Origin of the sequence: Microvirga sp. 2TAF3, assembly GCF_052114965.1 — a bacterium.
Taxonomy (GTDB): Bacteria; Pseudomonadota; Alphaproteobacteria; order Rhizobiales; family Beijerinckiaceae; genus Microvirga.
On sequence record NZ_JBFRFT010000005.1, the window covers coordinates 1 to 56,981 of the forward strand.

Genomic DNA, 56,981 nt, shown 5'->3' on the forward strand with positions numbered 1-56,981 from the left:
CACGCCCAAGCCGGCGCCGAGATGGCCGCCGGTGACCGAGACCGCATCGATGGTCTCGGCACGCAACTCATCCGCCAGCTGCCGCAACTGGGCTTCGGACAAAAGACGCAGATCGGAAGGGGTCGCTATCGTGTCGAGAAGAGGTGTGGCCATGGCCGAAACTTTTGCTCCTAGCCGATAGGACAAGAAAGATTACACCCAGTTCCCCGGGAGAGATACGAAGTTTTACATCCCGCGAGCGGCAATTCTGACGCAGGAGCGATCCGCCTTGGCGGCCAAGAGCGATGTCAGATATTCATCTCTGTCCAGCCTAGTTTTGGCTCCTATATGGTTACACGCTGATGCCGCTCGAGCGTGGCGGGTGTTCCCTGATCGTCGGTAAGAGATGGGGAAACGATGGTTTCAAGACGCGACCTTCTGATGCTTATCGGTGCGATGGCGATCGCCCGGCCGCTTGCTGCGGCAGGGCAAGGGGAAGATCCTGCCATCGCTCATGTGAAGGCTTTCTACGACAGCATGCGATCCGTGACGACTGGCGCGCGGGGTTCCGATCCGAAGAAGCGCATTGCCGCGCTTTCACAAGCGATGACGCGAGCGTTCGATATTGCAGCCATGACGCGGCTCGCCGTGGGGCCGGGTTGGACCAAGATTCCTGCCGCGAAAAGGGCATCGTTACAGGAAGCGTTCGGACGCTACTTCATCGCGACTTATGCGAGTCGGCTCGATCAGGCTTCCGGTGGGCGCTTCGAGGTCCTGCCCAATGCTGAGCGCAGAGCCGGTGGAACCATCGTTCGCACACAAATCATCGACGCTGAGGGCAAGGCTACGCCGGTCGATTACCTCTTGAATCCAGAAGGGCGCATCGTCGATGTCTATCTGAATGGCACGGTCAGCGAGCTTGCCAGCCATCGCTCCGAGTTCGATGCCGCATTGAAAGCCGGTGGGCCAGACGCGCTCGAGAGCAGCCTGCGCAAGCGCGCGGATGCGTTGAGTGGCGGAACTTAACCGGCAGTCGGCGCATGTTATCTTGGCTGATCATCATCTGCCTGATCGCGGCGGGGCTGGGCTGCCTTCACATGATAGTTGCAGCCGTCCTCGTGGGGCGCTTCGTACGACGAAAGACAGCAGTACGGAATGACAGCCCTTCGGTGACCATCTTGAAGCCGCTCTGCGGAAATGAGCCCAGGCTCATGGAGAACCTCGTCTCGTTTTGCGTGCAGGACTATTCCGGACCGGTACAGGTCATCTTCGGCGTACAGGACCCAGCCGACCCGGCGATCGCGATCGTGGAGCGGCTCGCGGCGCAGCTTCCGGAGCGAACCGTCGAACTTGTGGTGAACCCGCGTCGGCATGGCGCGAACCGCAAAGTCTCGAACCTCGTCAACATGGCCGCTCATATTCGGCATGAGACCGTCCTTCTGGCCGATAGCGACATGCGGGTCGGGCCCGACTACCTCGCAGGCATCATTGCCGAACTGGGGCGTCCCAGCGTGGACGGCGTGACGTGTCTCTATTACGGCCTAGCCTCGCAGAGTGTCTGGTCCCGCCTTTCGGCTCTGGGCATCGATACTCATTTTCTGCCGAACGTGGTCGTGGGCCTTGCTCTAGGCCTCGCACGCCCATGCTTCGGCTCAACGGTCGCTCTCAAAAGAGAGACCTTGGACAGAATCGGAGGTTTCGAAGCCTTCGCCGACACTCTGGCCGACGATTATATGCTTGGAATGGCACTTCGTTCGAAGGGCCGCGAGGTTGCCATACCGCCATTCGTGATTGGCCACGCTTGTAACGAGCGCTCCTGGAGAGAGCTTTGGCGGCACGAACTGCGGTGGACGCGCACCATCAGGAGCGTCGACCCCGTGGGCTATGCGGGATTGGCCATCACTTACGGGCTACCCTGGGCGCTGATAGCGGGTCTTCTCGGAGGGGGGACAGCCTCCCTGACGGCTGCCGTTCTTGCAGTCGGCTGCCGGATCTCGCTCTGCATCCGCATCGAGCGGGCATTCGACCTTATGCCGCACCCTTATTGGCTCGTGCCATTGCGCGATCTACTCTCCTTTGCAGTGTTTGTCGCGAGCTTTGCCGGGCAGAGTGTGACCTGGAAGGGGCACAGATACCGCCTGAAAGCTGACGGCACCCTCTCCTGAACGGAGGTGAACCTTGCCATGATGCGGTCGCTCTTTCTTCAGGCGCCGTCCTTCGACGGCTTCGACGGCGGCGCAGGGGCTCGCTACCAGATGCGGCGCGAGGTGCGCTCGTTCTGGTATCCGACCTGGCTCGCGCAACCGGCAGCAATGGTCGATGGCAGCAAGCTGATCGATGCGCCGCCGCACCGCCTGACATTCGCGGATATTGCCCCGTATGCGCGTACGCACGAGCTTCTCGTCCTTCATACCTCGACGCCATCATTCAACTCGGATGTGAGGACTGCACGCGCGATGAAGGAGTTGAATCCGGACCTGAAGGTCGGGCTTATCGGCGCCAAGGTAGCCGTCGAGCCGGAGGAAAGCCTTAAGGCGTGCGACGCGATCGATTTTGTCGCGCGCAACGAGTTCGACTTCACGATCAAGGAGGTGGCGGAGGGCCGCGACTGGAGCCGTATCGATGGGCTTTCCTACCGCAGCGCCGACCGCGTGATCGTCCACAATCCTGACCGTGCCATCATCGAGAACATGGACGATCTGCCCTTCGTGACGCCAGTCTACAAGCGCGATCTCGTCATCGAGAATTACTTCGGCGGTTACCTGAAGCACCCTTACATCTCATTCTATACAGGCCGAGGCTGTAAATCCCGCTGTACCTTCTGCCTCTGGCCTCAGACCGTCGGAGGACATCGCTACCGCACCCGCAGCATCGGACATGTCATGGAGGAACTCACCTGGGCGAAGGCGGCCTTTCCACAGGTCAAGGAGTTCTTCTTCGACGACGACACGCTGACCGACAATATCCCACGCGTCGAGGCCCTGGCTCGGGAAATCGGCAAGCTCGGCCTCACCTGGTCATGCAACGCCAAGGGAAACGTGCCGCGCGAGACGCTGAAGGTCATGAAGGACAACGGGCTGCGCCTCCTGCTGGTCGGCTACGAGTCCGGCAACCAGCAGATCCTGTACAACATCAAGAAAGGAATGCGGGTCGATGTCGCCCGCCGTTTCACCAAGGATTGCCATGAGCTCGGTATCCTCATCCACGGCACCTTCATTCTTGGCTTGCCCGGGGAGACGAAGGAAACGATCGAGGAGACGATCCGCTTCGCGAACGAGATCAACCCGCACACGATCCAGGTCTCGCTCGCCGCGCCTTACCCTGGCACATTCCTATACCGGCAGGCGCAGGAGAATGGCTGGCTTTACGACCCCGAGGCGGAGCTCCTGACAGATCGCGGGACACAGATTGCTGCACTGAACTACCCGCATCTCACCCATACCGAGATCTTTGAGTCGGTGGAGCAATTCTACAAGCGGTTCTACTTCCGTGCGCCCAAGATCGCCGCGATCGTGGGAGAGATGATCAAAAGCCCCGAAATGATGAAGCGCCGTCTACGCGAAGGCATCGAGTTCTTCCATTTTCTCCGAGACCGGGACGAAACCTCACACTGAAACGCGCCTCAGACGCGAAGGCATGCATACCATCGTCGTGCGACTAAGGCGGACTGTCGGGCGGCCCGCCTGATACCGCGGCCTGATAGGATTCTCGCGGTGGGCCGAGAAAGGCCGGGACCACGATGAAGGCTGCAAGAAGGGTAAAGAACAGGGACAGAGCCAACAGCATTCCCATGCTTGCGGTGCCGGGGTGGCTTGAGAAGCAGAGGCTGCCGAAGGCGGCTCCGGTCGTGAGCGCGCTGAAGAAGATTGCCCGCGTCAGGCTTGAGGACAGCACATCGACAACGCCGGCCTGCCAAGCGATGACGTAGTAGATGTGGAATGCGACCCCGACGGCCAGCATCAGCGGCAACGCGATGATGTTCGCGAAATTAAGAGGTAACCCGAGAAGACTGGCCGCCTCCAGGGTCACGATAGCGGCGATAACGAGGGGGCCGAGGGTAAGGGCGACGTCGAGCAGCCGGCGAAGCGCAACCGCCAGGATCAAGAAGATGGCGGCGAGGGCGAGGAGGCCCGCCTCGATGAAGGCCCGGACCACCATGCGGCCGGATTCTACAATCGCGATAGGAGCCCCGCTGGCATGCGGAGCAACCGCATGCACCGCGTCGGCGAACCGGACGAGGACGGCGTTGTCGTTAGCGTCTCCCTTGGGGAAAACCTCGATCCGGGCACGTCCATCCGGAGCGATCCAGTCAGCCACGAGATCGGGTGGGAGGTTCTCGCGCGTAATCCTTTCCGCACTCATGAGCAGGCGAATCCGGTCGAAGAGCCGTGTCAAATCCATGGTCACGGCCGCTTCGGCCGTAGTTCTCTCGCGGGGAGAAGCCGCGGCAAGCCGATCGAGAACGGCCGCAAGGTGCCGGGCCGCATCTTCGCTTGCGCCAGCCCGAGATTCGGCAGCATCGCGCAGCATCGCCGCAGTCGTGCCCAAGGCGGCGATATTGTCCGCATCCGTGGGAGGAGCCGCGACCTGGATCGGGTGCAGGACCGTGTCGAGGAGGAGCGCCGCATCGCGGATGATGCCAAGCTTCTCGTCCTGATCGTCCGGTATGAAGTTTGCGAGGGTCATGGTGCGCGCCACCTCCGGCAACGCATCCAGCTTGGCGGCAAGAGTCTTGGCATCCTGCAGCGACGGCGCCAGCGCATCGATCGAGTTCGGGCTGGTCTCGGGATCCCGTGCAAGATCCAGAAAGGTCGCGACGGACTCCATGCGCTTGTTGCGCAGGTTCATTGGGTTCGAGTCGAACTGGATGCTGATCAGGAACGGCAATCCTGCCGTCACCACCAGAACGGTCGCTACGATGATCAGGCGGCGATGCAAGAGGATCCAGCGGTCGACCGCCGCCAACGACGCGGTCTCGACAGACTCAGGTTCGCCAGGGGGCCTCAGTGCGACGATGAGCGCAGGGAGCAGTGTCAGACTCGCTATGTAGGCGATGACCATGCCGAGGCCGGCGATGAGCCCCAACTCGGAGACTCCCTGGAACTCCGTCGGCAAGAAGGAGAAGAAGCCGGCGAGAAGCGAAATTGCCGCCAAGGTCAGAGAACTCCCTACGCCACGGGCCGCAATCACGATGGCACCTGGAAGATTGTCTCGGGCATAGCGCTCGGAGCGGTAGCGCATGGCGAACTGAATTCCGAAATCGACGCCGAGCCCCACGAACAGCGCCGCGAATGCCACCGAGATGAGATTGAACTCCCCGACCACCAGGAGACCTGTGCCGGTTGTTATGATCAAGCCCGCGAGAAGGGTTGCCAGAACAGCAAAGATGATCCGTCCGGAGCGTAGAGCGAGATAGAGGATCAACCCAATGGCCGCGAGGGTCAGTGCCGTGTTGAGGGTTACGTTTTCAGCCAGGGTCCCGAACTCTTCGTCTGCGACTGGAACTGGGCCTGTCAGGCGTATGCGTACGCCGTGATCGGGCGTGAGACCAAGGTCACCGATGGTCCGCCGTACGAGATTGGTCACCTCCGCACCGGGCTGCAACGCATTGTAGTCGAGCTTGGGTTGGATCAGAACAAGGCGTCTCAACTCACGTGGTTCAGCTTTCCCCCCAGATAATAGAAGAGTCTGCCAGGAGAGCCGGGCCCGCCGCCCTGCGAGCACGCGCTCGAGCACATCAGACAGGGCCGTCATCGGCCTAGCCAGATCGTCTAGTTTCGTCTGACCGGCACGAACGCCCTGCAAGCCAAGCGAGAGAGTCTGCATGACACCGCGCAGGCTCGGATCGGCAGCCAAGGGGCCAAGAAGTCCCTGCTGTGCGATCAGCGTTTCTGTCGTGCGAATGACTTCCTCCGTGGGCAGAAGCAAAAATCCGTTCTTCGCAAAGAACGGACTGCCATCCGGCCATCGTACGCTGCGAAAGGCTTCGCTATGCTGCGAGAGCGCGGCTGTGAGCTTCTCGGCTGCCTCGCTGGCGATTTCAGGCGTTTCTCCGTCTACGACGGCGACGATGAGATCCGTTCGCTGCGGAAACGCCGCATCAATCGCGATCTCATCCTGGCGCCAGGCCGCGCTCGACGAGATCAGCCGCGCCGTATCGGTATTGATCGCAAAAAGCTTCGCCGCAACGAAAAGGCCGAGCAAGCTGAGGGCAACGGCAATGGCAATCACCAGCCGCGACCTGCGGACGCACAGTGCAACGACACGCTCGACTGAGAGTTTCGGCATCGGGGTTCCGGGTTCGTCCTTTCGAGTGATTGCCGCTCAATGCTCTATCGTATTCAGGTTATTTCAGTAACGCTTGAGCAGGTTCATTGCCGCTTCAGGAGTAATCCCTACAAATACATCTAGTCCTGCAATGATAACCTTCGTAGAAGTCGCAAATGGGCTTTCGGTCGCGGGTCGATGTGAAGTCGTTGAAATGCCAAGAATGTCGCGTAGATAGTGGCAAGTGGGGTCGGATAAGTCTTGAGCGTAAAAGGATAGGATATGAAAGTTATCCTCGCTCAACCCCGTGGCTTTTGTGCCGGTGTTGTTCGGGCAATCGAGATTGTGGAGCGCGCGCTCGTGAAGTATGGCGCTCCCGTCTATGTTCGTCACGAGATCGTCCATAATCGCTACGTTGTCGAAGGACTTGAGCGAAAAGGCGCCCGCTTTGTCGATGACCTCGGCGAGGTTCCGGACGGAGCCGTCGTGATCTTCAGCGCGCATGGCGTACCCCGCGTCGTCGTAGCGGAAGCGCAAGCCAGGCAATTGCCGGCTTTGGATGCGACCTGTCCGCTCGTAACCAAGGTCCACAATCAGAGCCGGCGCTATGTCGCGCAGGGGCGCACGCTGGTGCTGATCGGCCATGCCGGGCACCCCGAGGTGGAAGGCACACTCGGCCAGATCGATGACATTGCCTATCTCGTGCAGAACGAGGCCGATGTCGAGTTGCTGGAACTCCCGGCCGACACGCCCATCGCATATGTGACCCAGACGACCCTCAGCGTCGACGACACCCGCTCGATCATCGCGGCGCTGAGGCAGCGGTTTACCAACGTGGTCGGACCAGAGACGCGGGATATCTGTTATGCGACCCAGAATCGTCAAACGGCCGTCCGGCAGCTCTGCCGTATCGCCGATCTCGTCCTTGTCGTCGGCGCTCGCAATAGTTCCAATTCCAACCGCCTGCGGGAGATCGGGGCAGAGGCTGGTGTGCCAAGCTACCTTGTGGCCGATGGCGCGGATATCGATCCGGCATGGCTGGATCGGGTGGAAGTCATCGGCGTGACGGCTGGGGCTTCGGCGCCTGAGGTGCTCGTGGAGGATGTCATCGAGGCGCTCCGCCGCACTGCCGGACCTGTGGAGGTTTCCGTCCTTCCGGGGATCGAGGAGAACATCAACTTTCGCCTGCCGGCAGAACTCGCAGCTGTTTGAGCCGGGATTGCGCCACGAAGGCCGCCACCGCAGCAAGGAGTTGCCCATGGGCATACCTGTCCGCCAAGTCGTCTCGATCGGCAGCTACATCCTCCGCCAGCATCTCGCCGGCCGAAAGCGTTACCCGCTCGTCCTGATGCTGGAGCCGCTCTTCCGCTGCAATCTCGCCTGTGCGGGCTGCGGCAAGATCGATTATCCTGATGCGATCCTGAACAAGCGGCTCTCTGTCGAGGATTGCCTTGCTGCTGTGGACGAATGCGGCGCGCCTGTGGTTGTTTTGGCGGGGGGAGAGCCGCTCTTGCACAAGGGCCTGCCACAGATCGTGGAAGGCGCCATCGCGCGGCGTAAGTTCGTCATCGTCTGCACCAATGCGCTGCTGCTCGAGAAGAAAATCGACCAGTATCGACCAAGCCCGTATTTCTCTTGGTCCATCCATCTTGATGGCGATGAGGAAATGCATGACCGCTCGGTGTGTCAGGAGGGCGTCTATCAGCGCGCTGTCGCAGCTCTCCGATTGGCACAGGCCAGGGGATTTCGCGTCACCATCAACTGCACCTTATTCAAGGGAGCCGATCCGGAGCAGGTCGCGGCCTTCTTCGATACGGTCACGGCGCTCGGGATCGATGGGATTACCGTCTCGCCGGGCTATGCCTATGAGCGGGCTCCCGACCAGCAGCACTTTCTCAACCGGAAGGCCACCAAGGAACTGTTCCGCGGCATTTTCCGCCGCGGCCAGGGCGGCAGGCGATGGGAGTTCAATCAGTCCGCGCTTTTCCTCGACTTCCTGGCAGGCAACCAGGCCTATCATTGCACACCCTGGGGCAATCCCACCCGGACCGTGTTCGGTTGGCAGCGGCCCTGCTACCTCCTGGGCGAAGGTTACGCGAAGACTTACCGGGAGTTGATGGAAGAAACCGATTGGGACGCCTATGGTACCGGCCATTATGAAAAGTGCGCCGACTGCATGGTCCATTCGGGCTATGAGGCATCAGCCGTCATGGACACGGTCCGACGGCCCTGGAAGGCGGCCTGGGTAGCCTTGCGGGGCGTGAGGACCGAAAGGCCGATGGCGCCCGAGATCGCTCTCGACGGGCAGCGTCCGGCACAGTTCCTATTCTCTCGGAACGTCACCGAAAGACTCGCTGATACTCGTGAGTCCAAGACTGGGCCCCAGAAGCGCCCTGCAGCGACCTAAGCTCGCAAAGGCCGCCGACGCATCCCGCGCCAGGCGCGGAAGGGCAGTCAATTGCAAGGGCTGCCGCATGGCCTCGCGCAGAAAACCCAACAGGTTGATGTTCTCATCCGGACGCAGCACCTCTGCTACAAAGGGGGGAAGCGAGCGGCCGGCCGGATCACAGATGACGCGGATCGCTGCGAACGGGATTGCGTGTGCCGCTGCGAAGGCGGCTGCGATATGGGATTCCATGTCGACCCCAACGGCTCCGGTCGCGCAATACAGGGCGGTCTTGTCGGCAGGGGTGAGCAGGGGGGCTTCGGCACCTGCGATTTTGGCCAGGATTACACGCTGACCACTTGCCGACAGACAATGAGCCCAGTCCCGAACGATCCCTGGATGCGCAGCCCACCGCTCGCTCCTAGCAACAATATCGCTGGCGACAATCACATCGCCCGGAGCAAGGGTCGGCGAAAGCCCTCCGGCAATCCCGAAGCTGACGACTGCCCGATATGCGGGCGCGAGTTGGTCGAGAGCAATCCGCAGCCGCGCGGGCGAGGCGCCTGACCAAATGGTGGTGATCCGAGGTCCGGAGACGAGACGCGCTTCGCGACCAAGTCCGGTCACAACGAGAATGGGCAATGCGGGATCAGAGGTCACATGCCCACCCCGACCATATGGTCAATGCCGAGCTTCAGGTTGCGGTAACGTGCAAGCGCCCAAAGCGGAAAGAATTTCGGATAACCGTGGTAGCGCAGATAAAAGACACGCGGGAAGCCTGTCGCCGTGAAACGCTCCTCGCGCCAGAATCCGTCAGCCCTCTGTGTGCGCCTTAGATATTCAATACCCCGTGCGACGGCCGGGTGTTCGGCCTCGCCCGCGGCCATGAGGGCCAAAAGAGCCCATGAACTTTGAGAGGCCGTGCTTGGTGCGGGTTGATGACCTCGGTAATCGAGGCGGTAACTGTCACCGTCCTCGCCCCACCCACCATCGGGATTCTGGATCCCGATCAGCCATCTCACCGCCCGGCGCATCGTCTCCGAGTGCGTGTCGATCTTTGCCGCGCGAAGGGCACAAAGAACCGACCACGTTCCATAAATGTAGTTCATACCCCAGCGGCCGAACCAGCTCCCGTCTTCTTCCTGCTCCGCAAGGAGATATCCGATGCCACGCGCCAATGTCGGGCTCGTCTCGGGTCTTTCGCCAAGTTGCGCAAACATGGAAACGCAGCGTGCGGTCACATCGGCGGTCGGCGGGTCGAGAAGCGCTCCATGATCGGCGAAGGGGATATAATTGAGATAACCGTAGGTGTTATCCACATCGAAGGCTCCCCAGCCACCGTTGCGGCTCTGCAGGCCTGCGATCCACTCGCGGCCGCGCGCGATCGGTTCGTCGAAGGCCGCCGCATCTGATGGTGAAAGGCGCGCCCGCGCCCGGTGCATCGCCATGACGACCACTGCCGTGTCGTCGACATCGGGATAGTAGGCGTTCTCATATTGAAACGCCCAACCGCCCGGCCGTATCTGCGGGCGGGTCACCGACCAATCTCCCGCGACATCGAGGACTTGCCGCTGCTTCAGCCAGACGAGCCCCTGGAGCGCCTGCCTCTCCGCCTCATCGCTCCCGACTTCGAGAAGGGCATGGCAGGCGAGCGCCGTATCCCAGACGGGTGACATGCAGGGTTGGCAATAAGCCTCATCTTCTCTCGCAAACAGCAATCTCTCAAGGGCATTGCGAGCTGTAGCCGCGTAAGGATGGTCCGCTGGATATCCGAGGGCATCGTACATCATCACGACATTGACCATGGCCGGGAAAATAGCCCCCAGCCCGTTGCAGCCGTTCAGACGCTCTTCGACGAAGGCGAGGGCTGCTTCGATTGCGCGCCGGCGGGAGCCTTCCGGAAAGAAGCGCTCGGTTTGCCGAAGAAGAACATCGATCCCTCCGAAGATTTGAGTCCATGGCCATGTCCGATGCGGCCCCTTCGGCCAGTTGTGCTCCTTATTCGGCGGAAGGACGAAGAGTTCCTCGATGCCGATGCCGCGAGGGTTGCGTGCCCTGGGTTTTAGTGCCTGCAAGACCATGAGAGGAACGAGAACCGTCCGGGCCCAGTATGAGATCTTCGAGAGATGGAAGGGGAACCAGCCTGGGAGAAGCATGATCTCGACAGGCATGACAGGTACGGCCCGCCAGGGAATCTCCCCATAAAGCGCCAGCAGGGCCCGGGTGAAGACGTTGCTTTTCGCAGCTCCGCCATGGCTAAGGATTGCCTCGCGGGCGCGGCGCATGTGCGGATCGTCGGGTGCATCCCCAATCATCTTCAGCGCGAAATATGCTTTCACGCTGGCGCTCATGTCGAACGCCCCATCATGAAACAGAGGCCAGCCTCCTTCGCCTCTTTGAACGCGCCGGAGATAGGTGGCGATCTTTGCCTCAAGCGCCGCATCCGGCGCTTCGCCAAGGTAATGCTTCAAGAGGATATATTCGGCAGGGATTGTTGCATCCGCCTCAAGCTCGAAACACCAATGACCGTCCGCTCGGGCACAGTCGATGAGTGCCCGCTCTGCAGCGGCAAACCACGGCTCAACCGCTTCAACTGGCAACTCGATCCGGCTTGAGCGAACCCTGACCATGCGCAACGCTAAGGCTCTGATGTGGCGGCATGAGGGCCTTTCCAGCTGCACAGACCGCAGCATTCGGGCCTGCTAGAGCATTTCTGGTAAAAGCGAATATCGTTTTCGACAAAAACTTGTCTTTTCAAAAACATGTGACTTATTTCACAAGTCGAAATTCAAGAAATATGCTCCAAGTCTGTACCGACAATTGGGCGTTTCTCTCACATCAGACCGTAACGCAGGAGTGCTCCCAAGAGGCGCAGGCGCCGCGCATGGACCGGCACCCGCGGCGGATACCATCCGCGCGTCACGAGTTGATCGAGAATGGTCGAATAGGCCGCCGCCATCAGGCGGGGCGCGCGTACCAAGGCCCGGGGACAATCGGCCATGATCCGGTCCGCCTCGTGAAACGAGATGGCTGCCTGCTCGGCTACACGAGCGCACGCTTCGCCAAGCTTCGGGTGGTTCAGGATAGATGCCGGTTCGAAATCAACGATGCCTGCCTGGACTAAAGCCTCCCAGGGGAGATAAACGCGCCCGAGGACTGCATCTTCGTCGAGATCCCGTAGAATATTGGTCAGTTGCAACGCTCGGCCGAGATGGAGGGCGAGAGCATCACCATGAAGAATGTCGAGCCCGAAGATCCGCACCGAAATCCGCCCTACGGCACTCGCCACGCGATCACAGTAGAGATCGAGCGTCGCCCAATCGGGCGCTCTGAGATCGCCGCTCGCATCCATCATCATCCCGTCGATGACGGCATGGAAATCGTCGGGTTGGAGCGCAAAGGTGCGAACGGGAGCGACAAGAGAGGAGAGCCGCTTCGGGGTCCGCCCATCGAACAGAGCGTCGATTTCCGCCCGCCAGCGCTCGAGCTCCCGGATGCGATCCGCGCAGGGGGCATGGCTGTCCGCAATGTCGTCGACGGCGCGGCAGAACCCGTACACGGCATACATCGCCTCGCGGCGGTGTCGTGGCAGGATAAGCATAGCCGTATAGAACGAGCTTCCGGTTGGCTGTAGCCCGCTCTCGTTTGCCGGCAAGGTGATCATCGTTCGGCCACACCTCTCGATGCGTTCGCCTGAAAGCGGCCTTATCCATGGCGAACAGCATGTACATGGAGGCAGTCATGGGGAGCGCCAAGGCCCATAGCGTCTTTAACTTGTAGCAGAGTGGGTACAAACGCCAGATTCGTCAGCCGCAAGGCCAAGACGGCTCGCGATCTGGTCCGCATCGTCGCGGGTTGACCATCGCTGCCATGCTCAGCCAACAATCCGCCAGCATGGCAGCCTTCATCGCAGATAGCCGGAAGTCCGAAACCACGCGATGGCATCCGCAAGACCTTCCCGATAGGGCCTCGTTGTATATCCAAGCTCGCGCCGTGCCTTGGCGTCCGTGAAGAACATGCGGTGACGCGCCATGCGAAGGCCGTCGAGAGTGACGAAGGGGGTGCGGCCGGTGAGGCGTGCCATGGCCTCAGCCCCGAGAGCGACAGGGTAGATCAAGGAGCGGGGCAGTTTGAGAAAGGGAGGATGTCGCCCGACCAAGGAGGCAATATCCTCGAGCATTGTCGACAGGCGGACATTTTCGCCGCCGAGAATATAGCGTTGACCGACCTGCCCTTTGCGCATGGCTGCGAGATGGCCTGCCGCGACATCGTCCACATGAACGAGGTTGAGACCTGTATCGACGAAGCCGGGCATCCGGCCCGAGGCGGCCTCGACAATGATCCGACCGGTTGGAGTCGGTTTCACATCGCGCGGTCCGACAGGGGTCGACGGATTGACGATCACCGCAGGCAGCCCCTGATGATCAATCATCTCCTGAACCAAGCGCTCGGCGACCACCTTGCTACGCTTATAGGCGCCCACAGCAGCCGCTTCGGACAAAGACCGGCTTTCGTCGGCGGGCGTGCCGTCGGGGTTGATCGCTAGGGTGGCGACGCTGCTGGTGTAGACGATGCGTTCCACGCCAGCACGCATCGCCTCCTCCATGACAATCCTCGTTCCCTCCACATTGGTACGCATAATGTCGTCAGGGGAGGGTGCCCAGAGGCGATAATCCGCCGCCACATGGATGACATAGCGCACGTCCCGCAGAGCCGCTGCCATTGCGGAGGGGTCGCAAATATCCCCTTGTGCGAAGGTGATCTCGTCTTGCGACAGGTTCGTGCGGGGGCTTGAAGCGCGCACCAGCGCGCGAACCGTATAACCCGCCTCGTGAAAGGCGGCGACCACTGCCGAACCGACGAAGCCGCTCGCCCCTGTAATCAGAACCGGGCCGTTATTGAAAGCGGTGCCAATACCATTACCCATGACATACGGTACAAAGGACTGAGAAGAGCATGAGAACAACGCGCGCCAGTGTAAACCCGGAGGAATGTCGAAGACGGGCTCTGCCTCGAAGCAGCAACCGCGTTCCCTTCTGGGCTTCGAACAAACGGTGCAGACCGTCGGAGGTCACTATCGTGTCGAGAAGCGGTATGGTCATGGCCGAAACTTTTTGCTCCTAGCCAATAGGACAAGAAAGATTACACCCAGTTCCCCGGGAGAGATACGAAGTTTTACTTCCCGCGAGCGGCAACTCTGACGCAGAAGCGAACGCTCTCCCGCGTTTATCGTAACGTATATCGGGCGGATCGTTGTTGAGATGCATATCCCAGATGCGACCACGATGCCGGAACGAGCAGAGGGATATGCAAAAAATCTCCTGCTCCTCATGCGGTGACAGTTCATCGTGCCGTATCGACACCCCATAGATCCGCTCTACAACTTCAGCACTGCATCCCGTTGGATCTCGTCTGCCAAGGTCTGCAAGCGGCGGCGAGGTCAGGTGTCGAGGAGGGTTGCCTTGTTTGCGATCTCGACTGAAATCAGCCTCGGCTTTGGCATTCTCATATCTGTCGCAGCGGTCGCATACCTGTGCATGGCCGTTTGGTGCCTTGCTCGTTTACCGCAAAGCTCTCCCAACATCTCGAACGGAGAAAAAGGGCTGACGGTCCTAAAGCCCCTGTGCGGCTACGAGCCTGAACTTGAGGACTGCCTGAGATCTTTTTTCATGCAGGACTATCCTGGACCGCTGCAGATCGTCCTTGGCGCCCGATCGCTAACGGATCCGGCTGTGGCGATTGCGCGGCAGGTTGCGGCTACGTTTCCGAATGTCGATGCTTCGATCGTCGTCGATGATCAGGTCCATGGCTCGAACCTGAAGATCAGCAACCTTGTCAACATGATGCGCATCGCGAAGCACGACCTCTTCGTCATTTCCGATAGCGATGTGCGTATCGACCGTGATTGCCTTCGAAGGGTCATGTCTTCTTTTGACGATGGCTCTGTTGGAGCCGTGACATGCTTGTACCGCGCCGCGCTGCCCAGGCATGCGAATTGGGTCTCGCGCCTCGGCGCACTCAACATCGATGCCTGGTTCATTCCCGCCGCCGTCGTTGCAGCCACTCTCTTCCCGGTTGCCGAATGCTACGGCCCCCTGACAATTGTCAGGCGTGATGTCATCGAGAGAGCCGGTGGATTCGAGGCTCTGAGGAATGTCTTGGCCGATGACTACGAGCTTGGCCAGATCACTGTCCGTCAGGGGCTAAGGTGCATTGTGGCACCTATCGCTGTTGAGACAACCGTTCCCGAGACATCTCTTCGTGAGTTGCTTAGCCACGAGTTGCGTTGGGCCAGAACCGCGCGTGCGCTCACGCCCAAGAGCTTCATTGCCTCCCTGATCACCAATGCGCTGCCGATCACGGGCGCGCTGTTCGGTTTCTGGCACACGAGAATTGCGGGCCTGTTCCTGGGCCTCGTCCCCTCGCTCCGCATTTTGGCCTATGTGCTTGCGCAACATCGCTTGGGAGGACGCGGACGTCCGCTGGTCATCCCATCTCTGTGGCAGATGATTATGAGGGAACTGCTGAGCTTCATCATATGGGCTGCGGCCTTTGCCGGAAACCGGATCACATGGCGTGGACGACAGTTCAGAATTGCACCTGGGGCCCGCTTGATCCCGGCAGGGGGCAGCCATCCGGAGCGCAAGCCTTGGCAGGCACCGGATGGCGCACAGTGATGGCCAGCGTAAAGAAGATCATTGTGACCGCAGACGACTTCGGGATGTCGTTTGCCGTCAACGAGGCCGTTGAGGAGGCGCATCGCAACGGGATATTGACCAGCGCCAGCCTCATGGTGACAGGGGAGGCTGCCGGCGATGCCATTAGACGGGCCCACCGGATGCCGCAACTCGGAGTGGGATTGCATTTGACGCTGATCAGCGGCCCCTCGGCGCTTGATCAGGCGCATATCCCGGACCTGCTTGCATTTGGTGAGCAGCGCGTTCTGCACGATGCCCCATGGCGGATTGGAACCCGCATTGCGCTTTCTCACCACGTACAGCGGCAGGTGCGTGCCGAGATCAATGCGCAACTCCAACTGTTTCTGAGGTCGGGTCTGACGCTCGATCATATTGATGGACACTGGCACTTTCACCAGCATCCCTCTATTTTCGACATTCTCATTCAGGAAGCGGCATCGGCATCAGTCAGACCCGCTATACGGGTCCCGCGCGAGCCGGTTCTGCCGTCTTGGCGCGCGGCTGGCCGCCGCGGGTTCATCCGACGGGGACTGAGTGCTGCCGCGCATAGCGCGCTTACGATGCGAATGAGGCGGCGCCTGAGCGACTCGGGCTTTGTATCCAACGACTGGTTTTTCGGTCTCAACGATGGCGGCGCGATGGATAGATCCCGCCTCCTTGGTATCGCGGCTCACCTGCCGCCTGGGATCACGGAAATCGGTATGCACCCGGAGCGAGGTGGGCCGTCGGGCAGCCCATTCGCGCCGCCGCCCTCGTGGCGTCTGGCCGATGAATTCGCTGCGCTGATCGATCCTGAAGTGGTCGGGGTTTTTAGCCGAATGATGGACGCGCGTCTCGTGCGTTTCCAGGACTTGGACTGAGGAGTTCGGAGCATGAAAGGATCCCGGCTCCTGGTCTCCCTATCCTGCATCGCCGGCGTGGCCACCTCCCTTTCTCTGATTGCATGGGCAGGGATCGGCCCGATCGAGAAGACTCTCGACCAGATCACGTGGCAAGGTTTCGCCCAGATTTGCCTGCTCCAACTCCCAGCCCTCGGCCTTTGCGCCGCCGGATGGTGGGTGCTGCCTGTACGAACGAGCTATGGCGCTTGTCTTACCGCCCGTTGGGTTCGCGAAGGAGCGGCAAACTTGGCGAGCATCATACCGATCCTCGGGGAGGTCGTTGGTGCGCGAATTTTGGCTCTGTTCGGCGTAAGCACCCCTTAAAGCAGGAGTGAGTACGATCCTCGATGTCGCTTCGGAGGCCCTCTCGCAAGCGCTTTATACCCTTATTGTCCTGGTTGCTCTTTCCCGCATTATGGATCGAAGCGACTTGATGCGCTGGATCGGCGCAGCCGCTATCGGGTCGCTGGCTGTTGCAGCCGTTTTCTGGACGCTCCGCCACCACCACACGTCCCGGCTTATGACTTGGGCCAGAGCTAAACTGGCGAGTCTGCCCGGCATCGCCGGCCAGGAAGGCTTGGCTAACGTCGTGCAATCGCTTCAGAAAGTTTATGCTCAACGGTGGTACTTATGGCCTGCCATCCTCCTCCATCTCGCGGCTTGGTTTGCGGGGAGCTTACAAATCTGGGCGGCAGGCCACTACCTTAATATGCCCATGGATCTGGTAGACGCGCTGGTAATGGACAGCTTGGTCCATGCAGTGCGGGCTGCATTCGTCCTTGTCCCCCTAGGGGCGCCGGTGTCCAAGAGGGGGCCTTTGTCTTGGCGGGGGCAGCCGTTGGCCTCGATGCTCCGAGCGCAATCGCCCTGTCGCTCATCTTCAGAGGCCGGGATTTGGCTCTCGGAGCCCCAGCGATCCTGGCCTGGGGATTGTTGGAGTGGCGGCACGCCGCTTCAGGAACCCGTATCTATGCAGCCAAGGGGCATTCGCCGAGGTTAACGGCTCGGGCGACCGGGACGCTGCGATGCTAGGCGAACCATACCTCGCCCAGTGCATGGCAGGGGCCATGCGACATTCCCGGCGAGAGACAATTGACGGATGCCGCTTACGGAGCGAACACGAACGAGTAGGAGAGGGCTGCCCCGACCGTGAACTGATCGGGCGAGCCAATCCTCCGAGTGATGGAGCTATCAGCTGCATCGCCAACGAGGCGCCGATAGCCAGCATAAGCTGTAGTCGACCACTGCTCCGACCACATATACGAAACCGAGGCCAGAGCTCCGGCTGAAGTAATGCCCCCACTCGCTTTGAAGGGGGTGACTAAACCGTTCAGCGATGCCTCGAAAGGCGTCACGGAGAAATAGGCATTGGCAAAATTGGAGTCGCCGAACGAGACGCGCGGGCCAATCGAGAACGTGTAGCGTCCTGCACGCTGCACGAGATCTGCCGCAATATCGCCAACGAGTCCATCGTGACCGTCGATCCCGTGGCGTATTTCAATGCGTGTCCGCAACCAGTCCGCAGGCCAAAACTCGACGAAAACTCCCGGCTCGACCGTCCAGTGAACCTTCCGCAGGCCAAAAAGCTGTCGATCCGAACTCAGATACCGACCGCCTTCCCACCGGACGACGGGTCCTAGGCGGAAATTGGGAGTTTCGAAGACCGTGAAGTCGATGCCATCGTCGGGAGCGCTCCATCGGGCAGGTTCGCCAATACGGCGATAGTCGATCGAGGGGTAGCCGAAGACAGAATACTTGTCTGAGCCTGGAAAGTTCGGCCCAAGTTCGACGTTGCCAGTAAGGGTGATGATCCAACCGTTGGTCGTCGTCGTCCGAACGGGAGCAGCGTTAAGGTCAGCAGCAGAGACGCTCGACGCCATACCTAGCCCAAGCGAAAGCATCAGAGAGTACGCTTTAAAACGCATTCCTAGGCTCCTTCTGATGATCCGCAATTCCTTGGAGCGTGACCAGCCCATAAAATCCATCATCCATTCATCAGCAGGTCAAGCTTACGGAAAGCGTATTCGAACGGGTGTTGCATTCTGGTCGCCCCAGATCGGATGGCCTGTCCCTAAAGACCTGTGCCCGTCGGAAGCGGCCGTTGGTTTAGTTTCTTATCACTCTGATGGGCCTTCGTGCAGGGATACAGAGCGCGGAATTCAGGGGTAGAGCGCATGATGATTCCGATAGGGCCCCCCTTATTGGAGCCAGACCTGGAGGGCGCATGACCCGGCGCCCCAAGTAAAATGCCTGGGACCAGCCCAGGCAGAGCGGTCACCGTCAGCGATCAGAGCCTTTGCCAGCGATTCTTCGAGGCGGCTTTAGCTTGCCCCCATTCCATGCCCCATTCCGGTCGCAAGCATGGCCGCCCGCTTCTCGGCGTCCGGCAGGGTCATTCGTAAAGCCAGGAGCGTACCGATTCCATCCTGCTCGAAGGTTGTTACAACATGGTTGTCCGGCGTTGGGGCCGGCGGATGCATTCACTCAATGTGAACTATCCGGTGAAAGGGTTCCAATTCGAGATATTCACCAGTCAGGGAGAACCCACCTCCGTGGTTGTCACAGTCATTGACCCGGATGGCAGGACGGTGGTGCTTGGAACTGCATAATGGCGACTTCCAATAGTATTGACGACTAGCGACTGAGCTTGCACAAATTTACACATTAAGAGCAACAGATCTGGTGACAACACTTATTCATATTTCCGGGGTGGCAATTTATTTATCAAGGTTTTTTATCCTATAATTTTAATAATTACCTAATTTAGGTCAATTTCTATGATTTTCATGTCAAGATAATTTTTTATTTACTATGCCATATACATTGCTCCTCCTGCCCGAATTCTTTTGTGCCGCTGGGGCGCGAGCTTCCCGCGGTGATGCGGGCGGGTCTAAAACTAGAAAATGTCCCTCCTTCATAACCTCTCCATTCGCGCCAAGCTCACCGGCGCGTTCTCCCTCCTTGTCCTCCTCCTCGTCGGTCTAGGCGCTCTCGGACTTCGGGGGCTCCAGCAAATCAATACGCAGACCATCGTCATTGCCGGTAACTGGCTACCAAGTATCCGAGACATCGGGCGGCTGAATGAAAAGGTCATAAGCTATCGGTCCTCGCTTCTGCGCCATATCCTCTCGGATGCCGATGCTAAGCGACAGGCGGACAACGATGTTTCTCAACAGCTTAAGGACGTCAGGGACGCACTGGCGCAGTATGAAAAGACGGTTGTCCACGAGGAAGATCAGAGACAATTCAACGCGTTCTCGAAACTGTGGGATTCCTATCTGCGCGAAACAGAGATCGTTCTCGATTTTTCTCGAAAGGGCGAACTTGAGAAGGCACGCGACTATAACGCCCAAAAGGCGCTTCCGATTGGGCGTCAGGTGAGCGACGCCCTCCAGAAACTCATAGACTGGAACAGCCAGGGAGCCGCAGCGTCTCAGGAGAATGCTGCCGGCACTTATGACTCGACACAGATAGAGGTATTCGCGGTGGTCGGGGCCGCTGCCGTTCTCGCTCTCGCAATGGCCTTCCTGATCGTCCGTTCGATCTCGAGCGGCATCACATCGATCACCCATCCCATGAATTCACTGGCAAGCGGCGACTTGACCGCGATGATCCCGTTCCGCGGTCAAAAGACGGAACTCGGCACGATCGCGGATGCTGTTCAGGTTTTCAAGGACGCGCTGATTGCTAAGAAAGAAACAGACGAAGCCGCGGCTCTGGAAGCCGATGCCAAGATGCGGCGAGCGCAGATGCTTGACCAACTGACCAAACAGTTCGAGACGAACGTCTCGGCCTTGACGAACGGCTTGTCCTCGGCTGCGACCGAAATGGAGGCCACGGCGCAATCGATGACGGCCATTGCCAACCAGACCAACAGCCAGGCCATCACTGTCGCTTCTGCTGCCCAGCAGACCTCGGCCAATGTTCAGACAGTGGCGGCAGCCACGGAGGAACTCTCGATCTCGATCCGCGAGATTGCCGGTCAGGTGTCACAGTCCTCCCAGATTGCCGAGCGCGCAATGGCGGATGCCCAGCGCACCAACGAGACCGTACAGACCCTGGCAGTTTCCGCCGACAAGATTGGCAGCGTGATTGCGTTGATCAATAACATCGCTGGTCAGACGAATCTTCTGGCGCTCAACGCCACCATAGAGGCGGCGAGGGCCGGCGAGGCCGGCAAGGGGTTTGCGGTTGTTGCCTCGGAGGTGAAGGAACTGGCGAGCCAGACCGCCAAGGCTACCGACGAAATCGCGCAGCAGATCAGCTCAGTGCAGCAGGCCACAGGTCAAGCTGTCGGGGCCATCCAGAAGATTGCCAAGACGATTACAGAGATATCGCAGATATCGGTGTCGATTGCGGCGGCAATGGAAGAGCAAGGCGCAGCCACGGCTGAGATCTCGCGCAACGTGCACGAGGCCGCTCGCGGCACCGAGCAGGTCACCGGCAGCATCGCGGATGTCAGACAAGGGGCGGGTGAGACCGGCGCAGCGGCGTCTCAGGTTCTTGGCGCGGCTCAAGAACTCTCGCGTCATGCCGAAGACCTTGGCCGCGAAGTTGCGGACTTCCTCTCCGGCGTGAAGGCGGCATAAGAGCCCATCGGGAAAGCGGGCAACCGACCGCTTTCCCGAAGCGTGCATCGTGAGTGGCAGCGAAGCGCTTCATACGGTTCATTTGCTAACGTCTTGCGAGGTGATAGCGCGAAAGGGGAGGGAGGCTTTGTTACAAAAGCCTCCCTGTGCGACATCAGCGTTTGAGATCGGCACCAGATCCTGCGGCCTTGCGCCTGGCGGCCCGCCTCGAGAGCATGTTCAGCCCCTCGACCAGGGCCGAGAAGGCCATCGCTGCATAGATGTAACCCTTCGGCACATGGGCGCCGAAGCCCTCCGCGATCAGGGTCATGCCGATCATCAGGAGGAAGCCCAGGGCCAGCAAGACCACCGTCGGGTTGGCATGGATGAACTGGGCGAGGGGATTGGCTGCCAGAAGCATTACCGTCACGGCGATGACCACCGCAATCACCATGATCATCACGACGTCCGTCATGCCGACAGCCGTGATGATGCTGTCGAGAGAGAAGACAAGGTCAAGCAGCAGGATCTGAGTGATCGCCGCGCCGAAGGTCATCGTGGCCTTCGCGGTATCAAAGACGTCGTCCGATGGGGTGGGATCGACGTTGTGGTGGATCTCCTTGGTCGCCTTCCAGACGAGGAAGAGACCACCGCCGATCAGGATCAGGTCGCGCCAGGAGAACCCGTGCCCGAACAGGGAGAAGATCGGTTCTGTCAGGGTCACGATAATGGCAATGGTGCTAAGCAGCCCGAGCCGCAGGATCAGTGCCAAGCCGATGCCGATGCGACGGGCCTTCGAGCGCTGGTGCTCGGGAAGCTTGTTTGACAGGATCGAGATGAAGATCAGGTTGTCGATGCCGAGCACGACCTCCATGACGATCAGGGTTGCAAGTGCGGCCAAGGCCGTCGGGTCAGATAACCACGCGAAATCCATTCAATGTTCCTTCCCGCCTGCAATCGGGTGAATGCTTTAAAGCGCGCATGTCTTCAAGAACTGAGACCAACTCGCCCGGCACGCCGTTTCGGACGCGAGTTTCAGAAGACGTCACATCGGCCGCTTGATCATCGTTCGTCGCATCAGGTGGCGGCCGAGAGGTCTTGGTCGAGACATTTCGGTCAGATGAGAATCCAAAGATGGGCGAAGAGGGCCTTGAGGCAAGCCACGATCGCCGAGGAGATCGCCGCAAAAGGATCAGCAGGCTGCCGCCGTCGCCCCCAGCAGGCGAGCGTAGCAAGGCCATCCTGCTCGGTGGTTCCAAGCGAGAAAGCCGAGATGGCGAAGGCCGGCGGAATGTTACCGAGCATCATACCGCCCGCAACGCCCAGGGCGAGCTCCCGATTATGGCGGTCCTGCGCTGCGCCCGCGATGAAACCGCCGCCTCTGCGGCCGGGCGCCATATGGGGAGGCATGCCCTGCATGCCTCCTCGGCTGTGAAACGAACTACTCTTCCCGCTGGCCCGTGAGGCTGAGCAGGAGCTGGAACAGGTTGATGAAATTCAGGTAGAGCGAGAGCGCACCGAATACGGCCATCTTGCTGTTCGCCTCATGCCCATGGCTCTCGGCATACTGCTCCTTGATGGACTGCGTGTCGTAGGCGGTCAGGCCCGTGAACACGAGAACGCCGATGATCGAGATGGCGAATTGCAGCACGCTCGAACCGACGAAGATGTTGACCAGTGACGCAATCACGATGCCGATCAAGCCCATGAACAGGAACGAGCCGAACTTGGAGAGATCGCGCTTCGTCGTGTAGCCATAGAGGCTCGTCGCGCCGAACATCGACGCCGTGATGAAGAAGGTGCGCGCGATGCTTGTGCCGGTGAAGACCAGAAACACGGAAGCGAGCGACAGACCCATTACGGCGCAGAAAGCCCAGAACAGCATCTGCGCCGTCGCAGCCGAGATGGCGTGCATGCGGAACGAGAAGAAGAACACGAAGGCTAGGGGCGCGAGCATCACGACCCATTTCAACGGGGTCTGGAAGATGGGCACGTAGAGAGCCGGCGTCGAGGCGATGAAGAAGGCCACCAGCCCGGTCAGCACAAGGCCAAGACCCATGTAATTATAGACGCGCAGCATGTGCTGGCGCAGGCCCTCATCGAAGAGGGCGCCGCTCGTGCGGGCCGTGGCGCTCTGCCAAGCGTATGGTGTATTCATGTCAAATATCCTTCATGTGGTTGTTACTGAAGCTTGCGGGCCAACCGGGTGGCCGCCCTTTCGATGGCCTTGTCGCTGCCGCTACCGGTCAGCGCATAGGCGAGGGGGCCCGTCTGCCAGTAGACGGCCTTCGCTCCGTCGAAGCGCGCGAGCGTCGGGGTAATGACGTCGAATGTCGGGACATGCGCCGCGAAGAGGGACACCCGACCCAGATCGCCGGCATCGATGGCGATCTCGATGCTGTGACCGTCTCTGGACGGAAAGACCTGCGCATCACGAACCTGCCATTCATCCGGCAAGGCTGGCAGCTGGATCCCGGTTGCAGTGAGGATCTCGGCGGGATCGTATCCGGCCGCCTCGGACTGCGAGGCCATGCGTGCCCGCAAAAGGGCCGTTTCGTGCGAGTGCCGGGCATCCTCGACGAAGGCCGGCGGCTTGGGTGAGGCCTCGCTGTCTGTGATCCCGAGCCCGATCTGTGCATGGGCGACCCAGCCGATTCCGACGAGGGCGACCACGGCCGCCACCCGGCGCAGCCGCAGTCCGGTCTCGCGCCAGGCAAGGGCGCGTTCGAGGCGGTGGGCGGCACCAAACATTGACTCCGAAGGGCGCGGCAGCCCCCCTGCAAAGGCAAGCCGCAGGGCGTCTCGGTCCTTCAAATCAGCCATGACCCGAGCTGCGACCTCGGGGTTCCGAGCGAGATAGCTCTCGACCTCGATCCGGCGAGCCGCCTCAATCTGGTCGTCGACATAGCCGAGAAGGTCGGTTTCGGTGATGGGATCAGCCATTTGATCCTCCTACGACGCGAAGGGCCGGGCGGGATTTGCCTGCCGTAATCGGGAGTTCGCCCTGGCCCGCCTCGAAGGCGCGCAGCGCGGCGCGGGCGCGGCCGAGGCGCGACATCAAGGTCCCGACCGGAATATCGAGGGTTAAGGCCGCCTCCTGGTAGGAAAGGCCTTCAATGGCCACAAGGTGCAGCACGGCACGCTGCTCATCAGGCAAATGCAGGAACGCAGCCTGGATCTGCTGGAGTCTGACCCGGTTTTCCTGGTCAGCCGGAGCGATATCGTCACTGAGCTCGGCAGCGTGCCGTACACGACGGGCCTCCGCCACATGACGGCGACGGGCATTGATGAAGGTGTTGTGCAGGATCGAGAGCAGCCAGCCGCGCAGGTTTCCGCTAACGCGGAAGGAACCTTGCCGCTCATAGGCGCGGACAAGGGTGTCCTGCACCAGATCCTCGGCCTGGCTCTCGTCGCGTGTCAGCGCTCGCGCGTAGCGGCGCAAGGGCCCCAGCAGGCCGATGACATCCATGCGTTTGCTGTCGTTCATGACCGGTATACGGGGCTGATCATGGTTTTAATCCGGGAGAGGTCAGATTTTCTGGTTGCGACCTCGACTAGCCCAGACCGGCTTTGCCCCGGCAGCCTCAGCAGCGAACCTGTGTCGCATGCCCCGGTGAGCATCTCTATCTCGAAGGATTTCCGCGGAAAGGCGCTCTGACGAAGGAATCCTGGCGACGCATCTCGCACACTGGAGGCATAAACGACAGGCCGCATAAGCCAGAGGAGATTGAAGCCGGCGCCGACATTCCCGCCAACGACTGGGCCTGAGAGCTCAATGTTGCGAGAGAGACCGTCGAGGGCGGCGGCATTCGCGGTAGCGATGGGCTCGCGAAGCCCTGCATCATTCTCGATGACAAGGATGGACGGGTCGGCAGTCTGAGTGGAATCCATGATCGGATCCTCCAGTTGCGGTCGCGCTCGTGGGCGCAAGGGCAAGAGAAGGAGTCCGACATCGCGAGCGGCGACCCGCTCGCCAGAGGGGCCCGGACCCTAAGGCAACGTTGAGGTAGGTAGCGAGGGCTCCGCATGCAAGAGGGAGCGCGACATCGGGTGCCGCGATGGGTTTTGCTGCGCCTGGGTGTCGGCTTCACTGACCTTAAAAAGCGATATTGTCGGAAAGCAATGCGTTGGTTCCATAATATATCTTATGCGAAATTCGCTTGTAACTGCCATATACAAATGTCAGTGCCCTGCCATTTAGAGATGTCAGTTCCAGTTCCCCCTCCCTGGATATGGGAGGACCAGGGCGATGACGGTGATCAGCATGAGCCACCAGGAACTGCATCGGCTGCGCGTGGTGATGGATCTGGCTGAGGACCGCCTAACCGCAACGGAGGCCGCCATTCAGCTCCATCTGACCGAGCGCCAGGTCTGGCGGCTGCGCCGCCGCTTTCTCCAAGACGGCGCGGCCGGTCTGACGTCGCGCAAGCGCGGACGGATCAGCAATCGGCGCTTTCATCCCTCGGTGCGGATGATGGCGCTGACGCTGGTCCGCGAGCATTATGCCGATTTCGGCCCGACGTTCGCGGCCGAGAAGCTGGCTCAGCGCCATGGCCTGTTCGTCGGTCGTGAGACCTTGCGCAAATGGATGATGGAAGCCGGCCTCTGGCTGGACCGCAAGCAGCGCTACAAGCCGGTGCATCAGCCGCGCAATCGCCGGGAATGCGTCGGTGAGCTGATCCAGATCGACGGGTCTGATCACCACTGGTTCGAGAATCGTGGCCCGCGCTGCACGCTGCTGGTCTTCATCGACGACGCCACCAGCCGCCTGATGCATCTGAAGTTCGTGGCGACGGAATCGACCTTCGACTATTTCACCGTGACGCGGGAGTATCTCGAGCGCTACGGCAAGCCAGTCGCCTTCTACTCGGACAAGCATGCCACGTTCCGCGTCAACCAGGTCGGCGCCGTAGGCGGCGACGGCATGACCCAGTTCGGCCGAGCCCTGCATCAGCTCAACATCGACATCATCTGCGCCAACGCTCCGCAGGCCAAGGGCCGGGTCGAGCGCGCCAACGGCACCTTGCAGGACCGGCTCGTGAAGGAGCTGCGGCTGGCGGGGATCGCGTCGATCGAAGCGGCCAACACGTTCCTGCCGGCCTTCATGGAGGATTATAACCGCCGCTTTGCCAAGGTCCCGTTCAGCGACAAGGATCTGCATCGGTCGTTGGGGGAATACGACGATCTCGATGAGGCGTTTGCCTGAAAGGAGGAGCGGACGGCCTCGAACAATCTGACGCTGCAATATGACCAGGTGCTGTTCATTCTCGAGCCGAATGCAATCACAAGGCCCCTCGCCCGCCAGCGCGTCACCGTCTACGATTATCCGGACGGCCGCTTTGCCATCAAGCATCTCGGCCCGGTGCTGGCTTATATCGCCGAGCGGCAGGAGGAGCTCGACATGAGCCGCAGCCGTAAGGCGCCGCGCCGACGCGGCCAGGCCAAGAGTCTGTTCAAGGTCGGGTGAGAGAAGCTTTTACCGGTTAGGCGCTCGCACATCACGGCTGTGCTATTGCAGCCTTCAGGAAAGCCCCTGCGCGATCTCGATCTGTCGCTCCAGCAAGGACACGAACAGTTTTGCATGGTCGATCGACATAATCCTCATGATGTGGCTCAAAGATGTGAACCAAACTGTAAGCACGATAAAGACTTCATCATATTTTGTATTATATCGCAGATCGACGCTCGCACCCTTTATTCCAAACTCATAACCGACTGTAAGTTCCTTGTTTATTATTGCTTTTTTCGCCCTATACCCCATCAAGAGGTCATTAAAATAGAGACCGATCCGCCCGGAGCCAAACGGGTTCGATATTGTCCGCTGCTTGTCGGAGTACGTTTGCTCTGCGATAGCAACCAACTCGTTGAGAGACACAATAAGTCGCTTTACCTGAGTTGCGTTTAACAGAGCTTCACAAAACGAAAAGTCGTCTCCGGGAAATTCTATTCTTAAACCGATCAGGCGCTGACCGGAATATTTGTTATCTCCAAAGAACTCTCGGATAAGTAATCTTACTGCGTCTCTATGACTACCAAATTCAATAACTTGGTCACTTACTATTTTGCTGTTTGTGGAAAGAAGGCGAATTTTTTGGGATTAGGCTCACGCGGACCTTTTCCTATACTCCCGCAGATACGATGAGCGCCTAACGCCAAAGATCGCAGAAATCGCTACCGCAGCGCGGCTACGCAATCCCGACCAGCTCCGCCGCGCTGCTCGGAGCCTTCAACCTTAACCAAAGTCCCTGACACCGCAAGGGAGCGCCTCGACGTGACATCTCTAATGAGGACAATCATCGACTTGTCTAACGGGTTCTGACATTGGCATGGGAAGGATGCAGGTCCCTTTCGTCCATTCTCGCCCCAAATTTTCAATCCTCGCGTTTTGCGAAGGCGCGCCCATGGCGGCTCCCTATTCCCCACTGCACGTAACATCTAATCGCAAATCCTATAGCGGTCGCTTGAACCGTGCTTCTGCAGGTCGACATGAAGATGATTGGCGTAGGACGGATCCGATCCGGGTCCGAGGATGGTAGTGAACCAACCGCATGCGGCCTTCCGCAGAGCCGCAATAGCGGCTTCGCGTCGCTCTTCGCCATCCGGCTTGATCCCGAGCTTTGACCCATCGGCAAGCTCGAAATGCGAAATGTCGATCGCCATCCCCTCGGCATGAGCTGAAAGCTTTCCGGAGGCTGCGCGGTTGCGATTGCGGCATTCGAACCCCGGACCCGTATGGACGGCCCTCAAGTCGCTTCCCAGATGGCCCGCGAGCATTGGCGCGACAAGATCTCCGAGCCAGTGACCGAGGCTCTCCGCAAAGGCACAGGCCAGGGTCGGCTGCTCCTTCAGGACGATGCGTGTCTCCGGACGGGATATCACGGGAATGGACAACAACCGCACAGGCGCCTCGATCCGGCAGAGTTCATTTCCTGTCCGGGGCGTTTCGGCGGGCTCGACCACGAACCCGGCGCTCCGTAAGCGCTCGACGCAATTGTCCGGCTCTTTTGCTTCTCGTGGAGCCTCCTTGGAGCTTGTGGGCGCGGAAGAGGATGTATCGGACGGGTTCGGTGGTTTTGGGCCGGCAGGTTCGGCCTCAACCGGCCGAGGAGGAGGTAAGGGCGGCTCGGCAGGAGCTTCCGCAGCCCAAGCGATACTCGTGGCAGCAAGGACAGAGAGCAGCGCAGAAAATCCTGCGAATCCCCCTCTCCCACCCGGATAAGCGAATTGTCTCATCCATACCTTTATAGGTCGAGCTCGTACGATCTCGACCCTTGTGCTTAGCAGGCATGAAACTGGCCGTCGCTGCGGGTCCACGGCCCTGCACTCAAGGCGCAAAGCAATCATTTTCGCTGCTGCCGACAGCATGGCAGACCCTCGCCGACCGGTGGTTGATCGTTATGCTCGTGTGGCCTTATGCATAGGCATGACCCTCAAGGATTTTATCCTCATGCTCCTGGTCTGCCTGACATGGGCAGCACATACGATCGTCAGCAAGATCGTCGTGTCCGGGATGGAAATTCCGCCGCTATTCTATGCGGCCGTCCGCTATGGGATCGTCGCGATCATCGCATTGCCGTGGCTGCTTCCGACGCCTCGACCGCGATGGCGCATTCTTCTCGTGGGATTTCTCATGGGTGGCGGCGGCTTCGCCCTGTTCTTCCTCGGAATCAAGACCGCGAGCCCCTCGAGCGCTGCGATTGTCGGACAGCTTGGCCTGCCGATCACGACCCTCCTTTCCGTGGCGATGCTGGGAGAAACGATTCACTGGAAACGGGGGCTTGGAATCGTGCTGACATTTCTCGGCGGGCTTCTCGTAATGTGGAATCCCGGCAATGGGTTCTCGATTTCGGGCGGGCTCGTATTGATTCTCGGCTCCGCATTCGCAGGCTCGCTCGCCGCCGTGATGATGAAGCAGATCCATGGCGTGCGGCCGTTGCAGTTCCAAGCCTGGATCGGCCTTACATCGGTCGTACCGCTTTCTTTTCTGTCAGCGGGTCTCGAGGCAGGCCAGCTTACGCAAGCATTGCAGGCCGGTTGGCCATTCGTGATGGCCGTGCTGTTTTCCGCTCTGATCGTCTCCCTGTTGGGTCATACGATCTATTACGGGCTCATTCGGAAATATCCCGCCAACCTGATCGCGCCCCTCATTGTCATGAGCCCGTTAATGACCGTTGCGATGGGGATTGTCGTGACGGGAGATCGTTTCGATCTTCGGATGATCCTCGGAACGACGCTCGCGCTCTGCGGGGTTCTGATCATTACGTTGAGGCGCAACCACGTCATGCCCCTGGCAGCCCTCGTCTGGGATCGCTTCCGTTAAAGCTCAAGTCAACGCTGACCGAGCCGTTTGACAGATCTGGCCTGCATCCTCATCTGCCGGTATTGCTGGCGTCAGCGGCATACGCGTGTTCAACAAGCTCCCGCCCTCAACATGATAATGGGATCACCATGGATCAGCCGATGAAACCGTCTCCCGATATCGCGCGACTTCTGGAGATCATGGCGGCTCTTCGTACACCGGAAACCGGCTGCCCATGGGACCTGGAGCAGAACTTCGAATCCATCACGCCCTATACGCTGGAAGAAGCCTATGAGGTCGTGGACGCCATCGAGCGCGGCGATCTCGGCGATCTGAGGGACGAACTCGGGGACCTCCTGCTTCAGGTGGTCTTTCATGCCCGTATGGCCGAGGAACAGGGCGCTTTCGCCTTCCAGGACGTGGTCGAGGCCATTACGCGAAAGCTCATTCGTCGCCATCCGCATGTCTTCGGCGACACGCGGGGCCTGTCACCGGACGAAGTCAAGCACTTGTGGGACGAGATCAAGCGTGAGGAAAAGGCCGAGAGGCAAGCTACTCGGGAGAAAACAGGCCTGCCCTCCGATCCGGAAGGCAGCGGCTTCCTCAGCGGAATTCCGACAGCCCTGCCCGCTTTGACCCGGGCCCAGAAGCTGACGGCCAAGGCCGCGAAAGTCGGCTTCGACTGGCCGGAAACCACGCAGGTGATCGACAAGATCCACGAGGAGTTGGACGAGGTGAAGGAAGCGGCCGCATCCGGTAGCCGGGACCGGATCGAGGACGAGATCGGAGACCTGCTCTTTGCCGCCACGAATCTCGCGCGCCATTACGGTGTCGATCCGGAATCGGCTCTTCGGCGAACGAATGCCAAGTTCGAGCGACGCTTCCGCGCCATCGAGGATACCTTGAAGCAGCAAAACAAGCCGCTCGAAGAGGCCACCCTCGATGAAATGGAGAAGCTTTGGGTCGAGGCTAAACTGGCCGAGCGGGAGCCCGGCGTATCGTCATAGCACCCGGGCCTGCGGGAACCGATTCAGGAACCGCGGCTCCTTGCCGGAGACCAGGCGCACGTGAAGGATCGAGTGACCGCTTTCCGTCGTCCGGCGCTTGAGAATCTCCGTATTCTCGTGCAGCCAGGCAAGCCCCTGGCCGTCCTCGGGAGCGATATCGACCTCGTAACTTGAGCGTCCCGTCGAGAGATGCTCCTCGATGGCGGAGAGCAACTCCGGCATGCCCTCCCCGGTCAGAGCCGAAACCAGGATAGGCCGCCTCTCCTCCTCGGCACGGTGCGAGGCCGTCGCCAGCCTCTCGCGATCCTCGGGAGAAAGAAGATCCGCCTTGTTCCAGACCTCGATGATTCGCCGCGTATCGTTTGGGTCGATCCCAAGCTCACGCAGGACGACGGCAACGTCGTCCGCCTGGGCATCCGTCTCCCCATGCGACACGTCGCGCACATGGAGCAGGATATCGGCCTCGACCACATCCTCCAGCGTCGCCCGGAAAGCCGCGACCAGCATCGTCGGCAAATCCGAGATAAAACCGACCGTGTCGGACAGAATGGCCTTCTCACCGTGCGGCAGATCGATGGCCCGCGATGTCGGGTCGAGGGTCGCGAATAGCATGTTCTCGGCCAGAACCTCGGCCTCGGTCAGGCGGTTGAACAGGGTCGATTTGCCCGCATTGGTGTATCCGACCAGAGCGACAATGGGATAAGGCACCCTCCTCCGGCTGGCACGATGCAGGGAACGGGTTTTCACGACGGTTTCGAGATCCCGCTCGATCCGCGTCATGCGCTCCTGAATCATGCGCCGGTCGGCCTCGATCTGGGTTTCACCCGGGCCTCCGAGGAAGCCGAAGCCGCCGCGCTGACGCTCGAGGTGGGTCCATGACCGGACGAGCCTGCCTTTCTGGTAGGACAGATGCGCCAGTTCGACCTGGAGTGTTCCTTCCTTCGTCCGGGCCCGCCGTCCGAAGATTTCCAGAATGAGGCCGGTCCGGTCGATGACCTTGGCGCCCCAGGCCTTTTCCAGGTTGCGCTGTTGGACGGGGCTGAGAGCGCAATCCATGATCACGAGACCGATGTCCTCGGCCGTGATCAGGCCAGCCAATTCCTCGACTTTGCCGCTGCCGATATAGGTCGCAGGCCTCGGCGCGGCCAAGGGTGCGATGACCGATCGTACGATTTGCAGATCGATGGCACCGGCAAGCCCGGAGGCCTCCTCCAGCCGCGCCTCGGGCGGACGGGGATTGGCCGTCTCGGCATCCACGGCCTCGAGGTTGACGGATAAACGCCGCTTTCGAGTCAGGTAAGGGCCGACGACAAGCGTCCTAGTTCCCGCCGCAACCTCTTTCTCAGGTTCGGCAAGCTTGGCAAGACGCTGTTCACCCGGAGAACGCGGCTCTGTCACCTCAGGCCTTTTCGCTAGCCTCGTCGATTTGATCGAACAGTTGAACGGGCTGCCCCGGCATAATTGTGGAAATGGCGTGCTTATAAACCAGTTGGGAATGACCATCCCTGCGCAGAAGCACGCAGAAATTGTCGAACCAGGTCACGACCCCCTGAAGCTTGACGCCATTCACCAGGAAGATCGTAAGAGGAATTTTGTTCTTCCGGACGTAATTGAGGAAGGTGTCCTGAAGGTTCTGCGTGCGATCGCCCGCCATTGAAGTTGCCTCGTCAGCCCATCGCCGCCGGTCTTGGCTATGGGGCCGCCACTATATGGTTGTCCGCTTTCGTGCGGTCGTCGACCGGCACGCCTATTACAGGGCGAACCCTAAGGTTAAGCAAGAGGGCTCCCTCGTCTTATATCCTTATTGGCATAATTTCCCGTGGATCGTGACTTATCCACCAATACCGAGCGACTTCAACTTACGGTGAAGGGCCGAGCGCTCCATGCCGATGAACTCGGCAGTGCGGGAAATATTGCCGCTGAATCGGGCGATCTGGGCGAGGAGATACTCTCTCTCGAAGATCTCGCGCGCCTCCCGCAAGGGCAGGCTCATCAGCTTTTCCCCCCCTGCCCCGCCCGGTGTCGAAGGGACCAGGGCCCCGATTTCCGACGGCAGCATATCCGCCGTGACCTCCGCATCGGGATCGCCCGAGGTGAGAATCATCAGGCGCTCGACGTTGTTGCGAAGCTGACGCACGTTGCCCGGCCAGTCGTGGGACTGGAGTACCGCCATGGCATCGTCCGCGATCCGGCGCTTGGGCAAGCCCGTGGCGGCCGAGATCTGGTCCATGAAGAACTCGATCAGCTCCGGCACGTCCTCGCGCCGCTCGGCCAGCGACGGCACCCGAATCGGCACGACGCCAAGGCGATGGAAGAGATCCTCCCGCAGCCGCCCGGCGGCGATTTCAGCGGGCAGATCGCGACTTGAGGAGGAAATGATGCGGACATCCACATGGACGCGGGTGGAGCCCCCGACCCGCTGGAAGTTCTGATCGACCAGAACGCGAAGGATGCGATTCTGGGTCTCGCGCGGCATGTCGGCGATTTCATCCATATAGAGGGTGCCGCCATGAGCCTCCTCGAGCGCGCCGACACGGCGTCCACGGCCATCCTCGCCTTCCATGCCGAAAAGCTCGGCCTCCATATTCTCCGGCGTGATTGTCGCGGCGGAGAGAACGACGAATGGCCCGTTCGCGCGCGTGGAGAGGTTGTGAATAGTTCGCGCCGCCAGCTCCTTGCCCGACCCGGGCGCGCCCGTGACGAGAATGCGGGCATTGGTGGGGGCCGCCCGGTCCACTGCCTGACGAAGCTGGTTGATGATGACGGACCGGCCCGCGATGCGGCTCGCCTGCACCGAACGGGCCCGCAGATCGCGCACCTCGCGCTTGAGACGTGATGCTTCGAGCGCCCGCTCGGCCACCAGCACGAGCCGGTCGGCCTTGAACGGCTTCTCGATGAAATCGTAGGCGCCTGCCTTGATCGCCGAGACGGCGGTTTCGACATTGCCGTGTCCGGAGATCATCACGACAGGCAGGTCTGGATGCTGCGCCTTGACGAGGTCGAGCACTTGGAGGCCATCGAGCCTGCTGCCCTGAAGCCAGATGTCGAGAAAGACGAGATGCGGGCGCCGCGCCTCGATCGAGGCCAGCGCTTCATCGGACGTTCCGGCTGTCCGGGTGCGGTGCCCTTCATCCTCCAGGATGCCGGCCACGAGCTCCCGAATATCGGCTTCGTCATCGACGACGAGAATATCAGCACTCATAGGTTCGCCCCGCGAGAATCGGTTCGAGCGGAACTAACCGATGTGTCTTCCACTGCAACATGTTTCGTTTTTGGTATCCACATTCGAACCTGTCCACCCCTTCCGTGTGGGTTATCGACAAGCTCCATGCCCCCACCATGTTCTTCCAGGATCTTTGCGACGATGGGAAGTCCCAATCCGGTGCCGCCTTCGCGTGTCGTCATGTAGGGCTCCAGGAGACGCTGTCTTCCCTCTACGGGGAAGCCCTTGCCGTTATCTGTGACGGCCAGGATCAGGAAGGCGGGATGTGTGTCGTCCAGCAGCACTGAAATCCTCCCCTCACCCCGCTCCTCTTCAGGTACGGCAGAAATCGCTTCGGTTGCGTTCTTGACGATGTTCGTGACCGCCTGGGACAGAAGCCGCCGGTCGAACGGCGCAACGACGGGTCCTGACGGCATCTGGTCGGTGAACTGAATCTCGGGATGCGCAATGCGCATCATGAAGACGACCTGCCGGATCGTTTCGACGAGATCCTCCTCGCCGATCGTCGGCTTGGGCATGCGCGCAAAGGACGAGAACTCGTCGACCATCCGCTTGATGTCGTCCACCTGCCGCACGATGGTGTCGGTGCACTGGTCGAACACCTCCCGGTCCGCGGTGATGACCTTGCCGTATTTGCGCCGGATGCGCTCGGCCGAAAGCTGGATCGGGGTAAGCGGATTCTTGATTTCATGCGCGATGCGGCGCGCCACATCCGCCCAGGCGGACGTGCGCTGGGCGGTTACGAGATCGGTGATGTCGTCGAGGGTGATGACGAGTTCTCGCTCCTCGGCGCGGGCCTGCTCGCTGGTGACGCGGACATTGATAGTCCGCTCCTTGCCCTTCCGGGTCATCAGGATCTGCTTCTGCATGAGGCGCTGTCGCCCGTTGCCCATTTCTTCCACGAGGTCAGCCACTTCCGGCAGGACCATTGTAATGGAGCGGCCAAGCAACTCATCCATAGAGGCGGAGAGGAGAGCCTCCGTGGAGGGGTTTACAATGGTGATGACACCATGGGCGTCGATACCGATGACGCCCGCCGATACGCCAGCCAGGACAGCCTCGGTAAAGCGGCGGCGGCGGTCGATGAGATCACTGGCTGCTGTCAATCCATCGTGCTGGTGGCGCAACTCGGACGTCATCTTGTTGAAGGTCTCGCCGAGATGGGCAAGGTCACCCTCTCCGCGCCGGACAGGGACCTGGACGTAGAAATTACCGGTTGCGACCTGATCAGTCGCGTGGATGAGACGCCGGATCGGCGCAACGAGGCGATTGGCGAAGTTCAGTCCGAACCAGATGGCCGAGAGAAGAACAATTAGTGCGATCAGCGTGAACATCGATGCGAAAGCGATCTGGATGCCGACCTTCTTCTGCTCAAGCGCCCCATAAAAGGCCACGCCGGCCTCCGCGAGAAGCGGGAACTCGATCGCACGCGGGTCGACCTCGCGGGCCACGTAGAGCACGCGCCCGCCGTGAGTCTGCAGCTTCAACATGGCGCGGAAGATGTTACCGTCCCGCGGGAAGAGGCACAGGGCTTCGCTTTCGCTGGCGTCCCGAAGATCGGCGGCGGACGGTCGTGGCACGCCTTCGATGGGCTTTGCCTCCAACTTTTCGACCACTGTACCGTCCGGCTCCAGCATCTCGACGAACGGAAAACCGAGGAATAAAGCGCGCGAATTCATGAAGTCCCGGAAGACCTTTCGATCCGCGTCGTAAAGAACCTTCGCCCGGTTTAGATCGGCCGCCATCAGTTGCGTTTCACGCGCCAGGGTCCGGCATTGGAGTTCCCGGTAGGACCGGGCGATCTCGACCGTATTGGACATCAGTTCCTTGATCGACCCCGTGAACCAGGGGTCGAGGCCGCGCTCGAGCGTGACGGTCGCAACGACAGCAACCAGAATCGCAGGCAGCACTGCTACGAGACTGAAAAGCCCCACGATTCTCACATGAAGGCCGGCGGCGGCTGCCCCTGCCCTGCGCTCCCGCATCAGCCTTTTGGTCTGCCAGGCAACGATACCAAGCAACAGAAGGATCAGGACACCATTGAGGACGAAGACCCAAAGGACGACGTTGTGTGTCGGCAGAATCGGCGTTGCGCCTGCCAGGACCAGGAACGTCGCGAGGGCCGAGGCAAGCGCCGTCAGGACCGCGATCGGTCCGAGCCAGCCGAGGCTGCGCTGGACGACGTCCGTCGCCTGACGTTGTGCTTGAATGTCTTGGCTGATCAAGACGAGGCCCCGCAAATCAGGCGCATCGAACCGTGCGCCTCATGAACAGGTGATGCACCAACACAACACTGTGGTCAAATTATTACAGATGACAGGAGCATTTTCCGCAAGGACGGATCCGGTTCAGCGCCAGAAAATCCAGCGAAAAGAGAGCTTTAAGAGCGTTTTTTCGATTCTATCAGACCGTAAAAACGCTCTTGAAGGATTGATCAGCGTGCCCCGGAGCGCACTACCTGGAGTTCAAGATCGCGAATCTTCTTCCGAAGCGTGTTGCGATTGACTCCGAGGAGTTCGGCCGCCCGGATCTGATTGCCTCGGGTCGCCGCCAGCGCGACCCCGATCAGGGGGCCCTCGATTTCCCTCAGGACCCGGTGATAGAGACCGGGGGGCGGAAGCGTGTCCCTGAAGCCGGAGAAATATTCCGTGAGGTGCCGCTCGACCGCATCCGATAGATCCTCGGACGCCCCGCCCGCCGCGGGTTTGCCGGCCGCCTGCGGCATAGGCAGCGGCTGGGCATCCAGTTCCGCATCGATGATAGCGCCCGTGATTGTGTCCTGCGGATAGAGAGCCGCGAGCCGCCGGACGAGATTTTCAAGCTCCCGCACGTTTCCCGGCCAGCGATAACGCTTGAGTCGGTCCATGGCCTCGGAATCGAGCTGCTTGCGCGACAGGCCCTCCTTTTCGACGAGCGTGAAGAAGTGGCGTGCGAGATCAGGAATGTCCTCGACCCTTTCGCGCAGGGGCGGAAGGCGCAACGGCACGACATTGAGCCGGAAGAACAGATCCTCACGAAAGAGGCCCTGCTGAATCAGAACGCGAAGGTCCTTGTTGGTCGCAGCGACGATCCGCACATTCGTCTTGATCGGGATGCGTCCGCCGACCGTGGTGTACTCACCCTGCTGCAGGACACGCAGCAGGCGGGTCTGTGCCTCCATCGGCATATCGCCGATCTCGTCCAGGAAAAGCGTGCCGCCCTCGGCCTGCTCGAACCGCCCCGTGCTGCGCGCGGTCGCACCGGTGAAGGCGCCCTTCTCGTGGCCGAACAGGTCCGACTCGATCAGCTCGCGCGGGATCGCCGCCATGTTGACGGCAACGAACGGCCCCTGCCGGCGCTTGCCGTAATCATGCAGAGCGCGGGCGACGATTTCCTTGCCCGTGCCGGACTCTCCCGTGATCATCACGGTCAGATCCGTCGGCATCAACCGGGCGAGTGCGCGATAGATATCCTGCATGGCATGGGAACGACCCACGAGCGGAATCTCGTCGCCTTCCGGCGCATGCGGAGGATTGGACAGCGCACGTGGCCGCGAAAGCGCGCGGCCGACGACGGCCACGAGTTCCTTCAGATCGAAGGGCTTCGGCAGGTATTCGTAAGCGCCGCGCTCGGAGGCCTTGATGGCGGTCATGAACGTGTTCTGCGCGCTCATGACGATGATCGGCAGTTCAGGCCGCAGCTTCTTGATGCGTGGCAACAGATCGAACGCGTTCTCGTCGGGCATGACGACATCGGTGATGACGAGATCGCCCTCCCCTTGCGCGACCCAGCGCCAGAGGGTTGCAGCGTTGCTGGTGGAACGAACCTCATAACCGGCTCGGGACAGGGCCTGATTCAGGACGGTCCGGATGGCGGCGTCGTCGTCGGCGAGGAGAATCTGCCCGCTTGGCATGATGGAAGCCTCACATGTCAGCTTCGCGGCCATCATTGGCGCGATGCATCGGCAAGAGAATTCGAAACGTCGTGCGGCGGGGCGCGGGCTCGCATTCAACGATGCCGCCATGGTCGCCCACGATCTTGGCCACCAGGGCAAGCCCCAGGCCGCTGCCCTGGGCTTTGGTCGTGACGAAAGGATCGAAGAGATCGGCGGCCAGATCGGGCGGAATGCCTGGGCCGGTATCGCTGACGCTCAGTTCGATCGGCAGGCTCACCTTCTCCCGAGAGCCCGGAACTTGAAGCCGCACGCCGGTGCGGAACGCCGTCGACAGAACGATCTCTCCGTCGGACGCATCGATGCCGATGGCCTCCGCTGCATTCTTCACGAGATTCAGGATGACCTGAATGAGCTGGTCCCGGTTGCCGAGGACGGGTGGAAGCGAAGGATCGTAGTTTTCGATGAAGCGGATATGACGTGCGAAGCCGGACTGCGCCAATCTCTTGACGTGGTCGAGCACGCCGTGAACATTGATCGGCCCGCGCTCGACAGGGCGTTCCTCGCCGAACAACTCCATCCGCTCGACGAGTTTCACGATACGGTCCGTCTCGTCACAGATCAGGCGCGTGAGAAGACGGTCGTCATCGGCTGCGGACTGCTCCAAAAGCTGCGCGGCGCCGCGAATGCCGGAAAGCGGGTTCTTGATCTCATGCGCCAGCATGGCTCCGAGCGCCGTGATGGAACGCGCCGCACCGCGATGAGTCAGCTGCCGATCCATCTTGTCGGCAATGGTGCGCTCCTGCAGCATGACGACCACGTCGTCGCTGTCATCCCCCAACGGTGTCGCGAACACATCGACGATCCGCTCCGCGCCGATGCGCGGGCTGCCGATATCGATACGGTGCTCGCTGACGCTCGCTCCTCTCTGGCGCACGTCTTCGACAAGGCCGATGACAGGCGAGCCGAAAGGGGTGAAGTCGCTGAGCTTCTGGCGCTGCATGACCCGGAGGCTCATCTCGAAGAAGGCTTCAGCCGCCGCGTTGGCGTGCTTGATTCGGCCTTCCGGCCCGATGGTCAGCACCGGCAGCGGCAGCGCGTTCATGATGAGATCATTGATGCCTGCGCCCATCATCATGCCGCTTCCCGAACAGGCTCCGTGTGGAGGCGGCGCAGCATGGACACCACGATCCTCGGATCCTCCGACGTCACCAGAGCCGTGCGCATGGTGGAAGGCACATGAAAGCCGGACGCCGTGGCGACATCCGCATAAGCGGCAAGGTGCTTGCGCGCGTGGCGGATGCCGACCTGCTCGCCATAGAGCGCAAGAAGTCCTTCGTAATGCTCGACCGCAACTTCGGTCTTCGTCTCCGGCGCCGGATCCGGCAGGAAACGCCCCCGCAGGGCAGCGCCGATCTGGCCCACGAGCCATGGCCTCCCCACCGCCGAACGGCCGATCATCACCGCGTGGGCTTCAGAGGCATCGAGGCAGCGGCGGGCATCGTCGAGCGAGGCGATATCGCCATTCGCGATGACGGGAATGCTGACGGCCTCAGTCACCGGAGCGATGGCGCTCCAATCGGCCTCTCCCTTGTAGAATTGCTGCCGCGTCCGTCCATGAACGGTCACGGCCTTCACACCCAAACCTTCAGCGCGGCGTGCGAGTTCGGGGGCGTTGATGGTGGAGTGATCCCAGCCGAGCCGCATCTTGATCGTAACGGGCACGCTCGCGGCATTCACCGTCGCCTCGATCAGGCGGCAGGCATGGTCGAGGTCGCGCATCAGCGCCGAGCCGGAATATCCGCCGATGACCCGCTTGGCCGGGCACCCCATATTGATGTCGATGATGCCCGCGCCCGCTTCTTCCGCGACCCGGACGGCCTCTGCCATCCAACGGGGCTCGCAACCGGCAAGCTGGACGACATGAGGCTCGATTCCCGAGCCTTCCGCTCGCAACTGCGCCTCGGACGATCCTTGGACCAACTCGTCCGACGCGACCATCTCGGACACGACGAGGCCAGCCCCCATGCGCTTGGCGATGCGGCGGAAGACGACATCCGTCACGCCCGACAATGGCGCGAGGACAGCCGGCACATCGACTGCTACCAACCCGATCCGAAAACCAGACTCGCCTATTTTTTGATCACTCTTCATTATGCCCAATGAATAGCCAAATCCATGATGGATTCAAGAGCTCAGGGACGGCTCTCTCTGCGACCCATGAGAGCGGGATCCAGGAGCGGGATCCATTTGCCTTATCGGAGTCACGCCCTTAGGAGAGCGGAAACACGGAGAGCTCGCCCCGATGTCAGTCGCTGCCCTTATTGTTGCTGCCGGACGCGGATCGCGAGCAGGCGAAGGCGTGCCGAAGCAATACAGGCCACTTGCCGGCCGCACCGTCCTGGCGCGGACGCTCGATCTCTTCCTCGGACACCCTCGGATTGACCACGCGATCGTGGTCATCCACCCGGATGATCGGGCGCTCTATCAGGCCAGCCTCGCCAAACTCCCTCCGGATAAGATGTTTCACCTCTTGCCTTATGCGGAAGGCGGCGAGACTCGGCAGGATTCGGTCAGGAAGGGCCTCGAAGCGCTTGTTTCCGGACCTCCGGAAATCGTCCTCGTCCACGACGCCGCCCGCCCCTTCATCGATGCGGGCTTCATTGACCGCGCCATCGAGGCGGGACGCAGGTCGAAAGCCGCCGTTCCCGGCATTGCCGTAACCGACACGATCAAGCTGATCGGCTCGGACCGAAACGTGGTATCCACGCCCGACAGGGCAAGCCTCCGAGCCGTCCAGACCCCTCAGGCCTTCCATTTCCAGGTCCTTCTCGACGCGCACCGCAAGGCCGCCATGGCCGGGCTCCACGCCTTCACGGATGACGGGGCGCTCGCCGAATGGGCCGGGTTGCCGGTCCATGTGTTCGACGGCGATGCTCGCAACATCAAGCTCACCCATGCCGCCGATTTCGGTGAAGCCGAGCGGCGCCTGCAAAAGTCCTTCCCGCAAGAGCCATCCATGACCTACCTGACACGCCTCGGCACCGGTTTCGACGTTCACGCCTTCGCGGAAGGCGATCATGTCTGGCTCGGCGGCATCAGAGTGCCGCATGACAGGGGCGTGCTGGCCCATTCCGATGGTGACGTGATCCTCCATGCCCTCACCGACGCCATCCTGGGCGCGCTGGCGGATGGGGATATCGGCACACATTTCCCGCCGAGCGATCCGCAATGGCGCGGCGCCTCTTCGGACCGGTTCCTCGCCCACGCGGTCTCGCTTGTGCGGCAGCGCGGCGGCATCGTCGATCATCTCGACGCGACACTGCTCTGCGAGAAGCCGCGCCTCAGCCCTCATCGTGAAGCCATGCGCCTGCGCATCGCCGAGATCGCAGGCCTCAGGCTCGATCAGGTCTCGCTCAAGGCGACGACCACCGAGAAGCTCGGCTTCACTGGCCGCAGCGAGGGCATCGCGGCGCAGGCCGCCGCTACGATCCGGCTGCCGGAGATCGCCGCATGAACGCGGAATTGAAGGAACGGGCCGCCCGGCTGCTCTCGGCCTATGCAGACAGGAAGCTGATGATCGCTACCGCCGAATCCTGTACGGGCGGCCTTGTCATTGGCCTGCTCACGGAGATCGCGGGCTCCTCCGCCGTCGTCGAGCGCGGCTTCGTGACTTATTCCAACGCAGCCAAGACGGAAGCGATCGGCGTCCCGGCCGATCTCATCGCTGCGCATGGCGCGGTTAGCGAGTCCGTCGCCCGCGCCATGGCGGAAGGCGCGCTCGCGCATTCGCGGGCCGATGTGGCCGTTGCGATCACGGGCGTCGCGGGTCCGAGCGGCGGCAGCGAGGAGAAGCCCGTCGGCCTCGTCCATTTCGGCCTTGCGCGAAAAGGCGAAGCGACCATTCATCTCGAACGGCGCTACGGCAATCTCGGACGGGAGAATGTGAGACGACGCGCGGTCGAGGATGCGCTCGGGCTCCTAGAGAAAGTGCTCGGCTGATCAGGCCTGAGCCAGCGAGGGCGGCGTATAGATCTCGTCCGCCCTCTCCTCGAATGCTCCGGCGAACTTGCGGAACGCCTTGTCGAAGACACTGCCCATCAACAGGCCGAGAGCGAAGCTCTTGAACTCGTAGTTGATATAGAACTCCACATCGCAGCCGGCCGGCGTTTCGCGGAAGGTCCAGCGGTTTTCCAGGAATTTGAAGGGCCCGTCCACATACTCGACCTGAATGCGCAGGCGCGGATCGTCGAGAGTGACGCGGCTCGTGAAGCTTTCGCGAATGGCCTTGTAGCCGACCGTCATGGCGGCAACGATAGTCTCGATGCCCTCCCCGCTCTGCGCCCGGCGAATGATGCGCAATTCCTCGCAGAGCGGCACGAATTCCGGATAGCGCTCCACGTCGGCGACGAGGGCGAACATCTGGGCCGGGCTATGCTTCACAGAGCGCGTGGAGCGGAACGTCGGCATGTCAGGCGGCCCCTTGCAGCGTCGATGGCAGTCTCGCCGCAAAGTCCTCCACCTCGCGGCGGGAACGCAGGATGACGCAGTTCTGGTCGGGTCTCAAGTTTCGCAGAAGTTCGATCATTTTAGGCCGGATGCGGGCGGGATAGGTCCAGATGTCCTTGATGAACGTGACATAATCCCGGTTGAAATATTCGGGGCATCCCTCCGCGAGATCCGTCCGCTCCTTGCGGTAATGCAGCGCCAGGCGCTTGAGGGCACGGGACAGGCAAAGCCAGTTCGGAAGGTCGAGCCAGATCACCGTCGTCGCGCGGGCAAGCAGCTTGCCGGACAGGTCGAGATACTCGCCGTCCATGACCCAGGAAGGCTTTTCGGCCAGAGCCGCAGCTTGGATTTCCCATTCATCGTCGGCGGGTTTGACCCAGCCGGCGCGCCAATATTCCCGGTCGAGATGGACCAGCGGCAGACTAAGCCTTTCGGCAATGCGCCGTGCCAGCGTGGTCTTGCCCGCGCCCGGCGAGCCGATGACGAGAATCCGGCGCATCGAGCAGCCTTAAGCGTTAAGTTTTCCGAGGCGCGCGGCCTTCAGCCTGGCGAAATCCTCGCCCGCATGGTGCGAGGAGCGCGTCAGCGGGGTCGATGACACCAGCAGGAACCCTTTCGCGTAAGCCGTGGTCTCGAACGCCTTGAACTCGTCCGGCGTCACGAAGCGGATCACGGGATGATGCTTCTTGGTCGGCTGGAGATACTGGCCGATGGTTATGAAATCCACATCCGCCGAGCGCAGATCGTCCATGAGCTGGAGCACCTCGTTCCGCTCCTCGCCCAGGCCGACCATGATGCCGGACTTGGTGAAGATGGTCGGGTCGAGTTCCTTTACCTGCTGCAGCAGGCGGATGGAGTGGAAATAGCGCGCGCCGGGGCGGACCTTCAGGTATTTCGACGGCACGGTTTCGAGATTGTGGTTGAACACGTCGGGCTTGGCCGCGACGACGATTTCGAGTGCGCCGGGCTTGCGCAGGAAATCGGGGGTCAGGATCTCGATGGTGGTCTTCGGGCTCCGGGCGCGGATGGCGTGGATCACATCGGCAAAGTGCTGCGCGCCGCCATCCGCCAGATCGTCGCGATCGACCGATGTGATGACCACATGCTCCAGGCCGAGCTTTTCCACCGCCTTCGCCACGCTCTCCGGCTCGTTCGGATCGAGCGCCTGAGGCAAGCCGGTCTTCACGTTGCAGAAGGCGCAGGCCCGCGTGCAGGTGTCGCCCATGATCATGAAGGTGGCGTGCTTCTTCTCCCAGCACTCGCCGATATTGGGGCAGCCGGCCTCTTCGCAGACGGTGACGAGCTTGTTCTCCCGCACGATCCGGTTGGTCTCGGCCCATTTCGGCGAGCCCGGCGCCTTCACGCGGATCCAATCGGGTTTGCGCTGCTGGACAGGCTGATCCGGCCGGTGCGCCTTTTCCGGGTGGCGGGGACGGTTGTCCCGGTTCAGAAGATCGAGAACGACGGCCATGAAACTTAACCTTTGAGGCAGGGCATACGGCAATATGCACCGGAAGCCGATCCTGTCCCTTTTGAAACGGACCGGCTTCTTTTTCCTTGATGTCGCACGATCCTGAAGGGCAGCCGATTTCCACCTGCCCCGATCATGCTCCAAGCATGACTTAAGCGTTTCGGCGCGGCTTCGCAAACCCTCCGGTGCGCGGCCCTCAAAATCCTCTCACCGGCGCAGGATCGCCCGCATGCCCTCGCGCTGTCCGGACCAGTAATCCCGGTATTCGTGCATCCGTTCGCGCACCGCCTCGGCGAAGAGGTCGCGGTGCTCGAAATAGCATGGCGGCCCATAGCCGCCCTGACAATTTCCCTCACGACGGCAGGCCCGTTTCCGGCACGTGGCCGGCACCTTCAGGACATCCGCGAGACGCCGCAAGGCGTCGTCGCAATCGGGCAGCTTGGAGAGGATTTGCTGGGTTCGGTTCATGAGGCGATCTCAACGGCAATGAATTTTAGGAATGACGGGGTTTTGAAAAAGGCATGGCGGAGCGGGCTCGGGGCAGGAATGCCCCGGGCCTGAAGGATATCGAGGGAGGCGCGACGTGCGGTCCGGCTCGCTGATGGAAGGGTGATGGTGGAAGAGCCGGACGGCACCTCGCGCACGGTTCTTTTAGGCGGACAGGCGACGCCGGCTCACACGCTGCCCGCGACGGACACCGCTTGTCAGAGCAAGCGGGCGGCCGCGGACCAACCGCGAGCCCACGCGCAACAGCCTGGGCCTCTCGCCGGACGGGCTTGCGTAACAGCCCGGCCGCGAGACCGTGCCCGACCCCACAGATCACGACGCCTCGCGAGCGCGCCCCTCGCTGGGCCGGGACAGTCACAACATGGCTCAGATTGGGAATAATGTCAAGAACAAAATGAGAACAAATTTCGCCTACCGTCCCCGTCATTCCGGACGCGCGTAGCGGAGACCGGAACCCATAGCCGCTGACGGGCTCAGATAAGACGCATCGGTGATCACATCACTTTATCCTGATGCGTCAGCGGCTATGGGTTCCGGGCCCGGCCCGATGGGCCGCCCCCGAATGACGGGAGAGCCACCAGTGCGCCATCGCCGCTGTGAAGGTGTAAGCCCCCTGCCCGTCCAGCCTTCAGGATGCCGCTAGTGCCGCGATGGCTATTATGGGTAGCGCGTCTGACGGCAGGAACTTTGGCGGGGCAACTTTGTCGATGACGAGAGCCCCGGAGCCAAGTCGCGAGCGTCGTTTTCCGTGATCTCGGGCAACGCGGTGCCGCCTCGGTCGTGCGCCGAGCGATTGCTGCCAATCATCAGAGAGGAGCACTCCATGAACCATGATCGTGCGTTCTCACAGACAACCGACGGCAGGCTTCGCCTCACACGCCTGTGGAGGAGAGCCCTCATCGGGGCCACGGCCCTGATCGCGTTCGCGCCGGCTGCACCGAGCTTCGCGCAAGCGCCGCAACAGCAACAGCCTCTCCAGAAGCCCAACATCCTGTTCATCATGGGCGACGACATCGGCTGGATGCAGCCGAGCATCTACCATCGCGGCCTGATGGTCGGGGAAACACCCAATATCGACCGGATCGGGCGGGAAGGCGCCATGTTTACGGACTATGTCGCCATGCAGAGCTGCACCTCCGGCCGCAACGCCTTCTTCACCGGCATGTATCCGCTGCGGACCGGCATGATTCCGCCGCAACTGCCCGGCAGCCCATCCTATCTGCAGCCCGGCACTCCGGCGCTTGCCAAGTTCCTGCTCGATCTCGGCTACAACACCGGCGAGTTCGGCAAGAACCACCTCGGCGACCACACCGCCTCGCTGCCGACCGCGCACGGCTTCCAGGAATATTGGGGGTACCTCTATCACCTCGATGCCATGCAGCAGGTGAGCTTCCCCGACATCAACAAAAACGCCAACACCCAGACGGTCGCCCCGCCGTGCCGCAACACGCCGATCCCCGGCATTGCGGAGGTTCCCGGCGCGGTGGACCCCAAGACCACGACCTGCCTCACGCCGCCGCGGAATGTCCTGTCCTGCAAATCCTCCGACGGCACGGAGAGGAACCAGACATGCAGCGACGAGGGACCGCTGACGCTGGAGCGCTCGAAGACGGTGGACGAGGAAATCTCGGACAAGGTCGTCGACTTCCTCGACCGCAACGACCCGAAGAAGACCAACAAGCCGTTCTTCGCCTGGTACAACCCGGCCCGCATGCATGTCGTGACCGTGCTGTCGCCGAAATACGAGGCGATGGTGGGCGAGCGCGGCGGCAAGGACTGGGGCGTCAACGAAGCCGGCATGAAGCAGCTCGACGACAATATCGGCGTCGTCCTCAAGAAGCTCGAGGACATGGGCCAGCTCGATAACACCATTGTCGTGTTCACGACCGACAACGGCGCCGAGGCGATCAGCTTCCCGGACGGTGGCGTTACGCCGTTCAAGGGCCAGAAAGGCGAGGCCTGGGAGGGTGGTTACCGCGCGCCGCTGGTCGTCCGCTGGCCGGGGGTGATCAAACCGGGTACGGTGAATAACCAGCTCTTTGCCGCCCTCGACTGGCTGCCGACGCTGGTCGACATCGCCGGCGGGCCCAAGGGCGACGGGCTGAAACAGCAGATCGAGGGAGGGCAATATCCCGGCATCGTCAAGACGACGCTCGACGGCTTCGACCAGCGCGATCTTCTCGAAGGCAAGTCCGCGAAGTCGGCGCGTGACTACTTCTTCTATTACTCGGGGGCGACACCCTCCGCGGTGCGCTACAAGAACTGGAAGATGTACTACACCATGTCGCAGCCCGGGCCGGCCGGCTGGATCATGCCGCTCATCCCGTTCCACTTCACCCTGGTCCAGAACATCAAGCGCGATCCGTTCGAGCAAGCCGTCGGCATCGACCAGAAAACCGCCATGAGCCTCGGCGGCGCGCTGGGCGCCCCGGCAACCGCGTTCCAGTACGACTGGAACATGCTGCCGATCGGCCAGCAATTGTGGCTACAGCATCTGACGACCTACGAGAAGTTCCCGCCGCTGCAAGCGCCCGAGAGCTACAATCTCAGTGGCATACTCGATCAGGTCAAGAAGTCGCTTGCCAGCCACCCGAGCGATTAACCACTCGCCTCTTCCGTCGGCCTCACATTCTGGTTCATGCGGAACATGTTCTGCGGATCGTAGCGGCGCTTGACCTCGGCAAGCCGCTGGTAATTGCCGCCATAGGCCGCTTCGACGCGGTCGAGCTCGTCTGCCGGCATGAAATTGATGTAGGCCGTTCCGGCGGCATAAGGCTTGATCGCCTCGAAGACGTTGCGCGCCCAGCCGACGCCGGACCGGTCCATCTCCGGTTCGCGCCAGCGTGAGTGAACGTTCATGACGAAATGCGAATTGCGCTGCGGGAAGGCGGTCGCGTCCGTTGCAATGCGGCCTGCGGCGCCGCCGACATGCCCGATGAAAATCTCGCATTCCGGCCCGGGCAACTGGCGAACCGCATCAATGAGGATTTCAATCGTCGCGTCGGAAAGCTCCGTCAGATCGTGGCTCTTCCAGTAGTTGCGAGCGCCAGGGGTGAGCAATGGATCGAAGGCCTGCTGCCAGCCGGCGAAAGGATGGGGGCCGACGACGTCGGCGATCGGCCGGCCGATCGCGCGAAGCTCGGCCGTCGTCTTCTCGGCGGACTCGAGATCGCCGCAGGCGCACATGGCGAGGATCAGCACCTCCTTGCCATGCCATTCTTCCGGCAGGAACGGCAGCGGCGGCGCGCGGCGCATCACGGCCCAGCAGGTCAGCTCGTCGGGCGCGTTTTCGAGAGCCTCCCGGTATTGCCTGAGAACCGCCTGGGCATCGCTGAACGGATGCACGACGAGCCCCGAAATGACCTGGGGGCCGAGTTCGTGAAGCTGGAACTCGAAAGACGTGACGATACCGAAATTGCCACCACCGCCCCGCAGCGCCCAGAACAGGTCGGGGTTTTCCGTCGGGCTTGCGCGCACCATCTCGCCGTTCGCCGTCACGACGTCCATCGACAGGAGGTTGTCTATCGTCAGCCCGAACTTGCGCGTGATCCAGCCGAAACCGCCGCCCAGCGTCAATCCGGCGATGCCGGTGGTGGAATTGATCCCCGTCGGCAGCGCCAGGCCAAAGGCTTGGGTTTCCCTGTCGACATCGGCCAGCGTCGCGCCCGGCTCGACCCATGCCCGTTTCGCCGCAGCATCAACCCGCACCGATTTCATGGGCGACAGGTCGATCATCAGGCCGCCCTCGCAGACGGCGTTGCCGGCAATGTTGTGCCCGCCACCGCGCACCGCGACGAGCAGCTTGTGGTCGCGCGCAAATCGCACCGCGTTGACGACATCCTTCCCATCGACGCATTGCACGATCAGGGCAGGCCTTCGGTCGATCATTCCGTTCCAGATCGAGCGAGCCTCGTCATAGGACGCATCGCTCGCGTCCAGCACCCTGCCGCGCAGTTGCCCCGCCAATTCCTTGATGGCCGCGGCACCGACCGTCGTCTGTCCAGCTTGCAGATTCGTGAGGCTCATGTCGTTCATGGTTCGCTCCCCTCAGCTGGTCGTGAACCTTCGCCCCGCGGCCGGCATTCTGCGCTTGCCCCATGCACGACGCAACCGACACCTGCATTGCCTCGTCGGCTATTCCGGTCCGCACGGTGTCGCCGATGACGTACCGCAGGCGGTCTTCCTCGGAATGAGACTGTCGGCTGTCCTGGCACTAGCGCATCGTGCGGAAAAGTGGCCCCGGTTTTCCGCCCCGAACGATGCGCCGCTTAAGGAAATGAGCATCGGACCCAAAAGTGGAGTCCACTTTTGGGTCCGATGCTCTAACCCGCGAGGAGAATGATGCCGGCCGCCGCCAGGGCCGCGCTCCAGAAGATATCGAGGTTGATCCAGCCCCGGCGAAGGAATGCGAGACCGAGCCTATCGTAGACGACGAGGCCGATGGCTCCGATGACGGCCAGCATGGCGCCGGTGTGAACGGTGAGAGCCGCGAGGGAAATCGGGATGGAAGTGCTCGTGGCAAGCTCCCCGCCCATCCCAGGCGACACGCACAAGGACAGGATCGCGGGGACGAGCATGAGACCGGCGCCATGAGCGCTCGCCATCATGCACGACCACAACGCCAAACCCGCGAAACCGGTCTGCATCCCTATGCGCGCGCGTCTGCGATGGCCGACGAACCCATGCCATAAGGCCCAGCCCATCAGGATCAGGCCAGCGCCGCGACCGAGAAGCGTGGCATCAAGAACCGTTCCGAAAGCCACGACGACCAGCAGAACCGCGCCTACCGCCACGGCATGCCCGAGCGCGATCGGAGCGAGCGCCAGAAGCACCGTGGCCCGGCTCCGGCGATGGAGCCCGAGGGCGACTGCGAACAACCATCCCATGGCTGGATTGAGCCCATGGAATGCGCCAAGACCGGCAAGCGCAATCCAGGGCCACAGAGTGAATGATGCCGTGCTCATTTTCGAGCCGCCCTGCCGGCGCGCACGCTTTACGGATAGCAATAGGAATCCGAGGAACAATCTCCGCCTTCGAGCCTGATCTGATGCGGCCGGTGTCCCTTCGGCCATTCGATGAAGAACTCCTCGTCGAACGCGAGGCCGCCATCCGGGCCCGCATCGAGCTTGGCCATCCAGCCGTCGAAGCCGCGATGATAGAGTTGCTGGTCGATGGCACCGTAAAGCGAATTGGTGAAATAGACCCGCCGCCCGTCACGGCTGATCTCGACCATCTGCGGCCCGCCCGTCAGATGTCCGTTCTTCGCCTTGGGATGAGACGCACGGGACACGACCCCACCGATCCGCACCTTGCCGGTAAGCTTGGGATTGAAGGGATCGGATACGTCGTATTGCTGGAGATCGCCCGTGCCCCAGCACGCCACATAGAGGAAGCGGTCGTCCAATGAGAGATCGATATCCGTCACGAACGGCGGCACCGCCCCGAAGCTCTTCAGAATCTCCGGCAGATCGTCAGGGTTCGCGGGTTCGGCCGGGATGGTGATGATCTTCTTCGCCGCCCAGCGATTGCCGTCGCGATACCAGGTCCAGATCGAGGAGGAGAGATCCTTGAGGCTGATCACGCAATTGACGAATCCATAGGCCTTCGTCGGATCGTGCGCCGGCCGAAGCTCGAAGACGAGCTGGTGTTCCTCGCCGAAGTCGATTTCCTGCAGATGCTTCCGCTTCAGGAGATCCCAGAAATGGAGGCGCCGGCCATAGCGCGAGCCGAGAAGGATCTCCGGGACGAGGCCCTTCTCGAAGGTGTCGGGCGTGCCCCATTCGCTCGTCACCAGCGTGTCATAGCCAAGATGCCACCAGCCGTCATAGGCGAGTTGCTGCGAACCTCGTTCGATCTCCCAGCGTCCGAGCGGCTCGAAGGTCTCGTGGTCCATGACGAAGACGCCGCCGGGCGCCTTGCCCTCGGCATTGCCGAGCGCCGTGACATAGATGCCTTCCGGTCCGCAATGAATCGTGTGAGGCCTGGTGTATCCGGTTTTCTCGGCGACCACCTCGGGCTCGATCACCTTGACGATTGTGGGATTGCGCGGGTCGGGCTTGGTGTCGAGGATATGAATGCGCGACGAACGCAAGCCCGGCACGACGAGGTAGCGCCGCTCCATATGCGGATGCGGCATGTTGGGGCACAGGCACGACGAGCAGGCATTCCATCCGAAATGATGCAACTCGTCGCCCAGGTTGGGCATCGCAACGGCCCCGACGACCTGGGCATAGGACGAGGAGCCCGGATCCAGGTCGACGACCGCAATGCCGTCGGGCTGTCGCCGGTCGGGATCGAACATGGCCACATAGGCCAATGTCTCAGGCGGGGCCTTTTCCGCCAGGCGGGGTGAAGGATAAAAGCTCGGATCCGGCTGCCAACGCGTCACGACATCCTCCCTTATCGCCCCCAGGCTTACGGCAAGTCTCTTTTCCCTCGTTGCAGGCTTGGCACCCTACCACAGTCGTGAGCGCGAGTCGCAGCCTTGAAGCGGCAAGGATAGCCCAACCCCAGCTGAGCCGCGCTCGATTGCCCAAAACCGCTTCGCTGATTGGGCTTTGACCCTGGCGGTTATGGGACTCCCCGCTTCGCATGGCCCTCCGGGGCGGGCTTGCTGACGCCCGACCCCGAATGACCGAGGTGAAACCGAGCGTCAGATATGGATCGCCCGTCCGTAGGCGTCCAGTACGCTCTCGTGCATCGTCTCGGAGAGCGTGGGATGCGGGAAGACGGCGTGGATCAGTTCCTCTTCCGTCGTCTCCAGGTTCATGGCGATGACGAAGCCCTGGATCAGCTCGGTCACTTCCGCGCCAACCATGTGGGCGCCCAGCAACTGGCCGGTCTTCTTGTCGAAGATGGTCTTGACCAGACCTTCCGGCTCGCCGAGAGCGATGGCCTTACCGTTGCCGACGAAGGGGAAGCGGCCGACGCGGATGTCGTAGCCCTGTTCCTTCGCCTTGGCCTCGGTGAGACCGACCGACGCGACCTGCGGGTTGCAATAGGTGCAGCCCGGGATCTTGTTCTTGTCCATCGGGTGCGTATGCAACCCCTTGATGGTCTCGACGCAGATCACGCCTTCATGCTCGGCTTTGTGCGCCAGCATGGGCGGGCCCGCCACGTCGCCGATGGCGTAGATGCCGGGCACATTGGTGCGACCCAGCCCATCGGTGACGATGATGCCGCGATCCATCTTCACGCCCAGCTTCTCGAGGCCGAGATTTTCCACGTTGCCGACGACGCCGACGGCCGAGATCATGCGCTCGGCGGTGACGGTCTGCGTGCCCTTGCCGTCGTCGATGGTGGCGGTGACGGAATTCGCGCCCTTCTCCACCTTCGCGACCTTCGCGCCGGTGATGATCTTGATGCCCTGTTTCTCGAAGCGCTTGCGGGCAAGGCCGGCGATCTCCGCATCCTCGACGGGCAGGATCTGCGGCAGAACCTCGACCACCGTCACCTCCGCACCCATGGTGCGGTAGAAGGAGGCGAATTCGATGCCGATGGCGCCCGAGCCCATGACCAGAACCGATTTCGGCATGGTGGGCGGCACCATGGCTTCAAAGTAGGTCCAGATCAGCTTGCCGTCCGGCTCGATGCCCGGCAGCACGCGCGGGCGCGCGCCGGTGGCGACGATGATGTTTTTAGCCTGATAGGTGCCCGCCGGAAGCGTGCCCTTCGGAGCCGGATGCTGCGGCTGCATGGGCTCTTTCTTCGGCGCGGAGACGACGACCTCGCCGGGCTTTGTCAGCGTCGCCTCGCCCCAGATCACATCGACCTTGTTCTTCTTGAGCAGCATGCCGACGCCGCCGTTGAGACGGCCGGAGACGCCGCGCGAGCGCTGCACGATGGCCGCCGCATCGAAGCCGATCTTCTCGGCCACGAGCCCGTAATCCTTGGCGTTCTCCATGTAGTGATAGATTTCCGCCGAGCGCAGAAGCGCCTTGGTCGGGATGCAGCCCCAGTTCAGGCAGATGCCGCCCAGATGCTCGCGCTCCACGACCGCAGTCTTGAACCCGAGCTGCGCCGCCCGGATCGCGGCCACATAGCCGCCCGGCCCGCCGCCGATGACGATGACGTCGTAGTTGGACATTATTTTTCCAGTGTCGTTACACGTTCAAGGCTTGTCGCAACGATAAGCACAACAACAAAACATCCAAGTACGCAGAGGAACAATTTTGCGTATAGGAGGGCGCTGGCAAAATTACCACCGCACTTCTTCCGGTGCTCTTCTAATTCCTGAGGTGTTGGCTCCTGTCCTTTCTCCCGTTTCTCACGGAGGAAAAGCAGAGTTTCTATTGAGCACTTTCTCTCCGCGAAACTTTGAAGAACATCCATCAGCACGCATATCACACCGCATAGAGAGGCGAGCAAGAAGCCGTACCGGCTATGCCTCCAGAGATCCGGACTCTTGTCCGAGAATAGAAAGGTATAGAGAATTAGCGAAAGCCCAATACCGATATTTCTCAGGCTAGTAGAAACGGTCTCCGTAGCACGATTACGTTGATCTACTAATCTGTTCCTATAAGACTGAATCTCATCAGCGCTTGCTGGAATTCCCATTTTTTGGATTTTGCGGCTTTTGTTGATTGCTTTCAATAATGACTTTGCCAATTTCGCGCTTATTGTGCACGGAATGGTCAAAGATCATTTGAGATAGTTTCGTTCCTTCCTTAGGCGAAGGCGAGGCCCCTGTGCCCGAGGAACCTGCCGATTGCCCTGAGGAGTTGTCTTTGTCTTTAGTCATGGAGACTCTCGGCTTAGACCAGCATTCCCATTGGACTCTCAATAAGCTGTTTGAAAGCTGCAAGCAACTCCGCGCCCAGCGCGCCGTCGACCACGCGGTGGTCGCAGGAGAGCGTCACGGTCATGGCCTGTACGATGGCGGGGGCGTTGTTTTTCACCACCACGCGCTGCTCGCCCGCGCCGACGGCGAGGATGGTGCCTTGGGGCGGGTTGATGACGGCCTGGAAGTCCTTGATGCCGAACATGCCGAGGTTCGAGACCGCCGTGGAGCCGCCGGTATATTCCTCCGGCTTCAAGCGGCGGGTGCGGGCGCGGCCCGCCAGATCCTTCATCTCGGCGGAGATGGCGGTGAGCGTCTTGGTCTCGGCCTTGCGGATCACCGGCGTGAACAGCCCGCCTTCGATGGCGACCGCGACGCCCACATCCGAGTGCTTCATCTTCAGGATGCGATCCTCGGCCCAGACCGCGTTGGCGTTCGGCACGCGCTGGAGCGCGGCGGCGAGCGCCTTGATGACGAAGTCGTTGACGGAGAGCTTGTAGGCGGGCTTGCCGTCCTTGTCCTTCGGCGCGGCGGCGTTGATCTGCTCGCGCAGGGCCATGAGCGCATCGATCTCGCAATCGAGCGACAGGTAGAAATGCGGCACCGTCTGCTTCGACTCGACGAGGCGCTTGGCGATGGTCTTGCGCATGCCGTCGAGCGGGATCTCTTCGTAGGAGCCCGGCTCGAACATGGCCTTGACCTGATCGGCCGAAGCGCTCGGGGCCAGCGCGGGCGCGGCGGGCTTTGCCGCCGGTGCGCCAGCAGGCGCCGCGGCAGGCCTGGCGACTCCGCCGGAGATGGCGGCGCGCACGTCCTTCTCGACGATGCGGCCGTGCGGGCCCGAACCCTGGATCGACGACAGGTCGATGCTGGCATCCTTGGCGATGCGCTTGGCGAGCGGCGAGGCGAAGATGCGGTTGCCCTGCCCTGCCGCGGCACCATTGGGCTTTGCAGCGGGAGCTGGAGCTGGAGCCGGTGCGACCTGAGGCGCGGGGGCCGCGGCCGCTTCCGCCTTCGGAGCCGGCGCAGATGCGGCAGCGGCCTCGGCCTTCGGGGCAGGAGCGGGAGCGCCGCCTGCGACCGGAGCGGAGACGCTCTTCGGATCCTCACCCTCGCCCGCGATGAGCGCGATGGGCTGGTTGACGGGAACGTCCGACGTCCCTTCGGGCACCAGGATCTTGGCGAGGACGCCCTCGTCCACCGCCTCCACTTCCATGGTGGCCTTGTCGGTTTCGATTTCGGCGATCACGTCGCCGGACTTCACCGTGTCGCCTTCCTTCTTCAGCCACTTGGCAAGGTTGCCCTTTTCCATGGTGGGCGAGAGGGCGGGCATCAGGATATTGATGGGCATGGCGTTTTGGATCCTGATCGAAAAATGGGGTTTGCTGGACCGCGTTGTCGTGTCGGAGAAGGTTCATCCCATTCTCCGAAAAAGCTTCAGTTGAGGGCCTGGGTCGAGCCGGGATCGGACGGATCCTCCAGCTCGGCCTGGATGCCGGCGACGATCTCCGCCATGGCTTCCTCCTCCGAGAGGTCGGTTTCCATGGCGTAGACCCGTGCGGCGTGACGGGCGAGATCCACGAGGAGCACGCCCCAGGTGAACGGATCGTCGAAGGCGCGGCGCAACGCGATGCTCACCGCTCCCTCGACCACCGAAGCCCGAAGAATCTCGACGCCGCCTTTTTCAAGCGCGTCCGGCGGTACGTTGAGAGCTTCGAATTTCCGCTCGGCCATGATGTCACCTGTAACAAACGGCCTTCGCCGCCTGCACGACCTCGGCCACCGACGGAAGCGCCAGCTTTTCGAGGTTGGCGGCGTAGGGCATCGGCACGTCCTTGCCGGTCACGCGAAGCACCGGAGCGTCGAGATAGTCGAAGGCCTTTTCCATGATCCGCGCCGAGATCTCCGCGCCGACGCCGGATTGCGGATAGCCCTCCTCCACCGTGATGCAACGCCCCGTCTTCATGACGGAGGCGACGATGGTGTCGGTGTCCATCGGGCGGATGGTGCGAAGGTCGATCACCTCGGCCTCGATGCCTTCCTTCTCAAGCGCCTCGGCGGCCTTGAGCGCATAGGTCATGCCGATCGAGAAGGAGACGATGGTCACGTCCTTGCCCTCGCGATGGATGCGCGCCTTGCCGATCGGAACCGTGAAGTCGTCGAGCTTCGGCACCGGGAAGGATTGTCCGTAGAGAATCTCGTTCTCCAGGAAGATGACCGGGTTCGGATCGCGAATGGCGCTCTTGAGCAGGCCCTTCGCATCGGCCGCCGTATAGGGCGAGACCACCTTCAGGCCCGGAATGGCCGAATACCAGGCCGAGAAGTCCTGGCTGTGCTGCGCGGCCACGCGGGCCGCCGCTCCGTTCGGGCCGCGGAACACGATGGGCGCGCCGAGCTGGCCGCCGGACATGTAGAGGGTCTTGGCCGCCGAGTTGATGATCTGGTCTATCGCCTGCATGGCGAAGTTGAAGGTCATGAACTCGACGATGGGGCGCAAGCCCGTGAAGGCCGCGCCGACGCCGACGCCGGCGAAGCCGTGCTCGGTGATCGGCGTGTCGATGACGCGGCGGGCGCCGAATTCCTGCAGCAACCCTTGAGTGACCTTGTAGGCGCCCTGGTATTCGGCAACCTCTTCGCCCATGACAAAGACGTTCTCGTCCTTGCGCATCTCTTCGGCCATGGCGTCGCGAAGGGCTTCGCGGACGGTCATGCTGACCATCTCGGTGCCTTCCGGCACTTCCGTACCGGCACGATAGGCAGCCACAGGCGCGGCGGGAGCCGCCGGGACGGTCGCGGGAGCAGGAGCGGGCTCGCTCACCGCAGGAGCGGCAGGCGGCGCCACGAGATCCGGCATCTTCGCGCTGGCGACCGCCTTGGAGACGTCTTCGCCCTCGTCCGCCAGAACCGCGATGGGGGTGTTGACGGCCACGTTGTCGGTGCCATCGCCCACCAGGATCTTGGCGAGGACGCCTTCGTCCACCGCCTCGACTTCCATCGTCGCCTTGTCGGTTTCGATCTCGGCCAGCACGTCGCCGGGCTTGACCTTGTCGCCTTCTTTTTTCAGCCACTTGGCCAGTTTGCCCTGCTCCATGGTGGGAGAAAGGGCGGGCATGAGAATATCAATCGCCATGGAAGACTCTTGTGTGATTGTCGCTGCGGCGAAACTCGGGGCGCGCGCTTATTGCGCCGGCTCGAGAAGAATATCGGTATAAAGCTCCGACGGATCGGGCTCCGGATCGTGCGTGGCGAATTCGGCCGCCTCGTTGACGACCTCGCGCACCTTGCTGTCGATGGCCTTCAGCTCGTCCTCGGACAGCTTCCAGCTCTCCAGCAGACGGCGGCGCACCTGCTCGATCGGGTCGTGCTCCTCGCGCATGCGGGTCACTTCGTCCTTCGTGCGGTACTTTGCCGGGTCGGACATGGAGTGGCCGCGATAGCGGTAGGTCTGCATCTCGAGGATGTAGGGGCCCTTGCCCGAGCGCGCATGCTCGGTGGCCCGCTGACCCGCCGCATAGACCGCGCGGACATCCATGCCGTCCACCTGCTCGCCGGGAATGTTGAACGACACGCCGCGCTTCGAGAAATCGGTCTGCGCGGAGGCGCGGTTCACCGCCGTGCCCATGGCGTAGCGGTTGTTCTCGATCACGTAGATCACGGGAAGCTTCCACAGCTCCGCCATGTTGAAGCTCTCGTAGACCTGGCCCTGGTTGGCCGCGCCGTCGCCGAAATAGGTCAGGCAGACATTGCCGTTGTCGCGATAGCGGTTCGCGAAGGCGATGCCGGTGCCGAGCGATACCTGCGCGCCGACGATGCCGTGACCTCCGTAGAAATGCTTTTCCTTGGAGAACATGTGCATCGAGCCGCCCTTGCCTTTCGACAGGCCGCCGCGACGGCCGGTCAATTCGGCCATGACGCCCTTCGCGTCCATGCCGCAGGCGAGCATGTGACCGTGATCGCGGTATCCCGTGATCACCTGATCACCCTCTTTCGTCGCCATCTGCATGCCGACGACGACAGCTTCCTGGCCGATATAGAGGTGGCAGAAGCCGCCGATGAGGCCCATGCCATACATCTGGCCTGACTTCTCCTCGAAGCGGCGGATCAGAAGCATCTCGCGATACGCGGAGAGATCCTGGTTCTTGTCAAATTGGGGGGAATTGAGAGCGGCTTGTTTCGCCGAGCTCTTGTTGGGAGTGGACTTGTTAGCCGCGCCATTTGCAGCGCGGCCCGCCTTGCGGGCAGCAACAGCCATCGGGTCCTCCGAAGGGTTTCCTCGACGAAAGTTGTAGCGCAGTCGAAATCGGAAAGCGAGAGGGTGTGAAGAGCGTTCCAATACTACAGTGAACGCCGCAAGTTAATGATATCGCTTCGTTATTTCAAATCAACTTGTTTTCAGTTAAGCGGAAATTAGGGCTTAACTTCTCCTTGGCCGAGGATGATGACGAGATCGTTGCGGTGAACCCGCCCCAAAACGACCCGGGCACGCTCCTCCAGCAGGTCGCGATCGATCTGGTCGCTGCGGAGCAGCGCGATGCG

At 61.4% G+C, this 56,981-nt stretch carries 49 protein-coding genes and 2 pseudogenes (1 of these 51 running past the window's edge); 15 read left to right on the plus strand and 36 right to left on the minus strand.

Annotation, left to right across the window (positions count from 1 at the left end; all coding sequences use genetic code 11):
- A partial coding sequence (locus AB4Y97_RS06760; protein WP_441998463.1) for a 1-deoxy-D-xylulose-5-phosphate synthase N-terminal domain-containing protein occupies nt 1-153 on the minus strand: 153 nt, incomplete at its 3' end.
- A gap of 243 nt (nt 154-396) precedes the next feature.
- On the opposite strand from AB4Y97_RS06760, the gene AB4Y97_RS06765 reads away from it, so the two are divergent.
- Genes AB4Y97_RS06765 through hpnJ form a run of 3 tightly spaced genes read left to right on the plus strand, consistent with a single transcriptional unit; the run spans nt 397 to nt 3,593 of the window.
- The gene (locus AB4Y97_RS06765; RefSeq protein ID WP_441998265.1) at nt 397-1,005 is read left to right on the plus strand and encodes an MlaC/ttg2D family ABC transporter substrate-binding protein; all 609 of its coding nucleotides are present in this window, start codon (nt 397-399) and stop codon (nt 1,003-1,005) included.
- A 14-nt stretch (nt 1,006-1,019) separates the two neighbouring features.
- The gene (gene hpnI, locus AB4Y97_RS06770) at nt 1,020-2,144 is read left to right on the plus strand and encodes a bacteriohopanetetrol glucosamine biosynthesis glycosyltransferase HpnI (protein ID WP_441998266.1); all 1,125 of its coding nucleotides are present in this window, start codon (nt 1,020-1,022) and stop codon (nt 2,142-2,144) included.
- Between the two features lie 21 nt (nt 2,145-2,165).
- The gene (hpnJ, locus tag AB4Y97_RS06775) at nt 2,166-3,593 is read left to right on the plus strand and encodes a hopanoid biosynthesis associated radical SAM protein HpnJ (protein ID WP_441998464.1); all 1,428 of its coding nucleotides are present in this window, start codon (nt 2,166-2,168) and stop codon (nt 3,591-3,593) included.
- Between the two features lie 43 nt (nt 3,594-3,636).
- Here the strand turns inward: hpnJ and AB4Y97_RS06780 are convergent, their stop codons facing one another.
- Complete coding sequence (locus AB4Y97_RS06780) at nt 3,637-6,267, minus strand: MMPL family transporter (RefSeq protein ID WP_441998267.1); 2,631 nt, start codon at nt 6,265-6,267, stop codon at nt 3,637-3,639.
- A 261-nt stretch (nt 6,268-6,528) separates the two neighbouring features.
- Here AB4Y97_RS06780 and ispH point away from each other — a divergent pair, with 261 nt between their 5' ends.
- Nucleotides 6,529-7,458 (plus strand): 4-hydroxy-3-methylbut-2-enyl diphosphate reductase, encoded by a 930-nt coding sequence (gene ispH, locus AB4Y97_RS06785; protein WP_441998268.1) that lies wholly within the window; start codon nt 6,529-6,531, stop codon nt 7,456-7,458.
- A 46-nt stretch (nt 7,459-7,504) separates the two neighbouring features.
- On the plus strand, nt 7,505-8,653 hold the full coding sequence (gene hpnH, locus AB4Y97_RS06790; RefSeq protein WP_441998269.1) for an adenosyl-hopene transferase HpnH: 1,149 nt from the start codon (nt 7,505-7,507) through the stop codon (nt 8,651-8,653).
- On the opposite strand, the gene AB4Y97_RS06795 is transcribed toward hpnH, so the two are convergent.
- The 4 genes from AB4Y97_RS06795 to hpnA all read right to left on the minus strand — a co-directional run bounded on the left by AB4Y97_RS06795 (nt 8,570) and on the right by hpnA (nt 13,559).
- Complete coding sequence (locus tag AB4Y97_RS06795; protein WP_441998270.1) at nt 8,570-9,292, minus strand: phosphorylase; 723 nt, start codon at nt 9,290-9,292, stop codon at nt 8,570-8,572. The two genes, hpnH and AB4Y97_RS06795, sit on opposite strands and share 84 nt — an antisense overlap.
- Entirely contained in the window at nt 9,289-11,262 is a 1,974-nt protein-coding gene (gene shc, locus AB4Y97_RS06800; protein WP_441998271.1) for a squalene--hopene cyclase, read from the minus strand. Before shc ends, AB4Y97_RS06795 begins: the two co-directional genes overlap by 4 nt.
- 203 nt (nt 11,263-11,465) lie before the next feature.
- Nucleotides 11,466-12,296, minus strand: coding sequence for a presqualene diphosphate synthase HpnD (gene hpnD / locus AB4Y97_RS06805; RefSeq protein ID WP_441998272.1), 831 nt, complete (start codon nt 12,294-12,296; stop codon nt 11,466-11,468).
- 240 nt (nt 12,297-12,536) lie between these two features.
- Nucleotides 12,537-13,559 (minus strand): hopanoid-associated sugar epimerase, encoded by a 1,023-nt coding sequence (gene hpnA, locus AB4Y97_RS06810; RefSeq protein ID WP_441998273.1) that lies wholly within the window; start codon nt 13,557-13,559, stop codon nt 12,537-12,539.
- A 535-nt stretch (nt 13,560-14,094) separates the two neighbouring features.
- Here hpnA and hpnI (AB4Y97_RS06815) point away from each other — a divergent pair.
- A complete protein-coding gene (hpnI, locus tag AB4Y97_RS06815; protein ID WP_441998274.1) occupies nt 14,095-15,309 on the plus strand; it encodes a bacteriohopanetetrol glucosamine biosynthesis glycosyltransferase HpnI in 1,215 nt (404 codons plus the stop codon).
- The gene (gene hpnK, locus AB4Y97_RS06820) at nt 15,309-16,190 is read left to right on the plus strand and encodes a hopanoid biosynthesis-associated protein HpnK (protein WP_441998275.1); all 882 of its coding nucleotides are present in this window, start codon (nt 15,309-15,311) and stop codon (nt 16,188-16,190) included. The genes hpnI (AB4Y97_RS06815) and hpnK overlap by 1 nt, the downstream gene beginning before the upstream one ends.
- A gap of 1,127 nt (nt 16,191-17,317) precedes the next feature.
- Here the strand turns inward: hpnK and AB4Y97_RS06825 are convergent.
- Complete coding sequence (locus tag AB4Y97_RS06825) at nt 17,318-18,199, minus strand: MipA/OmpV family protein (RefSeq protein WP_441998276.1); 882 nt, start codon at nt 18,197-18,199, stop codon at nt 17,318-17,320.
- Between the two features lie 915 nt (nt 18,200-19,114).
- Here AB4Y97_RS06825 and AB4Y97_RS06830 point away from each other — a divergent pair.
- A pseudogene (locus AB4Y97_RS06830) lies at nt 19,115-19,651 on the plus strand (MCP four helix bundle domain-containing protein); the annotation flags it as partial.
- A 78-nt stretch (nt 19,652-19,729) separates the two neighbouring features.
- The gene (locus AB4Y97_RS06835; protein WP_441998465.1) at nt 19,730-20,800 is read left to right on the plus strand and encodes a methyl-accepting chemotaxis protein; all 1,071 of its coding nucleotides are present in this window, start codon (nt 19,730-19,732) and stop codon (nt 20,798-20,800) included.
- 154 nt (nt 20,801-20,954) lie between these two features.
- On the opposite strand, the gene AB4Y97_RS06840 is transcribed toward AB4Y97_RS06835, so the two are convergent.
- From AB4Y97_RS06840 to AB4Y97_RS06865, 6 genes are all read right to left on the minus strand, one after another.
- Nucleotides 20,955-21,713 (minus strand): TerC family protein, encoded by a 759-nt coding sequence (locus AB4Y97_RS06840; RefSeq protein ID WP_441998277.1) that lies wholly within the window; start codon nt 21,711-21,713, stop codon nt 20,955-20,957.
- 182 nt (nt 21,714-21,895) lie between these two features.
- Nucleotides 21,896-22,198 carry a hypothetical protein gene (locus tag AB4Y97_RS06845; RefSeq protein WP_441998278.1) on the minus strand — a complete coding sequence of 101 codons (303 nt, stop codon included), beginning with the start codon at nt 22,196-22,198 and terminating at the stop codon, nt 21,896-21,898.
- 22 nt (nt 22,199-22,220) lie between these two features.
- Entirely contained in the window at nt 22,221-22,937 is a 717-nt protein-coding gene (locus AB4Y97_RS06850) for a Bax inhibitor-1/YccA family protein (protein ID WP_441998279.1), read from the minus strand.
- A 23-nt stretch (nt 22,938-22,960) separates the two neighbouring features.
- Nucleotides 22,961-23,722 carry an anti-sigma factor family protein gene (locus AB4Y97_RS06855; protein ID WP_441998280.1) on the minus strand — a complete coding sequence of 254 codons (762 nt, stop codon included), beginning with the start codon at nt 23,720-23,722 and terminating at the stop codon, nt 22,961-22,963.
- Nucleotides 23,715-24,266, minus strand: coding sequence for a sigma-70 family RNA polymerase sigma factor (locus tag AB4Y97_RS06860; RefSeq protein ID WP_441998281.1), 552 nt, complete (start codon nt 24,264-24,266; stop codon nt 23,715-23,717). Before AB4Y97_RS06860 ends, AB4Y97_RS06855 begins: the two co-directional genes overlap by 8 nt.
- Nucleotides 24,263-24,670 (minus strand): hypothetical protein, encoded by a 408-nt coding sequence (locus tag AB4Y97_RS06865; RefSeq protein ID WP_441998282.1) that lies wholly within the window; start codon nt 24,668-24,670, stop codon nt 24,263-24,265. Before AB4Y97_RS06865 ends, AB4Y97_RS06860 begins: the two co-directional genes overlap by 4 nt.
- 358 nt (nt 24,671-25,028) lie before the next feature.
- On the opposite strand from AB4Y97_RS06865, the pseudogene AB4Y97_RS06870 reads away from it, so the two are divergent.
- Nucleotides 25,029-26,246 (plus strand): annotated as a pseudogene (locus AB4Y97_RS06870) (ISNCY family transposase).
- A gap of 54 nt (nt 26,247-26,300) precedes the next feature.
- On the opposite strand, the gene AB4Y97_RS06875 reads toward AB4Y97_RS06870, so the two are convergent.
- Both AB4Y97_RS06875 and AB4Y97_RS06880 read right to left on the minus strand, forming a co-directional pair.
- Complete coding sequence (locus AB4Y97_RS06875; RefSeq protein ID WP_441998283.1) at nt 26,301-26,654, minus strand: hypothetical protein; 354 nt, start codon at nt 26,652-26,654, stop codon at nt 26,301-26,303.
- A 560-nt stretch (nt 26,655-27,214) separates the two neighbouring features.
- Nucleotides 27,215-28,144, minus strand: a complete 930-nt coding sequence (locus AB4Y97_RS06880; RefSeq protein ID WP_441998284.1) for an extensin-like domain-containing protein — start codon at nt 28,142-28,144, stop codon at nt 27,215-27,217.
- A gap of 82 nt (nt 28,145-28,226) precedes the next feature.
- On the opposite strand from AB4Y97_RS06880, the gene AB4Y97_RS06885 reads away from it, so the two are divergent.
- The gene (locus tag AB4Y97_RS06885; RefSeq protein ID WP_441998285.1) at nt 28,227-29,099 is read left to right on the plus strand and encodes a DMT family transporter; all 873 of its coding nucleotides are present in this window, start codon (nt 28,227-28,229) and stop codon (nt 29,097-29,099) included.
- A gap of 140 nt (nt 29,100-29,239) precedes the next feature.
- A complete protein-coding gene (gene mazG / locus AB4Y97_RS06890) occupies nt 29,240-30,085 on the plus strand; it encodes a nucleoside triphosphate pyrophosphohydrolase (protein ID WP_441998286.1) in 846 nt (281 codons plus the stop codon).
- Here mazG and hflX read toward each other — a convergent pair.
- The 7 genes from hflX to dusB all read right to left on the minus strand — a co-directional run bounded on the left by hflX (nt 30,080) and on the right by dusB (nt 39,333).
- On the minus strand, nt 30,080-31,483 hold the full coding sequence (hflX, locus tag AB4Y97_RS06895) for a GTPase HflX (RefSeq protein WP_441998287.1): 1,404 nt from the start codon (nt 31,481-31,483) through the stop codon (nt 30,080-30,082). The two genes, mazG and hflX, sit on opposite strands and share 6 nt — an antisense overlap.
- 1 nt (nt 31,484) lies before the next feature.
- Entirely contained in the window at nt 31,485-31,739 is a 255-nt protein-coding gene (gene hfq / locus AB4Y97_RS06900) for an RNA chaperone Hfq (RefSeq protein ID WP_109597423.1), read from the minus strand.
- 177 nt (nt 31,740-31,916) lie between these two features.
- A complete protein-coding gene (ntrX, locus tag AB4Y97_RS06905; RefSeq protein WP_441998288.1) occupies nt 31,917-33,287 on the minus strand; it encodes a nitrogen assimilation response regulator NtrX in 1,371 nt (456 codons plus the stop codon).
- A complete protein-coding gene (locus AB4Y97_RS06910) occupies nt 33,284-35,533 on the minus strand; it encodes an ATP-binding protein (protein ID WP_441998289.1) in 2,250 nt (749 codons plus the stop codon). Before AB4Y97_RS06910 ends, ntrX begins: the two co-directional genes overlap by 4 nt.
- Nucleotides 35,534-35,742: 209 nt before the next feature.
- Entirely contained in the window at nt 35,743-37,200 is a 1,458-nt protein-coding gene (ntrC, locus tag AB4Y97_RS06915; RefSeq protein WP_441998290.1) for a nitrogen regulation protein NR(I), read from the minus strand.
- 10 nt (nt 37,201-37,210) lie between these two features.
- Nucleotides 37,211-38,284, minus strand: a complete 1,074-nt coding sequence (locus tag AB4Y97_RS06920; RefSeq protein ID WP_441998291.1) for a two-component system sensor histidine kinase NtrB — start codon at nt 38,282-38,284, stop codon at nt 37,211-37,213.
- Nucleotides 38,285-38,313: 29 nt separating this feature from the next.
- On the minus strand, nt 38,314-39,333 hold the full coding sequence (dusB, locus tag AB4Y97_RS06925) for a tRNA dihydrouridine synthase DusB (protein WP_441998292.1): 1,020 nt from the start codon (nt 39,331-39,333) through the stop codon (nt 38,314-38,316).
- Between the two features lie 151 nt (nt 39,334-39,484).
- Between dusB and AB4Y97_RS06930 the strand changes: the two genes are divergently transcribed.
- On the plus strand, nt 39,485-40,696 hold the full coding sequence (locus AB4Y97_RS06930; RefSeq protein ID WP_441998293.1) for a bifunctional 2-C-methyl-D-erythritol 4-phosphate cytidylyltransferase/2-C-methyl-D-erythritol 2,4-cyclodiphosphate synthase: 1,212 nt from the start codon (nt 39,485-39,487) through the stop codon (nt 40,694-40,696).
- On the plus strand, nt 40,693-41,181 hold the full coding sequence (locus AB4Y97_RS06935; protein ID WP_441998294.1) for a CinA family protein: 489 nt from the start codon (nt 40,693-40,695) through the stop codon (nt 41,179-41,181). The genes AB4Y97_RS06930 and AB4Y97_RS06935 overlap by 4 nt, the downstream gene beginning before the upstream one ends.
- Here AB4Y97_RS06935 and AB4Y97_RS06940 read toward each other — a convergent pair whose 3' ends face one another.
- From AB4Y97_RS06940 to AB4Y97_RS06955, 4 genes are all read right to left on the minus strand, one after another.
- Nucleotides 41,182-41,649: a type II toxin-antitoxin system RatA family toxin gene (locus AB4Y97_RS06940; protein ID WP_441998295.1), complete on the minus strand. Its 468-nt coding sequence runs from the start codon at nt 41,647-41,649 to the stop codon at nt 41,182-41,184.
- A gap of 1 nt (nt 41,650) precedes the next feature.
- Nucleotides 41,651-42,187: an AAA family ATPase gene (locus AB4Y97_RS06945; RefSeq protein WP_441998296.1), complete on the minus strand. Its 537-nt coding sequence runs from the start codon at nt 42,185-42,187 to the stop codon at nt 41,651-41,653.
- Nucleotides 42,188-42,196: 9 nt separating this feature from the next.
- Nucleotides 42,197-43,159: a lipoyl synthase gene (gene lipA / locus AB4Y97_RS06950; RefSeq protein WP_441998297.1), complete on the minus strand. Its 963-nt coding sequence runs from the start codon at nt 43,157-43,159 to the stop codon at nt 42,197-42,199.
- A gap of 207 nt (nt 43,160-43,366) precedes the next feature.
- Nucleotides 43,367-43,627: a hypothetical protein gene (locus tag AB4Y97_RS06955; RefSeq protein ID WP_441998298.1), complete on the minus strand. Its 261-nt coding sequence runs from the start codon at nt 43,625-43,627 to the stop codon at nt 43,367-43,369.
- 862 nt (nt 43,628-44,489) lie between these two features.
- Here AB4Y97_RS06955 and AB4Y97_RS06960 point away from each other — a divergent pair.
- Nucleotides 44,490-46,268, plus strand: a complete 1,779-nt coding sequence (locus tag AB4Y97_RS06960) for an arylsulfatase (RefSeq protein WP_441998299.1) — start codon at nt 44,490-44,492, stop codon at nt 46,266-46,268.
- On the opposite strand, the gene AB4Y97_RS06965 is transcribed toward AB4Y97_RS06960, so the two are convergent.
- The 10 genes from AB4Y97_RS06965 to AB4Y97_RS07010 form a co-directional block, all read right to left on the minus strand.
- Nucleotides 46,265-47,701 carry an FAD-binding oxidoreductase gene (locus AB4Y97_RS06965; protein WP_441998300.1) on the minus strand — a complete coding sequence of 479 codons (1,437 nt, stop codon included), beginning with the start codon at nt 47,699-47,701 and terminating at the stop codon, nt 46,265-46,267. The two genes, AB4Y97_RS06960 and AB4Y97_RS06965, sit on opposite strands and share 4 nt — an antisense overlap.
- Nucleotides 47,702-47,988: 287 nt before the next feature.
- The gene (locus AB4Y97_RS06970; protein ID WP_441998301.1) at nt 47,989-48,630 is read right to left on the minus strand and encodes a hypothetical protein; all 642 of its coding nucleotides are present in this window, start codon (nt 48,628-48,630) and stop codon (nt 47,989-47,991) included.
- 29 nt (nt 48,631-48,659) lie between these two features.
- Complete coding sequence (locus AB4Y97_RS06975) at nt 48,660-50,054, minus strand: selenium-binding family protein (protein ID WP_441998302.1); 1,395 nt, start codon at nt 50,052-50,054, stop codon at nt 48,660-48,662.
- Between the two features lie 264 nt (nt 50,055-50,318).
- The gene (lpdA, locus tag AB4Y97_RS06980; RefSeq protein WP_441998466.1) at nt 50,319-51,755 is read right to left on the minus strand and encodes a dihydrolipoyl dehydrogenase; all 1,437 of its coding nucleotides are present in this window, start codon (nt 51,753-51,755) and stop codon (nt 50,319-50,321) included.
- Between the two features lie 444 nt (nt 51,756-52,199).
- A complete protein-coding gene (locus tag AB4Y97_RS06985; RefSeq protein WP_441998303.1) occupies nt 52,200-52,406 on the minus strand; it encodes a hypothetical protein in 207 nt (68 codons plus the stop codon).
- A 13-nt stretch (nt 52,407-52,419) separates the two neighbouring features.
- On the minus strand, nt 52,420-53,796 hold the full coding sequence (locus AB4Y97_RS06990; RefSeq protein WP_441998304.1) for a pyruvate dehydrogenase complex dihydrolipoamide acetyltransferase: 1,377 nt from the start codon (nt 53,794-53,796) through the stop codon (nt 52,420-52,422).
- Nucleotides 53,797-53,882: 86 nt separating this feature from the next.
- Nucleotides 53,883-54,179: a DUF5076 domain-containing protein gene (locus AB4Y97_RS06995; RefSeq protein WP_441998305.1), complete on the minus strand. Its 297-nt coding sequence runs from the start codon at nt 54,177-54,179 to the stop codon at nt 53,883-53,885.
- A 4-nt stretch (nt 54,180-54,183) separates the two neighbouring features.
- Entirely contained in the window at nt 54,184-55,575 is a 1,392-nt protein-coding gene (locus AB4Y97_RS07000; RefSeq protein WP_441998306.1) for a pyruvate dehydrogenase complex E1 component subunit beta, read from the minus strand.
- Nucleotides 55,576-55,623: 48 nt separating this feature from the next.
- Entirely contained in the window at nt 55,624-56,697 is a 1,074-nt protein-coding gene (pdhA, locus tag AB4Y97_RS07005) for a pyruvate dehydrogenase (acetyl-transferring) E1 component subunit alpha (RefSeq protein WP_441998307.1), read from the minus strand.
- Nucleotides 56,698-56,852: 155 nt separating this feature from the next.
- Nucleotides 56,853-56,981: the final stretch of an FtsB family cell division protein gene (locus AB4Y97_RS07010; protein WP_441998308.1), read on the minus strand. The gene runs 201 nt beyond the window's last position; 129 of the gene's 330 nt are visible here — the last part of the coding sequence; its start codon lies beyond the right edge, outside the window — the gene reads right to left on this strand; the stop codon is at nt 56,853-56,855.

Excerpts from the sequence above, each read along its gene's own strand:
- AB4Y97_RS06995 (WP_441998305.1), bottom strand. The coding sequence starts at position 54,179 with ATGGCCGAGCGGAAATTCGAAGCTCTCAACGTACCGCCGGACGCGCTT.
- AB4Y97_RS06920 (WP_441998291.1), bottom strand. The coding sequence starts at position 38,284 with ATGAACGCGCTGCCGCTGCCGGTGCTGACCATCGGGCCGGAAGGCCGA.
- AB4Y97_RS06840 (WP_441998277.1), bottom strand. The coding sequence starts at position 21,713 with ATGGATTTCGCGTGGTTATCTGACCCGACGGCCTTGGCCGCACTTGCA.
- AB4Y97_RS06885 (WP_441998285.1), top strand. The coding sequence starts at position 28,227 with ATGCTCCTGGTCTGCCTGACATGGGCAGCACATACGATCGTCAGCAAG.
- AB4Y97_RS06935 (WP_441998294.1), top strand. The coding sequence starts at position 40,693 with ATGAACGCGGAATTGAAGGAACGGGCCGCCCGGCTGCTCTCGGCCTAT.
- hpnA (WP_441998273.1), bottom strand. The coding sequence starts at position 13,559 with ATGGGTAATGGTATTGGCACCGCTTTCAATAACGGCCCGGTTCTGATT.
- hpnH (WP_441998269.1), top strand. The coding sequence starts at position 7,505 with ATGGGCATACCTGTCCGCCAAGTCGTCTCGATCGGCAGCTACATCCTC.
- AB4Y97_RS06945 (WP_441998296.1), bottom strand. The coding sequence starts at position 42,187 with ATGCGCCGGATTCTCGTCATCGGCTCGCCGGGCGCGGGCAAGACCACG.
- lipA (WP_441998297.1), bottom strand. The coding sequence starts at position 43,159 with ATGGCCGTCGTTCTCGATCTTCTGAACCGGGACAACCGTCCCCGCCAC.
- hpnD (WP_441998272.1), bottom strand. The coding sequence starts at position 12,296 with ATGATCACCTTGCCGGCAAACGAGAGCGGGCTACAGCCAACCGGAAGC.
- AB4Y97_RS06850 (WP_441998279.1), bottom strand. The coding sequence starts at position 22,937 with ATGAATACACCATACGCTTGGCAGAGCGCCACGGCCCGCACGAGCGGC.
- AB4Y97_RS07000 (WP_441998306.1), bottom strand. The coding sequence starts at position 55,575 with ATGGCGATTGATATTCTCATGCCCGCCCTTTCTCCCACCATGGAGCAG.
- AB4Y97_RS06855 (WP_441998280.1), bottom strand. The coding sequence starts at position 23,722 with ATGGCTGATCCCATCACCGAAACCGACCTTCTCGGCTATGTCGACGAC.
- AB4Y97_RS06780 (WP_441998267.1), bottom strand. The coding sequence starts at position 6,267 with ATGCCGAAACTCTCAGTCGAGCGTGTCGTTGCACTGTGCGTCCGCAGG.
- hpnJ (WP_441998464.1), top strand. The coding sequence starts at position 2,166 with ATGCGGTCGCTCTTTCTTCAGGCGCCGTCCTTCGACGGCTTCGACGGC.
- ntrC (WP_441998290.1), bottom strand. The coding sequence starts at position 37,200 with ATGCCAAGCGGGCAGATTCTCCTCGCCGACGACGACGCCGCCATCCGG.
- AB4Y97_RS06835 (WP_441998465.1), top strand. The coding sequence starts at position 19,730 with ATGGCCTTCCTGATCGTCCGTTCGATCTCGAGCGGCATCACATCGATC.
- AB4Y97_RS06955 (WP_441998298.1), bottom strand. The coding sequence starts at position 43,627 with ATGAACCGAACCCAGCAAATCCTCTCCAAGCTGCCCGATTGCGACGAC.
- AB4Y97_RS06765 (WP_441998265.1), top strand. The coding sequence starts at position 397 with ATGGTTTCAAGACGCGACCTTCTGATGCTTATCGGTGCGATGGCGATC.
- shc (WP_441998271.1), bottom strand. The coding sequence starts at position 11,262 with ATGGTCAGGGTTCGCTCAAGCCGGATCGAGTTGCCAGTTGAAGCGGTT.
- ispH (WP_441998268.1), top strand. The coding sequence starts at position 6,529 with ATGAAAGTTATCCTCGCTCAACCCCGTGGCTTTTGTGCCGGTGTTGTT.
- AB4Y97_RS06985 (WP_441998303.1), bottom strand. The coding sequence starts at position 52,406 with ATGACTAAAGACAAAGACAACTCCTCAGGGCAATCGGCAGGTTCCTCG.
- ntrX (WP_441998288.1), bottom strand. The coding sequence starts at position 33,287 with ATGAGTGCTGATATTCTCGTCGTCGATGACGAAGCCGATATTCGGGAG.
- AB4Y97_RS06960 (WP_441998299.1), top strand. The coding sequence starts at position 44,490 with ATGAACCATGATCGTGCGTTCTCACAGACAACCGACGGCAGGCTTCGC.
- hpnK (WP_441998275.1), top strand. The coding sequence starts at position 15,309 with ATGGCCAGCGTAAAGAAGATCATTGTGACCGCAGACGACTTCGGGATG.
- AB4Y97_RS06990 (WP_441998304.1), bottom strand. The coding sequence starts at position 53,796 with ATGCCCATCAATATCCTGATGCCCGCCCTCTCGCCCACCATGGAAAAG.
- AB4Y97_RS06940 (WP_441998295.1), bottom strand. The coding sequence starts at position 41,649 with ATGCCGACGTTCCGCTCCACGCGCTCTGTGAAGCATAGCCCGGCCCAG.
- pdhA (WP_441998307.1), bottom strand. The coding sequence starts at position 56,697 with ATGGCTGTTGCTGCCCGCAAGGCGGGCCGCGCTGCAAATGGCGCGGCT.
- AB4Y97_RS06930 (WP_441998293.1), top strand. The coding sequence starts at position 39,485 with ATGTCAGTCGCTGCCCTTATTGTTGCTGCCGGACGCGGATCGCGAGCA.
- AB4Y97_RS06880 (WP_441998284.1), bottom strand. The coding sequence starts at position 28,144 with ATGCTGTCGGCAGCAGCGAAAATGATTGCTTTGCGCCTTGAGTGCAGG.
- AB4Y97_RS06970 (WP_441998301.1), bottom strand. The coding sequence starts at position 48,630 with ATGAGCACGGCATCATTCACTCTGTGGCCCTGGATTGCGCTTGCCGGT.
- AB4Y97_RS06845 (WP_441998278.1), bottom strand. The coding sequence starts at position 22,198 with ATGCAGGGCATGCCTCCCCATATGGCGCCCGGCCGCAGAGGCGGCGGT.
- AB4Y97_RS06865 (WP_441998282.1), bottom strand. The coding sequence starts at position 24,670 with ATGGATTCCACTCAGACTGCCGACCCGTCCATCCTTGTCATCGAGAAT.
- AB4Y97_RS06825 (WP_441998276.1), bottom strand. The coding sequence starts at position 18,199 with ATGATGGATTTTATGGGCTGGTCACGCTCCAAGGAATTGCGGATCATC.
- dusB (WP_441998292.1), bottom strand. The coding sequence starts at position 39,333 with ATGAAGAGTGATCAAAAAATAGGCGAGTCTGGTTTTCGGATCGGGTTG.
- hpnI (WP_441998266.1), top strand. The coding sequence starts at position 1,020 with ATGTTATCTTGGCTGATCATCATCTGCCTGATCGCGGCGGGGCTGGGC.
- mazG (WP_441998286.1), top strand. The coding sequence starts at position 29,240 with ATGAAACCGTCTCCCGATATCGCGCGACTTCTGGAGATCATGGCGGCT.
- AB4Y97_RS06965 (WP_441998300.1), bottom strand. The coding sequence starts at position 47,701 with ATGAACGACATGAGCCTCACGAATCTGCAAGCTGGACAGACGACGGTC.
- AB4Y97_RS06860 (WP_441998281.1), bottom strand. The coding sequence starts at position 24,266 with ATGAACGACAGCAAACGCATGGATGTCATCGGCCTGCTGGGGCCCTTG.
- hfq (WP_109597423.1), bottom strand. The coding sequence starts at position 31,739 with ATGGCGGGCGATCGCACGCAGAACCTTCAGGACACCTTCCTCAATTAC.